Below are 57,671 nucleotides of genomic sequence, written 5' to 3' on the forward strand. Positions count from 1 at the left end.
AATAAAAAAACAAAATTTAATAATAAAAGTTATAATTATACTATTTAATGAATTTAACATACTTACTTGAATTTAATGGATTTAATATGAAACTATAAATTTTGTGTAATACCTATGTAAATATCAAATTGTGAAGTTTTCGAATGAAAATGCATATTTTAAGTTTAGACTTTCTCATCTTGTAAACTAAGCCCCTCCCCATTTAAAGAAGCACATTATTTGCATAAAACCTAAATGTTTTAAAGCTAGACGAAAAGCTTATCTAGCTTGGGTAAAATGAAACTGGAAAGATAAAGAATTAACGGAATATGGAAAAAAGATTAGCGCTCTTTGAAAAATAAAACCCCTCACAAATTAAATTGCTTTAGCTAGCACACTAATATGTTCTTCAGAAATATAATGAACAAAATCTAGACAAATGTCATATTCAATACAATAATAAAGATGCTTCAAATATTAACTTATTATTTATGGAGATAAAAAATAATTTGATGAAATAAAAATATACAAAAGGAAACATAAAATTATGAAAATTTTTAAATACGCTTTATTAAGTTGTAGTTTGTTCATATTATTTGGATGTTCTGGAAATAGAGAATCATTACCAAGAACAAAGATTGTAGAAACAGAGGTAATTACCTTAAATAATGGCACGAATATTAATGTAATAACTGAAAATGCCATTAATGGGCAGGTAATTAATGATACTAATAATTATTTAAACGTTGTTACCCGAGGTGATACAGCACAAGCTGTTGGAGTAAAAATGGTTCAATTTGCCACTGCATTTTTTGGTAACCTTGGTGGAAATGTAAATACTTTTTCAAAAACAGATTTAAAAGGTAGTTATGTAAATTCAGTACCAAATAAAACCATGGAGCTTTTAAAACCTCAGTTATATACAATATTAAAAAAAATAAAAGCCAACAAACAAAAAGAACACACCATAACTATTCAACCTTATAAATTTAAACTAATTTATGATGGTATAACTGATAATAAATACAATTTTATTTACCAAACATTCATTAAAACCAATGGATTTACTTTTACTTGTTCTAGCGATAGTTTACCGCTAGATGATAAAACCAAAACTTTTGATGCATGGGAAAGTAATAACTATCAGTTGGTCCAAAATATTACTTCAAAATTAATCAATAATTGTATAACTCAATTAAATTCAGAAAAAAATTTCATACAACTTGAAGATGCTTTTAAATAAGAATTAATTATTAGCAATATAGTATGCTAACCATATAAAAGATTGATTTTAATTAATCGGTTATAAAATTCTTTTTTGATTATAAAAACCAGAAATTTAAATTATAAATATCTGGTTTTTTATTCATCACATCGTAAATTATCATATATTAACTATTACCGTTTGAATTCAATATGATTATTAATCATAATCATTTTCTTTAGTAAAAATATCATTTAATACATACACTTAAATTAAAAATAAAGTTACATGTTTTTTTGTCTGGAAATTCGCTTATTATTCGCATTAAATTAGGAATTATTGCATAATATATGGCGTATAAAATACCGAACTTAAGTTAGGAATAATTATGGAACTTCTTTGCCCCGCTGGCTCATTACCATCCCTAAAAGTGGCGATTGATAATGGAGCTGATGCTGTCTATATTGGTTTAAAAGATGATACCAATGCTCGCCATTTTGCTGGTTTAAATTTTAATGAAAAGCGACTTGTTGAAGCATCAGATTATGTTCACAAGCGCGGTAAAAAATTACATATAGCTATTAATACCTTTGCTCATCCTGAAAACTTTGAGCGATGGCAATATGCTGTTGATACTGCAGCTAACATTGGTGCTGATGCTTTAATCATTGCTGATTTAGCGATGCTTGATTATGCTGCTGAGAAGTATCCGAACCTTGAACGTCATGTCTCGGTGCAAGCCTCATCAACTAATGAGGAGTCAATTAAGTTTTATTATAATAACTTTCAGGTGCATCGTATTGTTTTACCTCGTGTGTTATCTATGCATCAAGTTAAACAGTTATCACAAGTATCACCCGTGCCTTTAGAGGTTTTTGCGTTTGGTAGTTTATGTATTATGGCGGAAGGTCGCTGTTATTTATCTTCATACCTAACAGGTGAATCGCCAAATACTGTTGGCGCTTGCTCTCCTGCAAAATTTGTCCGTTGGGAAGAGACCGATAAAGGGCTTGAATCAAGACTCAACAATGTTTTAATTGATTGTCATAAACAAGGTGAAAATGCTGGGTATCCAACACTTTGTAAGGGACGTTATTTTGTTGGAAATACACTTTATCATCCAATTGAAGAGCCAACCAGTTTAAATACAATTGAACTATTACCGGAGCTTTTTGCAGCAAATATCGCTTCCGTTAAAATTGAAGGAAGACAACGCAGTCCAGCTTATGTAGAACAAGTCACAAAAGTATGGAGACAAGCTATTGATCGCTATAAAGCGAATCCACAAGCATTCCAAGCTGAAAAGAATTGGATGGATACCTTAGGCTCTGTTTCAGAAGGAACACAAACAACTTTAGGTGCTTATCACCGTAAATGGCAATAATTGGTCAGCATTGATATTGAAATTTTAAAATAAAATAAACATATAATAATCTTAGTAGTTTTCAATATTAATGTGCTAGCCAATTGACTATTCAAGAATTTAAATATAGTGAGCAAAACTATGAAATATGCATTAGGACCAGTGCTTTATTATTGGCCTAAAATTGAAACTGAATCTTTTTATCAAGCCGCTAAAGATAGTGAAGCTGATATCATTTATATGGGCGAAACGGTATGCACCAAACGCCGTGAAATGAAAGTACCTAATTGGTTAGATTTAGCCAAAGAAATTGCTAAGTCTGGTAAACAAGTAGTACTCTCTACCCTTGCGTTACTGGAAGCGCCATCAGAACTGAACGATTTAAGACAATTAGTAAATAATGGTGACTTTTTAGTTGAAGCTAATGATTTGGCTGCCATTAATATTGCCCACGATAATAAAGTACCTTTCGTCGCTGGCCCAGCGATTAACTGTTACAACGCATTTACGCTAAAATTATTACAAAAACAAGGTATGGTGCGGTGGTGTATGCCTGTTGAACTGTCTCGTGATTGGTTAAATAATGTTCTCAACCAATTTGATTCTTTAAAAATTGATCGTAAATTTGAGGTTGAAGTATTTAGTTATGGTTATTTGCCATTAGCTTATTCTGCTCGTTGTTTTACAGCCAGATCAGAAGATAGACCAAAAGATAAATGTGAAACTTGCTGTATAAAATATCCTGTAGGACGAGAAGTCTTTTCTCAAGAACAACAAAAGGTGTTTGTACTAAATGGCATTCAAACTCAAAGTGGTTATTGTTACAATTTAGGTAATAATCTTAAAGATATGAAAGGGTTAGTCGATATTGTGCGTATTTCACCACTTGGTATTGAAACGCTTGATATAGTTAAACAATTTAAAGCCAATGAAGACGGCACAAACCCATTACATATTGAACATAAACGAGACTGTAATGGTTATTGGAATGGGATTGCTGGGCTTGAACTTACACAATAAACTACCTGAAAAATTTAGAGCAGATTTCCCTGCTCTAAGTAACTCTGTTTATCTTGATTCGGCTGCTACTGCGTTAAAACCGCAAACTATGATTGATACAACGGTTGAATATTATGCACATAATACCGCAACCGCACAGCGCAGTTTACACCAAGATGCACTAAAAGTTACCACAGCGATTAGTGAAGCTCGGCAAAGTGTGGCTAAGTTTATTCATAGTCAATCAAGCCATCAAATTGTTTGGACTCGTGGAACCACAGAATCAATAAATATAATTGCGCAAAGTTATGCGAGACCTTTACTACAGGCCGATGATGAAATAATTGTCAGCGAATTAGAGCACCATAGCAACCTATTACCTTGGCTAATCGTAGCCAAACAAACTGGTGCAAAGGTAATTAAGTGGACTGCCGATGTTAATGAACTTTCATCATTACTATCACCCAAAACTAAAATTGTGGCCATAACCCAGATGTCTAATGTTACTGGCTTTTGCCCGGATTTAGTTAAAATTAGTCAATTAGTTCATCAGCATAATGCCATTTTAGTGGTAGATGGTGCACAAGGTGTTGTTCATCAGCCAATTGATGTTGAAAAGCTAGATATCGATTTTTACGCTTTTTCTGCCCATAAGTTATATGGCCCAACAGGGCTTGGCGTTCTATATGGAAAACAACATTTATTAGAACAGATGGACGTTTGGCAAGGTGGCGGTAAAATGTTGAAAAATACAACATTTTCAGATTTTGAAGTCGAAGATTTGCCTTATAAATTCGAAGCTGGTACCCAAAATATTGCAGGAATACTTGGTTTTAAAGCAACATTAGATTGGCTAAAAAAATGGGATGAAGCACAATTAAATTGTTATATAACACAATTGGCAAATTACGCTGAATCAAAATTAAGTGAATTGAACCATATCCAATTCTACAGTGTTAAGAATAGTCCAATAATTAGCTTTAATATGCATAACATTCATCATAATGATATCGCTATTTTATTAAGTGAACAAAACATAGCAATTCGAACAGGTGGTTTATGTGCAAAGCCGTTGATGGATAAACTTGGCTGTCATGGGGTTATTCGCATTTCAATAATGCCATATAATAATCAGCAAGACATTGATAGTTTTGTTACAGCACTGAAAAATGCTATTGAGGTATTAACTTAGGATTTTACGCTAATTGCTTATCTTTTATCTCTAATTACTAACTGGTTTTATTATGTTATCACCACTATTTGAACTATTTTCTAAGCAACATAACTGGCAAGATCGTTATCGGCAATTAATTGCTTTATCAAAGCAATTACCAGCGTTTCCTGATGACCAAAAAACTGAGGCTAATCAGATTGATGGCTGTGAAAATCGAGTATGGTTAACAGTCAAAAAACAACCTGATGATTCATTTATTTTTCAAGGTGACAGCGAAGGTCGAATTGTTAAAGGGTTACTCGCCGTTTTAATTATGATTGCCAATAATAAAAATGCAGAACAAATTAAGGCTCTTGATTTTCACGCGATATTAAATCAGTTAAAAATTATTGATGAATTGAGTCAATCCAGGCAGCAAGGACTAGATAAAATAATTGAACGAATTAAATTGTTAACTAATGATGTAAAAAAAGGAGAATAAATTCTCCTTTTTTTAACTACTTATGATTAGCGTTGAGTGAATAATGTAACAACTTTCTTCACGCCAGCAACTTTACTTGCAACATTAGCGGCTTCTTGCCCTTCTTCACTGGTAACAATGCCAATTAAAAACACTTCGCCATTTTCAGTTACCACTTTGATATTACGTGCTTTTGTTTTGGAATTCATGACAAGTTGCGATTTAACTTTTGTTGTTATCCACATATCATTACTGATAGTTCCAGCACCGACAGGCTCACCTGAACGAATTTGGTTGTAAACTTTCTTCACACCTTCAACTTGATATGCAAGACGTTCAGCCTTTTCAATTTGTTCTGCATTCGCTTGGCCAGTTAAAATAATATTGCCATCATAGGTACTTGAAGAAATACGAGAGCCTATAAAGAAAGGACCATTTTCGCTTAGCTTATTATTCATTCTGGTATTGAGCGTTGTATCATCAACTTGCGTTCCAGTAGTACGTGGATCGGTTGCAACTTTTGCTGTAGCGCCAGCGCCGACACCAATAACAGCCGCGACACAACCTTGTAGCATTAAAGCACCCGATACTAATACAGCAACTAAGACAATTTTTTTCATTATTACTCCTTTTATTTACAGCTCAGTAAAATTCAAATACTGATAAATTCTTTTTATTATGCCTTGTAGATAATGATTTGCAAAATAATTTTATTATTCTGAAATGTAAAAGTTATTTGATTATTTTTAATTAACATATCTCAAGAAAGCAATTACTCTACTTGTTAAAACAAACATTTATTTTTCTATAAAATCTGCTATCTTTTTACACAGATTAATAATAAACATTAACAGAGTTAAGCTATGCATCAAGATTGTATCGATTGGTTATTTGGATTATCTGCACCAATGGTTGCATTAAATAAAGAAGAAGGCGCAAGTTATACCTCACCTTATTTTTATCCAGAACGAAATTATACTGATATGAAAAAAGACTGGGGCATTGACTCTCGAGAAAGCCTATTATCAATGATTTTTGATATGGTTGATGATGGTCATGCGCCGGCTTTATCCAAACACTATTTTATGTACCCAAGATTAACCGCTCCTCATTGGCTTAAATATATTGAAAAACACTGCGATTACGATAAAGTCTTAATTGAATATGTAGAAAAAACCTATTCCGAGTGTGGTGTTGGTGGCATACGTAGTTTTGATTATGCAAGAATGGGCTATCTATTACGCAATGGCACCAGCAATATGTTCATTACTGAAGATGAAGCACTATGGATTTTTTATAGAATAGCGCTACGAGCTCAGCACTATTATTCATCTTGGCAAAGCTATTTTTCAGGTTGGTTTATTGGGTATCAATATTGGGAATCATTATCCAATAAAGAAGATTTAGAGCAGCTACGTTGCGAATTATGTCGCTCATCGCGTAATTGGACTATGTCCAAGTTATATTCCAATGAAGACTCCCCCTATCATCACTTACCTTGGTATATCGAACTTGAAGAAATAGAAAAACCACAATCTTTAATGGAGTATGCTTGGTCATGAATAATAATTTTTGGCAATTATTGGGTATTGATAAAACCATTGATATAACAGAAATTCGTAATGCTTATCGAGCAAAACTTCCGCAATATCACCCCGAAACAGATCCAGTAGGCTTTAAAGCTTTACGGGAAGCTTATGAATTGGCGATGCAATACGCAAAGTCACCAGAAGAAACAGATGAACAGTCCAATCAAGAGCAAGAGCAAGAGCAAGAGGAAGTAAGCATTACCGAAGAAGAACGCCAAGTTAAAGAGATCTGTGATAATTATCAAGCATTACTAGATGATCCTGCTCGCTGCAATGATGTTGATGAATGGCAAAAGTTTATTGCCTCCTTTTTTGATTACCCAATGTCTGTATTAGATATTGCCAAATGGAAAATGTTAGATATCAGTTATGATACATTAACCGTATCACTTACTTGCTTAAAAATATTGGCAGAAAATTTACGTTGGCGCCAACAAGTGATGGATCACTATCCTGATAAGATTGAAATGTACGAGAATTTTTTCGATCACATTGAACGAGGTGATTTGTTTGACTATAACTGCCTACCTAAAAATAATAAAGCAGTACAAAATGAAACTATCAATTATGTGCGTAATGCGCAATGGATTTTTTGGGATAAACCTTATAAGGAATTAAATAAGTATTTTTCTATTCATACTGTGATTTACTTACCCAATAACCAGGAATTGATGGAAGATTTAGCTCATTGGCATAGCTTTGCTAAAGTGAAAAATAAAAGTTTATTAGAGTATGCTTTAACTCGCATCGCTAATTCCAATCAAGATGAAGCTAATCAATGGAAAGTTGTTGCAGCAATACAATACTCTTTACTTGAAGATGAAGAAAATGCCTTTCAATTCTGGATAGAGTTATATAATTTACCACAATATCAAGAGCAAGCTACTATTGGGTTAATTGAGTGGTGTACCAAAAAACATCAAAATTATTTACCTTTACTGCTCCTTGCACTTAATCAATCATATTGTCTACCCGCTGAAACTGATAATAAATATTTATATGCGATACCCCAGCTTACTACATCTACAAACTCGCGATTGTTTAAATTAAAAATAGAAGATTACCCAGAAGAAATTGCTAATGTTATTAGATGGGCAACTGATATTAATTGGAATTATCGCCAAGTGTTATATACATTATTACATGATGATGGAACCAGTAGCTTTTATCGCTTATATCGTCATGCAATTATGTTACGACACGGTAATGAAACATTATTACATGCAATCTTAAATGATCACTTTGAAGATCAATTTGAACAATTTATCTTACAAAATCTACAACGCCAGTCTAAACAGCACCTTGAATGGCTAACAAAACTTTCACCAGTCCAAGAATTTAAAACTTGGTTATATTATGATGATACTATTATTCCAACTAAGTTTGACCCAGATGAAAATGGTGAATATGTTTTATTTGGTCGTTTATGGCTAGATAGATTCGATGATATTCCAGACACAGCTAAACTAAATTTATATAGAAATATTAACTATCGCAATATGGAGATGTTTGACTGGCCAATATATTTTCATTTCAGAGGGCGAGATAATTTACCCAAATTACCAGTCGAGTTAATTACTGATAATAAAGATGCATATTGGCAATGGTATCGTCATTGTCTATTGGTCGTGACTATTGGTAATTCGCCGTTTAAAGCTGCAAATTTCATTAGGAAAAATAATCAGTTATTTCATTTGCCTGATGATGATCAACTCACACCATTATTAAATACTTTTAAGTCTAATGAATGGCAAAATGAAGTTGAGTTATATAATCTGATCGATTGTAATAACAAGCTAACTAGTAGTATGTTATGTAATTACCCTAATGCCATTGAATATTTTATTGATATACCTGAGGATGTTAATTTTACCGATATCAAACAAAATATAGATCAATTATGGCAAGCTAAATTAGCTAACCACTCACCAGCATATTTAATGCTACTCCATACAATAATCTTAAATAAACTGAATCAAAAACAGGAGTTACATCAGATCTTACAAAAATTAGCTGGTGATGATGAAGCATTGCAACAATTAGCTAAAGCATTTGAGAGCAAACTATCAATCTCCTCCTCATTTAGGAAAAAAAATCGTGATATTTATGAATCATTAAAACAATTGAAAGCCCTTAATGAAAATTTATCTGACGATAATATGATTTTCAATGATGATAAAATTAATAAACTGGAGAATATTAAAGGTGATACGGATAATGATTTAATATTACGTTTATGCTCGACACTGCTTCTAGCAAAAAATATTGAAAATCAAAAGAACCTTGAAGCAAAATCACTACCTAAAAATAAATCGAATCAAATATGGCGTTGGAATGGTCGAACCAATGGCAAAGGTTTTTATAATCAAATATGTTGCGTCACCGCGATATTAAGTTTTTTGATAATAAAGTTAAGTGGGGTGAAATCATCTCATCATATGATTTACTATATATTATTTGCATTAATTATAATTAATATTATTTTTGCAATTAGGCGACGTTCAAATGATGCATATAGTAGTGGAAAATATCGTCTTTCTATTTTCTCACCCTCAATTAATCAAACTAATCGCTATGGACCACCATTAGATAGCTAAGCAAAGATACGGCTTATACTTTCTCCTTTGTATACTATCCCCTTTGAAAAGATATTTAATTATGATCAAAGGGGATTTTCTAAATCTATCTGATTATCGATTAAGATCGTTAAGATTCGATTCAATTTCGCTTCGAACCTGTTCTATCTCTTCAAGATTTTGCTGATTTAAGACTTCCATAAAAGCTTCGATATAAGAGCCAATGAGTAGTCGTTCATCACCCAATGATTGTGCCCATGCTCGCTCTAACCTTGCTAATAAAGTACGATTTAACATTTCATCACGAGGATGAATTTTAAGTGCCGCTAATCGGTCATGGCTTTCTTGTTTTTGTTTATCGGTTAATCCAATCGGACTGTGATCAATCACTTTACCATGCAATGCCCCTGTTTCAAGTAATACCACGTCGACTTCAAGCAAACCATTTAAATCATAACTAAAGCGAACATCAATACCTTGTATTTTTTCCATAGGTGTGACTGGCACTTCAAATTCATCAATTAAAACGTTATTTTCAACCTTTGGATTCTCACCTTGATAAACAGAAAGCATAATACTTTTTTGTTGAGGGTATGAAGTGTAAAACGTTTTGACCTTTGAAGTTGGAACTATCGTATTACGCTCAATAATTGGCGAAAATAACCCTTTAATATTACCCGAAGAAATTTCAATACCAAGTGTATATGGGCAAACATCGGTTAGAATAACCTCTTCAACATCGGCATTTCGCAAACGACATGCCGCCTGAACAGCTGCACCTTGTGCAACAATAGTAGTTGGATTGATATGACGATAAGGCAGTTTACCAAATAACTTTGTCACTAACTCACGAACCACACCTAATTGCGATGAACCACCAACTAAAACAATATGTTCGAGTTCATTAGCCTTTAAGCGAGCATCACTTAATGCTTGTTCAACTGGCGCTCGTAATCGATTGAGTAATGGTAACCAAATTGACTTAGCTCTTACTTCATTTAATGAAAATTGCCATTGCTTATCTTGCCAAAACCATGTCAAATTATGCATTTGCTCACCACTTAGCTTACATTTTAATTGTTCAGCTAAATCCAATAAACGCGCATAATCATCGACAGGAATATCTTCTTGTTTAAGTTCCCATTCACTCAAACATGCTTTAACTATTTCATGGGTAAAATCTTCACCGCCTAAGTAGTTATCGCCTGCTGATGCATGAACCTCAATGATAGGCATTGCATATTCCAATACTGTCACATCAAATGTGCCACCACCTAAGTCAAAAACCAGCGTATTTCCTGATTGTTCTTCATGTAATCCATACGCCATTGAAGCAGCGGTGGGCTCATTGATTAGACGGACTGCGTTTAATCCTGCAAGCTCAGCAGCAAAGCGAGTTTGTTTACGCTGTTCGTCATTGAAATAAGCGGGAACGGAAATCACGACATCACGAATTTCTTGTTTCAAGAAAGCTTCAGCATCCGCTTTTAATGATTTTAAAACTAATGCTGAAAGTTCTGTTGGGGTAAATTTTTGAACGCCCAACTCAAAAACTTTACTTGAACCTAAAAAACGTTTGAATGCTGCTGCACTACGACTAGGATGAGTAGTTAAACGAGATAAAGCCGCATGACCAACCAAAATGGTATTATCTTCATCAATGCTGACAGCTGAAGGAGTAACAACTTCACCTATTGAATTGGGAATTAGTGTCGGCTGGCCGTTTTGCCAAACACAAATTAAACTATTGGTAGTACCTAAATCAATACCTATTGGAGGATGTATAACCACTTTATTCTCTTAGTATTTTCCAACATGTCAGATATTATATCCTTAATACTATTTGAGGTGCAATTTTATCCAATGTGTTGAGTTAAACATTATTGAAAAAAGAGCAGTTTTACTTATTTTTTTTATCTATCTCAACAATTTGGCTGATTAATTTACCTGTCTTAAGCTGGGTTAAAATAAAGTCACCCATAGACACTTGTTCAACCGTTCTTATCACTTGTTGTTGCTGGTTAGTCGTTACTGAATAACCACGATCTAAAGTAGCAAGTGGACTAACACTATTAAGCTGAGATGCTTTTAATACAAATTCATGCTTAGCGTCCGTTAACCTTTTTTGAACCAGATTAATCAGTTGCTGCTGTTTTCTCTCTAGGTTTTGACCATAATAGAGCACTTTATGTTGTGGTGAAACACGTAACAAATATTTATCCAACACATTATGACGATAGGATTGTTTAGATAAATAGTGCTGCATATTTTCAAATAAAGCATGACGACTAGTTAATAAACGATTTAATTGCTTAGATAATTTAGTTTGAGGATGTTGTGATTGCAATCGTTGATAACGCTTATTTAATAATTCTCGTCGACGTACCAAATAGTAATCAATCGCCATACATAAGTATTGTTCTTGAACTTGTAAACTTTTAATCTGCTCTAGCTTATCCCAGCTAACCAACTCAGCTGCTGCCGATGGGGTAGCGGCGCGCACATCAGCAACAAAGTCAGCAATGGTGAAATCAACTTCATGACCAACAGCACTAATAATAGGTAATTGACTAGCAAAAATAGCTCTGGCTAAAAGCTCCTCATTAAATGACCAAAGATCTTCAAGCGATCCCCCTCCTCGCCCAACAATTAAAACATCACATTCTTGGCGAATATTTGCGATTTGAATCATTCTGGCAATTTGTGCCGCTGCTTCAGTACCTTGTACCGACGTTGGGTAAATAATCAAATTCAGACTTGGATCGCGCCGGTTTAATATCTGACAAATATCATGTAGTGCTGCACCTGTTGACGAAGTAATAATCCCAACCGTACGAATATTATCAGGTAACGACTTTTTATAAATCGGATCAAACAATCCTTCTTCTGACAGTTTTTGCTTTAGTTGCTCAAATTTTTGTTGTAACAAACCAGCACCAGCCGGTTGCAATTGATTAATAACCAATTGATAATCACCACGTGCTTCATAAAGAGTTACCGAGGCATTAACTAAAACTTGTTGACCATTTTGAGGGGTAAATCCCGTACGATAATTATTATTACGAAACATGGCACAGCGCACCTGCGCAATATCATCTTTCAAAGTGAAATACCAATGACCTGAAGCTGGGCGAGAAAAATTGGAAATTTCACCAACTAACCAAACTTGCCCAATAGCATCAGAAAGCAGACCTTTAACTAATTGATTAAGATCTTTTACCGATAAAATCGAACTATTGTGCATACTATTATCCTAACAAGTTTAATCTAAATCAAAGTCAGCCCAAATTGGCGCATGATCGGAAGGTTTTTCCATACCACGAATATCGTAATCAATACCGGTTTCACCACAATACTGCATAAGTTTTTCACTAGCTAAAATAAGATCGATTCTTAATCCGGTTTTTACACTAAAACCTCTGGAACGATAATCAAACCAAGAAAATCTCTGTGTATCTGGATTGGCATGACGGTAAGTATCAGTATAACCTGCTGCCATTAAATTATTTATCCATTCACGCTCTTCAGGTAAAAAAGAGCATTTACCCGCACTTAACCACCGTTTGCGGTTATTTTCATTAATCCCAATATCTAAATCAGTTGGGCAAATATTCATATCACCCATAATGAGTGATAATTGGCTATTCAGCTGTCGATCCTGTATATATTCAATTAAATCTTGATAAAATTTACGCTTAGCTGGATATTTAATTTCATTATGCAAACTTTCACCTTGCGGGAAATAACCATTAATGACGGTTAAATTACCTTTGCTAGTCGGAAACTCAGCTACCATTAATCGACATTGTGCACCATCTTCATCGGTCGGAAAACCACATTCGACCGATAACGGTTTTTGCTTAGTCAATAAGGCTACACCATAATAACCTTTTTGACCGTGATAATATAAATGGTAGCCAAATTGCTTAAGTTCTTCGATTGGAAATTGGTCATTATGAACTTTAGTCTCTTGTAAACCAATGATATCGGGCTGATGTCTTTCAATAATCGCAGCTAATTGATGGATTCTAATACGAATACTATTAATATTAAAAGATAAAACTTTAATCATAAATTTATTGTATTTGATTTAATTTTGCAATTGACCCATGCTACCAAAAATACGTTATACTGTTAAGCAATTACAGCGAAAGCTATAACTAGTGATTAAAGGATCAACAATATGTCTAAGGAATTACTTTCATTGCGTCATAAAATTGATGAAGTTGACAAATCAATTTTAGCTTTAATTAGTCAACGACTAGCATTAGTTGCTGAAGTTGGTGAGGTAAAAAGCGAGCATGGAATTCCGATTTATGATCCTAAACGTGAAGCCGATATGTTAGCTAAACGTAAACAAGAAGCTGAAAACTTAGGCATATCACCCGCCTTAATTGAAGATATTTTACGCCGATTAATGCGTGAGTCCTATATCAGTGAAAACGACAAAGGTTTTAAAAAAGTTTACAACGGCAAAGGCTCAATTGTCATCATTGGTGGTAATGGACAAATGGGTAGACTATTTGCCAAACTATTTACCCTATCAGGTTATGAAGTTAAAACCTTAGGTTCAAAAACCATGCATCAAGCAGCCGAAGTTGTCGCTGATGCCGCTGCCGTTATTGTTACAGTGCCTATCAACAAAACATGCGAAATCATTGAACAATTACCACCGTTACCTAAAGATTGCATTTTAACCGATTTTACATCAATCAAAGTCAAACCTTTACAAGCCATGCTAGCCAAACACGCGGGGCCTGTGGTTGGATTGCATCCAATGTTTGGTCCGGACGTGCCAAATTTAGCCAAACAAGTCATTGTCTACTGCCAAGGTCGATATCCTGAGCAATATCAATGGTTAATTGAACAGATGCGAATTTGGGGAGCCAATTTGTGCGCGATTGATGCCAAAGAGCATGACAAATGTATGTCGTTTATTCAAGCATTACGCCATTTTACTTCGTTCTCATATGGTGTAAATTTACAACGAGAACACGCTGATTTAGAACAATTAATTACCTTATCATCACCTATTTATCGCTTGGAGTTAATGATGGTTGGTCGCTTATTTGCTCAAGATCCCGTTCTTTATGCCGATATCATCATGGCGTCAGATGAAAATATTGAATTAATCAAACGCTATTATGAATGTTTTGGACAAATGGTTAAATTAATTGAACAACGAAATAAAGCTAAATTCATTGAAAATTTTAATGAAGTAACTAAATGGTTTGGCAGTTATGCTGAACGTTTTATAAAAGAGAGCCAAGTATTATTAAAATTTGCTAATGACAATCGAGAATAATTTTACTTCGCTTCCTTTTATAGGATAAAAAACGACTTATAAGAAAGGCAATTGGTCAAATAAAAAACTTTAGTATGAGGAAATAACATGTCTAATCGGAAATATTTTGGGACAGATGGTATTCGTGGAAAAGTTGGAGAATATCCTATCACGCCTGATTTCGCCCTCAAGTTAGGCTGGGCAGCAGGACGAGTACTGGCTAAAGATGGTGTTAAAAAAGTCCTCATCGGTAAAGATACTCGTATTTCAGGTTATATGCTTGAATCGGCTTTAGAAGCAGGATTTGCCTCCGCGGGCGTCGCTGCTGCTTTTACTGGACCAATGCCAACACCTGCCATTGCTTATCTAACTCGCACATTTCGGGCTGATGCGGGTGTAGTCATATCGGCCTCCCATAACCCTTTTTATGATAACGGTATTAAATTTTTCTCAACTGAAGGGCGAAAACTCGATGACGCCATTGAATTAGAAATCGAAGCCGAGCTTGAAAAACAGATCGACTGTGTTGAATCAAAACAACTTGGCCGAGCAAGCCGAATAACCGATGCAGCGGGTCGATATATCGAATTTTGTAAAAGCACCTTTGATCACGACTTAAGTCTATCAGGACTAAAAGTTGTTGTGGATTGTGCCAACGGAGCCACTTACCACATTGCCCCAAAAGTACTTCGAGAACTTGGTGCTAAAGTAATAAAAATTGGTTGCGAACCGGATGGAGTCAATATTAATGAAAACTGTGGTGCTACTGATGTAAAAGCATTAACTAAAACTGTCCTTGAAGAAAAAGCTGACTTGGGCTTTGCTCTTGATGGTGATGGTGACCGCATCATTATGGTCGATCATAAAGGCAATAGAATTGATGGTGATTTAATTATTTACATTATTGCTCGTGAAGCCTTAAGGCAAGGTCAACTTAAAGGTGGCGTTGTCGGAACCTTGATGAGCAACATGGGACTTGAAATCGCCCTTAAAAATCTTGGCATCCCATTTGTACGAGCAAAAGTGGGGGACCGTTATGTGCTTGAAATGCTGGTTGAAAAAAATTGGCGATTAGGTGCAGAAAATTCAGGCCATGTCCTTTTACTTGATAAAACCACAACAGGCGATGGTATTGTTGCAGGCTTACAAGTTCTAGCTGCAATGATAAGAAATAACATGTCACTCGCTGAATTATGTCAAGGCATGACCATGCTACCACAAATATTAATTAACGTTCGTTATACAGGAAACCCATTAGCCAATGCTGCGGTCAAATCTGCAATTGAACAGGCAGAAACGCAACTTGGCAATGAAGGTCGGGTATTGATACGCAAATCCGGCACCGAACCGCTTATCCGCGTAATGGTAGAAGGTAGTAATCACTCTCAAGTGCAAAAATTAGCGGAACAAATTGCCAATGCAGTTAAAGCATCAAATTAGCCTGTTTTTTCATCATTAATTAAGCTATTGATGAACAATATTTCTAATAAAGTGAGCGGTAAAGCTGTTATTCTTTACACAAAATTAGTAAAAAGTGTCTAAATTCTTTATTTTTTTAATCAGTTGTTGACTTATTATAGGGAATTAGGTTTAAAATAATAGCTTCGGTTATTGCAGTGATTGTTTATACCTTTTAAGGCAAAAACAAACTGTAGTTTTTATTTTTAAAATAGGTAAGAGGGTTATATGGCAGTTTCCTCTCCAGCTTCACCGCAAGCTTATATAAAACACCATCTGGAGAACTTACAAGTTGGTTCTGGTTTTTGGACCTTTAATCTTGATTCCTTGTTCTTCTCAATTGTACTTGGTGTGCTTTTCTTATGGATTTTCCATCGTGTAGCAAGGAAAGCGACGAGTGGCGTACCAGGTAAACTTCAATGTGCGGTAGAGATGATCTTTGAATTTGTAAATAATACTGTCAAAGACATGTTCACAGGTCAAAATAAACTCATTGCCCCTTTAGCACTTACTGTGTTTATCTGGGTATTTTTAATGAACTTAATGGATCTAATCCCTGTTGATTTCCTACCTTATGCGGGACAATATTTAGGTCTATCTCATTTAAGAGTCGTACCGACAGCCGACGTGAGTATCACAATGTCAATGTCACTCGGTGTCTTTGCACTTATCATCATTTATTCAATCAAATATAAAGGGATTTCAGGGTTTATTAAAGAATACACCTTGCATCCATTTAATCATTGGTCATTTGCACCAATCAATTTAGTCCTTGAACTTGTTAGCTTATTGGCTAAACCTGTTTCTTTAGGATTACGACTCTTCGGTAACATGTATGCTGGTGAACTTATCTTCATCTTAATAGCAGCATTATTACCTTGGTGGTCACAATGGGTATTATCACTACCATGGGCTATCTTCCATATTTTGATAATCACCTTACAAGCATTTATTTTTATGGTGTTGACTATCGTCTATTTAGCGATGGCCTCAACAACAGAAGATCATTAATTTTAACTTTTTTTAGATAATAAACTGGAGTATATAATGGATAGTATGAGTATGTTATTTGTAGCCGCGGGCATAATGATGGGATTAGCTGCAATCGGTGGTGCAGTTGGTATCGGTCTATTAGGTGGTAAATTCTTAGAAGGAGCTGCTCGTCAACCAGAATTAATGCCTATGTTACGTACACAATTCTTTATCGTTATGGGCTTAGTTGATGCGATTCCTATGATTTGTGTGGGTATTGCGCTATATGTTATTTTTGCTGTTGCTGGTTAATAATAATTTAAGAGGAATTGTCTCATGAATATGAACGCAACTCTCCTCGGCCAAGCAATTACATTTGTATTGTTTGTTTGGTTCTGTATGAAGTTTGTTTGGCCTCCGGTTATCCGAGCGATTGAAAAACGCCAAAAAGAGATAGCGGAAGGATTAGCTTCAGCAGAAACAGCAAAAAAAGATTTGGAATTAGCCAAAGCAAATACATCTGACATAATGCAACAGGCTAAGGTTGAGGCTAATGCAATTATTGAGCAAGCGAATAAACGCAAAGCAGCCATTCTAGAAGAAGCTAAACAAGAAGCTACTCGTGAAAAAGAAAGGATTGTTGCTCAAGGACTTGCTGAAGTTGAGGCTGAGCGTAAACGCGCTCGTGAAGAGCTTAAACAACAAGTCGCTACACTCGCTATTGCCGGTGCAGAAAAAATTATTGAACGTTCTGTTAATGAAGCCGCTAACAGCGACATCATTGATAAACTCGTAGCTGAACTATAAGGAGAATAGAGCAATGGCTGACTTAATTACGATTGCTCGCCCTTATGCTAAAGCCGCTTTCGACTTTGCTGTTGAAAAAAATAGCATCGAATCATGGCACAAAATGTTAGTGTTAACTGCTGAAGTGAGCAAAGATGCTCAAATAAAAAGCATTTTAACATCTGACATGAAAACCGATTCAGTGGCTAACTTACTCATCAACATCTGTAAAGATGTGCTTGATGAGTTTAGCACTAATTTTATTAAAGTGATGGCTGAAAACAAACGCTTATCCCTTCTTCCTGAAGTGTTAACATTGTTTGAGCAATACTGTTTAGAGAGAGAAGCCCAAGCAGACGTTGATGTAATTTCTGCCAATGAGCTAACTAGCGAACAACTTGATAAAATTTCTGTCGCTGTCGAAAAACGTTTATCACGAAAAGTAAAACTAAAATGTCATATTGATAAATCGCTCATTTCTGGTTTTATTATTCGTACGGGCGATATGGTTATTGATAGTAGTATCAGAGGACGTCTAAATCGACTAAATGACGTTCTACAGTCTTAAGGGGACTGATAATGCAGCTAAATTCAACTGAAATAAGTGAACTAATTAAAGAGCGGATAGCTCAGTTCAATATTGTGAGTGATGCTCACAATGAAGGAACGATCATCTCAGTAAGTGATGGTATCCTTCGAATCCACGGATTAACTGATGTCATGCAAGGCGAAATGATTGCATTGCCAGGTAACCGATATGCAATGGCATTAAACCTTGAAAGAGATTCTGTTGGTGCGGTGGTCATGGGACCATACGAAGACTTATCTGAAGGGATGAAAGTACAATGTACTGGCCGTATTTTACAGGTACCAGTAGGTGATGGTTTATTAGGCCGTGTTATTAACACACTTGGTGAACCAATTGATGGTAAAGGTTCGATTCAACATGACGGCTTCTCACCTGTAGAAGTTGTTGCGCCAGGCGTTATCGATCGTCAATCTGTTGACCAAGCGTTACAAACTGGTTATAAAGCGGTTGACTCAATGATTCCAATTGGTCGTGGTCAACGTGAACTTATCATCGGTGACCGTCAAACCGGTAAAACCGCATTAGCCATCGACGCCATTATTAATCAACGTGATTCTGGTGTTAAATGTATTTACGTCGCAATCGGTCAAAAACAATCAACTATTGCTAACGTAGTGCGTAAACTTGAAGAGCACGGTGCACTTAAAAATACCATTGTGGTTGTTGCATCAGCATCTGAATCAGCAGCATTACAATACTTAGCACCTTACGCGGGTTGTGCTATGGGAGAATACTTCCGTGACCGCGGACAAGATGCACTAATTGTTTATGATGATTTATCTAAACAAGCCGTTGCTTATCGTCAAATTTCATTACTACTTCGTCGCCCACCTGGACGTGAAGCTTACCCTGGTGACGTGTTCTATCTTCACTCACGTTTACTTGAACGTGCAGCTCGTGTTAACGAAGCTTATGTTGAAGAGTTCACTAAAGGCGAAGTAAAAGGTAAAACCGGTTCATTAACTGCGTTACCAATTATCGAAACTCAAGCGGGTGACGTTTCTGCATTCGTACCAACTAACGTAATTTCGATTACAGATGGTCAGATCTTCCTTGAAACCAGCTTATTTAACTCGGGTATCCGTCCTGCGGTAAACCCAGGTATCTCGGTTTCTCGTGTGGGTGGTGCTGCTCAAACTAAGATAATGAAAAAATTATCAGGCGGTATTCGTACAGCACTTGCACAATATCGTGAATTAGCCGCTTTCTCACAATTTGCATCTGACTTAGACGAAGCAACAAGAAACCAATTAAGCCACGGTGAAAAAGTAACTGAATTACTCAAACAAAAGCAATATTCACCAATGACTGTTGCAGAGCAATCAATTGTACTTTATGCCGCTGAGCGTGGTTATCTAGAAGATGTTGAACTTGCTAAAGTATTATCATTTGAAACAGCACTTCTATCTTATGCCCATAGTCAATATGCCGATTTTGTAAAACAGATCGACGAGACAGGCAATTACAACGATGAGATTGAAAGTAAGTTAAAAGCATTGCTTGAAAGCTTTAAATCAACTCAAACTTGGTAAGGGTGAGGTAACAAATGGCTAATGCAAAAGAGATTAGAACGAAAATTGCCAGTATCCAAAGTACGCAAAAGATCACCAAAGCGATGGAAATGGTAGCCAACTCTAAAATGCGTAAAACGCAGGACAGAATGGCTGCTAGTCGTCCATATGCTGAAATGATTCGTGAAGTAATTGGACATTTAGCGTTAGCTCAAATAGGCGCCAAACATCCCTATTTAGAAGAAAGAGATGTAAAGCGAGTTGGCTATCTTATCATATCAACCGATCGTGGTTTATGTGGTGGATTAAATATCAATCTTTTCAAAACTGTTATCGCTGATATGTCAGCATGGCAAGAGAAAGGTGTTGAAGCAGATGTGGCTTTAATTGGTTCACGTGGGGTATCGTTTTTCTCTTCAGTAAAAACGAATATTTTAACCCAAGTAACTAATTTAGGTGACGAACCCACTTTATCTGATTTAATTGGTCCGGTAAAAACAATGCTTGAGGCATATGACAACGGTAAAATTGATAAATTATATATAGTAACTAATAAATTTATTAATACCATGTCCCAAAAGCCGACAATACAGCAATTATTACCATTACCCCATTCAGAAGATAAAGAGCTAAAAGCTTCATCATGGGATTATATTTATGAGCCAGATGCAAAATCATTATTAGATGTGATTTTACGTCGTTATATTGAATCACAAGTCTATCAAGCGGTGGTTGACAATTTAGCGAGTGAACAAGCAGCAAGAATGGTGGCCATGAAAGCAGCAACCGATAACGGTGCAAATTTAATTAATGAATTACAAATTGTGTATAACAAAGCACGTCAAGGTGCGATTACCAACGAATTAATTGATATTGTATCGGGTGCAGCTGCTGTTTCAGGTTAGTGCTAAATATTGGCTTATAGTTAAGAAAAAGACGTAGAGGAATAAAAATGGCTACTGGAAAGATTGTCCAGATCATCGGTGCGGTGGTTGATGTCGAATTCCCAGAAGATGCAGTACCAAAGGTATATGATGCATTAGAAGTGGAAACTGGCACTGAAAAATTAGTTCTGGAAGTTCAGCAACAATTAGGTGGTGGCGTTGTATGTTGTATTGCAATGGGCTCATCTGATGGTTTAAGACGTGGACTTAAAGTAGTAAATACAGGTCACGGCATAGAAGTTCCTGTAGGAACAAAAACACTTGGCCGAATTATGAACGTACTTGGTGATCCTGTTGATAAAGCAGGTCCGATTGGTGAAGAAGAGCGTTGGGCAATTCACCGTGCAGCACCAACATACGAAGAGTTGGCTAACTCAACAGAATTACTTGAAACCGGTATCAAAGTTATCGACTTAATTTGTCCATTTGCAAAAGGTGGTAAAGTTGGTCTATTTGGTGGTGCGGGTGTGGGTAAAACCGTTAACATGATGGAATTAATTCGTAACATCGCGATCGAGCACTCAGGTTACTCAGTATTTACTGGTGTGGGTGAACGTACTCGTGAGGGTAACGACTTCTATCATGAAATGAAAGAATCAAACGTACTTGATAAAGTATCGTTAGTTTATGGTCAGATGAATGAGCCACCAGGGAACCGTTTACGCGTAGCGTTAACTGGCTTAACCATGGCGGAAAAATTCCGTGACGAAGGTAAAGACGTGCTATTATTTATCGATAATATTTACCGTTATACCTTAGCCGGTACTGAAGTATCTGCACTATTAGGTCGTATGCCATCTGCGGTAGGTTACCAACCGACATTAGCAGAAGAGATGGGGTTATTACAAGAACGTATCACCTCAACTAAAACCGGCTCAATTACCTCAATCCAAGCAGTATACGTACCAGCCGATGACTTAACTGACCCATCACCGGCAACAACCTTTGCTCACTTGGATGCAACAATCGTATTAAGTCGTCAAATCGCATCATTAGGTATTTACCCAGCGGTTGACCCACTTGACTCAACAAGTCGTCAATTAGATCCACTTGTTGTTGGTCAAGAACATTACGATTGTGCTCGTGGCGTACAGTCAATTCTTCAACGTTATCAAGAATTAAAAGATATCATTGCAATTCTTGGTATGGATGAATTATCGGAAGATGATAAATTAACTGTTGCTCGTGCACGTAAGATTCAACGTTTCTTATCTCAACCATTCTTCGTTGCGGAAGTGTTCACTGGTTCACCAGGTAAATACGTACCATTAAAAGACACCATCAGTGCATTTAAAGGTATTATGAACGGTGATTATGACCATATTCCTGAACAGGCATTTTATATGGTTGGTTCAATCGACGAAGCGATTGAGAAAGCAAAATCTCTCTAAGAGATTTATAGAACGGAGAGAGCATTATGGCACTAACTTCCTATCAATTAGAAGTTGTTAGTGCTGAATCTCACCTTTTTTCAGGTGATGTTCAGCGAATCAGAGTCACAGGGCGAGAAGGTGAACTCGGAATTTATCCCGGTCACACTCCGTTACTGACCACCATAAAGCCGGGAATGGTCGGGATTGTCAAAGCCAATGGTGAAGAAGAGTTTATCTATCTATCAGGTGGTATTTTAGAAGTACAACCAACTATGGTCACAATCTTAGCTGATACCGCTATTCGTGGTGAAGACTTAGATGAAGCAAGGGCGCAAGAAGCAGTAAGACAAGCACAAGAACACATTAATCACCCAAGCGATGATATGTCTTTTGCTCAAGCATCTGCTGAACTGTCAAAAGCCTTAGCAAAAATACGTGTTATCGAGTTAACGCGTCGTATGGGTCAATAAAATATACGTTGATCAATCAACAAAGCAATAAAGGTTACAAATTAATAAATTGTAGCCTTTTTTATTAGCGACTTAATCACATCATTTGATAACTAAAAACACAACTTTCCCTTCAAAAACCCCACTCCTCAACTTTTTTTTAGATAAAAAACATAAAAAAACACCCTAGTTGAGGTGGATGATTTATCTTCGACATCAAGCTCTGCGTAAAAAATACAGACCTTATTTATAGCCTTTTTTCTATCAGCGGATTTGATAAATTCTATCCGATAGCGCCATCAGGCACAGTGTGCTCTGCTATTAATGCAGTTCACTAAAATAATTCTTCAACTCCTGTATAAACGCACTATCTACCATAGCAGGATATTTATTTGCCTGTCATGATTGTAAAAATAATAGATGCTGAACCGTTAAGGGTTTATTCATATCGTGGAATTCGTTTAACTGTTCGTTTACCTCTTGAGATGTTGTGAGAAGGGATTGTGGTGTTTTCTGCTTCGGTATTTGGCAATGCTTTTGGTACCATAGCTCATAGCCACTTAAATCATAATCACCCAATAACTCATAACCCGTTAAATTAGGGTTGGCATTAGGATAGCGTTTAGTAATAGAACGGGTAGGAAATCCACCGCAAACGATAATTTGGTCTATTTTTTTTATATACTTTGCCGTTACCTTTAAGTTAAAACCCAATAATTGCTCAACCACATATAATGATTGATTATAAAGCTTTAAAAAATTACCTTCGGCAATAAACTGAACAGGCCTTTTACTTAACGCTATTTTTTCTTCAATATTCATTTTATATTACTCCTTTAATATCAATATTTTTAACCACCACCTCGGTGCCCAGCATTTTTGCCGTTTAGCCGCAAAATCGCTTTTTATGGCTAAACGACGTTGACTCGTTGAGTCAGCTTACTTTTAATGACTCAACACTATTTTTTATCACTCCCACCCCCGCCCTAAGGATTAAGGACGAAGGAATAAGAACTAAGGATAGGCACAAAGCCCGTAGTCGTAGCCGCTGTAGAAGTGGTCACCAAACACGCGACCGTTGTTCGTGCTCACGACAAACTGGAAAATACCAATCGGGTCACTAGTCCAGTACCAATTGTTGACGAAGCCAACGCTAGAGTAATCACCCATACGACCCCACTCCGTGAAAAAACCTGCATCTATATGACGCATTATATGATTACCCGGCGAGGAAGGGGTGGCGCCGACTGAACCGTAACAGTCAGAATCGTTGTTAGGACAAAATACGTTGGTTAAATCCTTTACCTTAACAAGACGATAACCAAGACTATTACACCAAGATAATGTACTAGAATAATAGTCCCGCTTAGAACCACGGTTCACGAACCACTGCTTCAAAGTAAAACCATATTTGACGACTGGAGTACCATTACTATCACGACCGACCAACTCGAAAGTCTGAGGCAAAGTAGGTTTAGAAATAGGAACAGGATTTCTAGAATTATGCTGGGATTCGGTAGCGTAAGGACCAGTTAAAGTAACACGAACGCTTGTAGCAGTAGAATTAGACATTGTGACTGTGATACCACCCTGAGAAACAGGAAACCAAGACAATGGCTGACTACTACCACTAATGAGTAAATCAAAGTACAATCCATTAGCACCAGTTGTAGGAAAGTTTTGACCGTAATAGCGAGGATCTGTTTTTTGTGTGAGAAAACCCTTAGCTGGGTCCCACATTGAAGCAGGGCCAGCATATTGACCTGTACTATAGTACATATCCGGTCTGGCAAAACAAACCACTGGCGAAGCCTTAGGATTGACGTAATAAGTCACATTACTTGCACTGAAAGTACTACGATTAGGAAATCCGTAACGAGTAGATAATGTACCATCAGTACTGGATAACTTAACCTTATAAGGTGCCTTACAAATTGTTGGAACGGTACTACGTGATACCGATTCATTGTTTTTATCGACGATAGATAAACTTAAACGACCAGTAGCACTAACGCCAGAATCTCCATCATCATCCCCCCAATAATTATTAGGTGGACCGATAAGAGAACTCAAAGCGACTGAATTAGTATCAGTAGGAACGAACATACGAATATCAGCAAAACTCTGACCCTCAACGGGCAAGGAGATTGGTGCTGAAGAAGATGAAGTATTGGTTGAAGGTGTATATTTAGTTCCGTTAGATAGCGTAATCCCAAGCAGACCGTTAGCATCAACTGCACGAGTACGACCACCGTCGAAAGTCAGATAAGGTACACTACCCTGTATCGCATTTCTAGTTGTCTGTGATGTCAATGCATGACTGGAAAAAGGAAGGAAAAGAACCACGAAAAAAACAATCTGCCGGGATAATTGGGAAAAGGATCGAAAACAGGATCTGAAAGAGGATCCGAAAAACGACCGGAAAAAAGATCGAGAAGAGGATCGCGCGAAAATTCGCAGAATTTCACTTGATTGCGTGGAAAAATAAGTTTCAGTGAAAAATTTAAACTGGGTGCTGGACTTAGACGAATTTAAAAGATAGGTTTGGCAGGTTGGCTGTTGGCTGTTGGCTGTTGAAAATTATATTGCATTTTAGACTACCCTGTCAAGTAATTTTTTGATTAATTTACAATTTTATACTTTTCTGTCAAATTTTAGCCTAGTAGCTAAAACCGTGTAAAAAGTATAGTGATTGGAAAAACACGATGCAACACTTTTTTTCGCTCAATTGGGTTAACTTTTGTAAATAGGATCTAAAAAGGATCTAACCGATATTTGATTAACTTATGTTTTAATTAAAGATATTACAATTACAAATCTTTAAAATTAGAGCGATTGATCCTTAAAAATTTTATTTTGAGGTTTTGGATTAGAAATTTAGTGATTTTGATCATTTAAAAGTTTTTAAGTGAAATTTAAAACTTCAAAAACCCCGCTCCTCAACTTTTTTGATGGAAAAATAGAACTACTAAAAAGCGCCACAGTTTAAAGCGGAATTACTTATTTGAGGCAACATTGCAAAGCAGAATTTTAAACCCCAAAAACCCCGTTCCTCAACTTTTTTGATGGAAAAATAGAACTACTAAAAAGCGCCATAGTTTAAAGCGGAATTATTTACTTGAGGCAACATTGCAGAATTTAGAACCCCAAAAACCCCACTCCTCAACTTTTTTACAAAAGCGAGTTGGATGTTATAAGAATTATTACAATATAAAAAAACACCACCTATACGTAACTGGATTTATTAATAACAATCGGCGATAATCAATTTAATTATATTAAAACTAATGTAACCATGTTTACTATTTATCATTCTAATCAAGTCGATTTACTCAAATCATTAGTCAGTGAATTAATGCGCAGAGACCCTCTAGAACAGGTGTTTACACCTGATATGGTCATTGTGCAAAGCCAAGGGATGGCGCAGTGGTTACAAATTGAATTGGCTAACGATCTTGGTATTGTGGCTAATGTTGATTTTCCCTTTCCGAGTCAATTTATTTGGCAGTTATACCAAGCCCTTCTGCCTGAGGCACCAATTGAAAATAGTTATAATGTCGAATCAATGACTTGGCGTTTATATTATCTATTACCAAAAATTATTGAGCGGCCAGAATTTGAAACAATCAAATATTATCTTGATATTGATAAAGAAGAACGAAAACAGTACCAATTAGCAACTCGCATAGCAAAATTATTTGACCAGTATTTAGTTTATCGCCCAGACTGGCTAGCCAAATGGGAAGCCAATCAAACAGTCACTGAATTAAACAACCATCCGGATGAGAAATGGCAAGCGGAATTATGGCGTCAACTCATCTCGATTAGCCAACCCTATCATCGTGCCAACATTTATCAACAAATGTTAGAGATTATGTTAGATAGTGACTTTGATCGCTCCAGATTAAACAATTTACCTAAGCGGATTTATATTTTTGGCATCACCTCTTTGCCCCCAATTTATCTATCACTATTATCCGCACTTGGACAACATATAGATGTTCACCTCATGTTTAACAACCCTTGTAAATGGTATTGGGGAGATATTGTTGAAATATCGGATACACAAAACCCACTACTGACATCGTGGGGAAAATTGGGACGCGATAACCTATTTTTATTGCAAGAGTTTCAAAATAAGCAGGATATTGATCTCTTTGTCGACAATGAACGTAATTGTCTATTACATGCTATTCAGCAAGATATTTTAGAGCTCTACCGTGAAGCACCAGTAGATGAAATCGATAACCAAGATAGATCAATAACATTTCATGCTTGTCATAGCGAACAGCGGGAAGTCGAAGTACTTTATGATTATCTATTATCGGCATTTGATGCTGATCCTACACTGGAATTACGTGATTGTATTGTCATGGTTTCAGATATTGATAAGTATGTACCTTATATTCGATCCGTATTTGGTAATGCTGAAGGACAACGTCATTTACCATTCACTATTTCCGATCAAAAAGCGCGTAACATCGATCCAATTGTGCAAGGATTTTTTGCTATTTTAAACTTTACTGAAAGTCGCTTTACTGCCGAAGAGTTATTTAACCTGCTAGAAATCCCAGCAATTGCTGAAAAATTTGCCATAAGTGAGCCACAACTAACTTTATTACATACCTGGATTATTGAGTCTGGCATTCGTTTTGGTCTCGAAAATGCTCACAGTTGGCTATTTGGTATTGAGCGCTTACTACTTGGTTATACCATGAATAGTGAACAAGGTGGCTGGCAACAGATATTACCTTATGATGGGGCTACAGGATTAGATGCCGAATTAATTGGCCAATTAGCAGAATTTATAAAATCTGTACGTAAATGGCTAAATATTTTAAGTGAAAACAAACCATTATCTGAATGGCAAAGTTGCTGTATTGAGCTTATCAATGACTTCTTTGTTAGCAATACATCGCGTGAATCAATTTTACTCATGATCCAAGAAGAGTGGGAAAAACTCATCAGCAGTGGTTTAAATGCCAATTTTACCGACAATATTTCGATAACCGTCTTACATGATGCCATGCAAACCCGATTGGAACAAAACCACTTAGCGCATCGATTCTTAGTTGGTAAAATAAACTTTTGTACCATGATGCCAATGCGTTCTATTCCGTTTAAATTGGTTTGCTTATTAGGTATGAACGATGGTGACTATCCAAGAACATCATTACCTTTAGATTTTGATTTAATTGCACAAAATCCAAGACGCGGCGATCGTAGTCGACGCATTGATGATCGTTATCTATTTTTAGAAGCGATTTTATCGGCACAAAATCAACTCTATATCAGTTATATTGGCCGTGATATGAAAGATGATAGCGAACGTTATCCATCGGTATTGGTTGATGAACTTTGGGATTATATTGTGCAGTATTATGCAACGGATGAAAATTCCACTAAAAAAAATCATCTAATAGATAAATTAAAAACATTGCATACCCGCACCCCATTTAATCCGCTAAATTTCTTAAATGAGCCAAGAAGTTATGCCGATGAGTGGTTACCAGCAGCTTTAAAAGCAGGGGAAAGCCAATCATTTATCAGTGATATCACCAATATGGTTGTTGATAACATCAATTTGGATGAACTAAAGCGATTTTATCAACACTCTATTCGATTCTTTTTACAAAAACGCTTTAATTTTTATATCAATTATTTAGATGATACATTACCCGATGCCGAAAACTTTAGCCTAGATAGCTTGAAACGCTATCAACTCAATTTACAGATTCTAAATGAGATGATCACTAAGGACTCAACTGATAATTTGTATCAACGCCTGACATTGACGGGTGAATTACCAGATGGGGCTTTTGGTGAGATTATTTATGATGAACAATGTGAATTATTACAGCCATTAGCCAACAAAATCATTAAAGAGCGAACCGATCTTTCAACGTCAGAGGTGAATTTAACCATTTCGATAGATAAACAACATTATCAATTACAAGGATGGTTAACTCATATTCAACAAGATGGCATTTTAACTTGGCGACCGACTAATCTCTCTATCCGTGATGGTATATCATTATGGATTGACCATTTAATTTATTGTATTTTAAATACAGATAAAAGCCAAAGTCGATTATATGGGCGAGAAGACAACCAATGGCGTTTTTCACACATTGACGCTAACCAAGCATTAACAATACTAACTGATTTAGTTGACGGTTATATACAAGGTATTAATCAACCGATGTTGTTACCATTACAAAGTGCATGGAGTTGGTTAATTACCGCATATAATCCAAAAACAACAGAAATTGAGCCGAGTGAAAAAGCTATCAGTAAATTATTAAATGCATGGCAAGGTGGACAATTTCACTCCGCTGAATGTGATAGTTATTACGCAAGATTATACCCTGAGTTGAACAATGAATTAATTGAGCAAATAACCCATCTTGCTCAGCGATTTTTATTACCGGTATTATTACATCAAGTCGAAGAATAGGAGGCATTATGTTTATTGATACACATTGCCATTTCAATTTTCCTGCTTTTGTTACCGATTTAGATAATTCAATCAACCACATTCGCCAAGCTCAGATTACTGGTTTAATTATTCCGGCCGTATGTGCCGATCATTTTAGCCAAATTTTGCAACTCAGCGGACAGTATCATGAACTTTATGCTGCACTTGGCCTACATCCTATATATCAACACTCCCCTACTGACCTAGAAATATTAGTAGATAAAGTTAGTACTCACTCAAAAAAAATAGTCGCTATTGGCGAAATCGGTTTGGATCGTTATGACAACTCGATTGCGTGGCAAAAGCAACTTGATTTTTTCCGAGCGCAATTGAGTATAGCCAAGCGGTTTGATTTACCGATTTTAGTCCATTCCCGCAAAACACACGATGTTATCTATCATGAATTACATCAAGCCAATTTACCCTGTCGTGGCGTGATCCACGGTTTTTCTGGAAGTTATCAACAAGCCATGCAATTTGTTAAATTAGGCTATTACATTGGTGTGGGTGGCGTAATAAGCTATGCGCGAGCCAATAAAACTCGTCAAACCATCGCCAAATTACCGCTCGAAAGTTTAGTGTTAGAAACCGATGCACCTGACATGCCGTTAAGTGGCCGGCAAGGACAAATCAATCGACCAGAAAATATTGTCGATATTTTTAAGATTCTTTGTCAATTACGTCCTGAAAATCCGATAGAAATACGCGACACAATTCTAACAAATACCTTGACGCTATTTAATAGAATCAATAAAATGGAAATACTAAATCAAACTTAACCATATAATTATTAAAAAATTATTCAGCCACAAGGTGGTGCTTATGTCTCGACGCTATAGTCAGTTATTTGTGCAATCCCTTATTTCACTTACTCGATTATTTCCTCTATGGGCAGTGCTTTGCGCAATAATCGCCTATTTTTTACCTAACGCATTCCTTCCAATTCGCCCTCATACATCACAACTATTAATGTTTGTCATGTTTACCATGGGCGTAACGTTAAGTATTGATGATTTTAAACGCGTCGTTACCAAACCTAAAGCGGTAATAATTTGCACCCTACTGCATTATATTGTTATGCCACTAACCGCATTGATCTTATCTAAATTATTTACCATGCGACCTGAGTTATTAGTTGGCATGGTTTTAGTTGGTAGTGTTGCGAGTGGAACCGCATCGAATGTAATGATTTATCTGGCTAAGGGGGATGTGGCTTTATCGGTCACCATCTCATCAGTATCAACACTTGTTGGTGTCGTGGTCACCCCGCTACTTACACTACTATTAGTCGGCACCACTGTTGAAGTACCAGTATGGGATATGTTAGTGCATATTGTCCAAATAGTACTTGTTCCAATATTATTGGGATTATTTGTTCACCACTTTTTATATTCAGTAGTAAAAAAATGTGAGCGCTTCCTACCATTACTCTCAATGTTATGTATTTTATTAATTATTTGCATAGTGGTAGCGGGTAGTCATGCGCTCATTGGTCAAGTCGGTATAACGGTCATTTTTGCCGTAATCATCCATAATGGAATTGGTTTGTTAGGTGGTTATTGGGGAGGACGTTTATTTGGATTTGATGAATCGACCTGCCGAACCATGTCTTTAGAAGTGGGAATGCAAAACTCAGCGTTAGCTGCAACACTGGGTACCACCTATTTTTCAGCTTTATCAGCACTGCCAGCTGCGGTATTTTCTGTTTGGCACAATATTTCTGGCTCACTCTTCGCGGGTTATTGGCAAGGCAAACCGGTTAAAGATAAGAAAAAAGCTAATAATTAATTATCATAAAATAGCATTCATGGGCTCTCTTACCCAATCATAAAGGTAAGAGAGCATAATCTTAGCGCTAAGCATATCATTCGTGCAATTTAATAACATTAGGCTGAATAAAATGAATCGCGAATTACCTCCTTTTGTCTATCGAATATTACCTTGGATTGCAGCCTTTGCTTTTTTTATGCAATCGCTTGATACCTCGATTTTAAATACTGCGCTGCCAACCATGGCTAAAGATCTCAATGAATCGCCATTAAATATGCAATCAGCGGTAATTTGTTACGCATTAACCTTGGCACTATTTATTCCGGTAAGTGGGTTTTTATCTGACAAATTTGGTACCAAAAACGTGTTTGTCATGGCGGTCGCACTCTTTACATTAGGATCATTGCTTTGTGCGCTATCTAATTCGTTAATATTCTTAGATATATCAAGAGTAATTCAAGGCATTGGTGGCTCAATGATGGTGCCCGTTTCCCGTTTGGTTTTAATTAAGGCTTTTAAACGTAATGAGTTTTTATCCGCATTAAATACTGCCACCATTCCCGGATTAATTGGACCGGTACTCGGACCTGTTTTAGGTGGTTATTTGGTTGATATGGTAAGTTGGCATTGGGTCTTTTTGATTAATTTGCCCATTGGTATTTTAGGCGTACTTGTCAGCTTAAAATATATGCCGAACCTAAAAGGTGAACACATGCCTTTTGACGCATTTGGATTTATTTTTATTGTTATTACCTTCATCAGCGCGACGCTGAGTATTGAATGTTTAAATGAAGGCCAACAATATTATTTACCGCTATCGCTTGCTATTATTAGCATCGTATTTCTCTTTATTTATCGAAGCTACGCCAAAAAGAGACAAGCACCGCTGTTTCCAATCTCATTATTCAATATCCGTACATTTAAAATTGGCATTATTGGGAATTTAGTTTGTCGCTTAGGTATTTCAGGTGTACCTTTTCTTATTCCGTTATTTTTACAGGTTGGATTTGGCTATTCAGCCATGTTTGCCGGAATGATGTTAGTACCAATGGCGATCGCTTCAATTTTTACGCGATTTTTTATTACCAAATTATTGGCTCGATTAGGCTATCGTTTTGTGTTGGTTGCAAATACTATTTTAGCGGGAATATTGATTCTTTTACTGTCATTATTAAATCTAACCACACCACTAGTCATATTAGGTATTTTACTATTTTGTATTGGTGGCGTTAACTCAATGCAATTTACCTCAATGAATAGTATAACTTTAGCTAACCTACAAGGCGAAAACACTAGCAGTGGCAATAGCTTAATGGCAGTTAATCAGCAATTAGCCATCAGTTTTGGTACTGGCTTTGGTGCGGTATTGGTTAGATTATTTAGCAACTCAACAACGACTATTCACGCATTTCAGCTATCCTTTGTTATACTGGGTGTGGTAACTATGCTATCAAGCATAATCTTTGCACAATTAACAAAAGAAGATGGTCAAAATTTAACGGCTCGGCACTAAACAACAAGGAGATAACAATATGTTTCAGTATCAAATCATTCCCGTTACAGCTTTTCAAGAAAACTGTAGCATTATTTGGTGTGATGAAACAAATCAAGCTGCATTTATCGACCCAGGTGGTGAGCCAGAACTACTAAAAAAAGCGGTTGAAAAGCTTAATGTAGATATTAAACAAATACTGCTTACCCACGGTCATTTAGATCATGTTGGTGCAGCGGTGGAATTAGCTAAACACTATAATGTTAAAATTATTGGCCCTAGCCAAGAAGATGAATTTTTACTGTCAGGCTTACCACAACAATGCATACAATTTGGTTTTCCTCATATTGATAGCTTTTTACCCGATCGCTGGTTAACAGAAGGTGAACAAATAAAAGTAGGAAATGTCACTTTAGATGTTTTATTCTGCCCAGGTCATACTCCGGGCCATATCGTATTTATTAACAAACAAGATAAAATTGCGTTTGTGGGTGATGTGCTGTTCAAAAGCAGTATTGGACGAACCGACTTTCCTCGCGGAAATCATGCAGATCTGATCTCATCAATTACCCATAAACTTTTTCCATTAGGCGACGATTTTATCTTTGTACCTGGTCATGGCCCGATGTCGAGCTTTGGTAATGAACGAATGACTAACCCTTACTTAGTATAACGTCACTATTTGTTTAAATAGATTAAAGAATAATGTAAACTTTTTTGAAACAAAAGAGTTTACATTATAAATTTTTGTATTATTATTGCACTACTGTTTATCTTTTAATGGTAGAAAATAATGACAACATATTATCCAACTTATATCAATACACTATTTAACTTATCATCTTGGCAACGCAAACTGTGTGCAACTACAGGGGCGGCCCTACTGCTAGGGTTAGCAGCTAATATCAGTATTCCCACATACCCAGTACCATTCACACTTCAATCGTTAGCCGTATTGTTAATTGGCGCTTTTTTAGGTCGTAAACTAGGTGCATTAACCATACTTCAATATCTCTTTTTAGGTGCAATGGGATTACCACTATTCGCTAACGGTAGCGGTGGAATTATGGCATTAGCTTCACCGTCATCAGGTTATTTGTATGGTTATATATTTAGTGCTTATTTAGCCGGTTTTGCTGCCGAAAAAGGGTACGATCGTCACTTTATTTTAGGATTAATTGCCTTCGCTTGTGCACATCAACTCTTATTTGTATTTGGTGTCGTTTATCTAATGGGATATATGCATATTTCACTTATCGAAGCACTAAAAGTTGGCTACTTACCTTTCGTTGGTGTTGATGCAGTTAAATTTATTATTGCAACTTGCGTAATGTTCTCATTATGGCGCCACCACGCACGCAAATAACCATGCAAATTGGCGATATTATTTTCCAAGCCCAGAATGAAGAAAGCGAATTCAATACCGCAGTGACGCATTCTGGTGCCGACACGGATGAAATAATCAAACAGATAAACCATGTTGGGTTATATATTGGTAATAATATCGTCATAGAAGCCACTCAACAGCATGGCGTGATTCAACAACCTCTTAATGACTTTTTAGCGAGACCTAAATATAATCTGGTCGCAACCATTTATGATGATTCAGTCATCAAAAATGCATTAACCCGTGTTAAAACGTGTTTAGGATTGCCCTATAACCATAGTTTCCGTGCTGAAGATGAAGGATTTTACTGTAGCGAATTAATTACTTATGCCTTTAAATACCCATCAGGTGAAGACTATTTTCAGCGCTATCCAATGAATTTCAAAGATTCTGCGACTGGTCAAATTATTCCTTATTGGATCAAATACTACCAAAAACAACCCATCCCGCAAGGCGAACTTGGCTCACACCCTCAGCAATTACTTAGACAAAAAGCCTTATTCAAAACAATCGTGAATCATCATAAATGCGTTAAAAATACAGTAAAAAAAATTTAACAGTTGACATGGAGCGATTAAATCTATAATATGCGCGCTACATTTCGGTTCCTCCATAGTTCAGTCGGTAGAACGGCGGACTGTTAATCCGTATGTCACAGGTTCAAGTCCTGTTGGAGGAGCCAACTTTTCACTTCATCTCATATCTATACATCTCTATTTGATTATAAGTCAATGTGTTATATTTTTTCGGGTTCAAATGTGGGTAAGCAAAAATGCTCATTTTTTTCATCACTAATCTATCACCTCTAAAGCGTCAGAGCCTTCGGGTGTATGAAAATGGAATAAATAACTTTCATTAGTTCTTTTGGAGAAGTTACGAAACCTAATTAAAAGTATTAAAAATTTATTCATTATTTCCAATCTACATTGTTATTTTTTTATCATTTTATATTAAGATTAACCTATTGATTGGACTAATATCCTAACATTGAATTATTATTTAGGTATAGTTGAAAGTTCTTTTAACTCGACTTCGTACAAATCATCAAAGTTGTATATTTTTTTAGATATTATTTTATTTTTTTCATATTGCGTAATGATTTTGTAGTCTTTACCGAACTCGTCGGGGTGGTAATACGTCGTTTCGATCAATTCGCCTTTTTCATCGTATTTTTTCCATAACCCAACTTGGATTCCTGTTCCATTAAAAATCCCTTGGCAACCTGATAATTTTAATTTTCCATTTGGAAAATACTCTGTTATAGGTTTTTGACATGGAGTACTATCAATGGATATAGTTGGTGATAATTGTATCAAGCTAATATCTTTATCTATATAAATGTAATTTTTATCTTGCTGATAATCTTGAGGTATATATGAATAACTTACTATTAATTTTTTCTTTAACTTAAAGGTAAATGTATCTTTTTGAAATGAAATAGACATAAATTCTTTTAATAAATATCTATTTGAGTCACTTCTTGGTTCATTAATTAAAAAATCTGATATGATTTTCTCATTTTTAATTATGATAACCTTATACCATTCAGTACCTATATCTGCTGTTGCTTCAATGACAAAAACTATATAAGGAGATTGTTGTGAAGATGAATATTGATAGATCTTGAAACCAGGACCGTCATATTTTAGGGGAGCATAATCGATCACCCCTATCTTTTTGTTATTTGTAAACAGGTTAAAGGTTTCGCTTGTATCACTGTAGGTAAACCTATATTTTTTACTTTTAAATAAATTTCCGGACTCATCAGAATCTAACACTTTGAATTGATTAAAATCAATTCTAGCTGTCTGACTATATTTTTGCTTGTCATTATTTATTTTAGATATTTGGTTGGATGTAGAATTTCCTTTACACCCAAATAATAATAAAATATAAAGAAATATAATTAATTTATTCATTTTCTTTGTCTTTCCTTTTTTACTTTAGTTTGTTCTTCTTCATTTATAGTTTTTAATCTTACGAAAAAAGCAGGATTATATCTATTTATTAAACCCTTACCATTACCCAAAGGTTTTTTTGCGATTTCAAAATGTAAATGAGGATTTATTACACCTTCTGCATTTCCTGTATCTCCAGAATAAGCTATGATACTTCCACTTTTTACTTCACCAGATGTTAATACAGCAGAGTTTAAATGAGCATATCTTAAATAAATATAATCAGCATTAATATCAAATTCTGGTCCAGATTCTATTTCTTTAGTAAATTCTAGTTGATAGTCTCTTTTAGACGCTCTTAAATCTTTTCCTTTAACTTTTAAAACAAGAACATTACCATAACCTTTTTGACCTTCATTTGAATAACTCACTATTTCACCATCTAAACATGCTTTACATGGTGTATTTATATTAGCAAAAATATCTAATCCTTGATGAGCTTTATCTGAACCATCAGCGTATTTTCGTACCATACCAAATGCTCCATTTTGTTCCTTATGAACACCTGAGGAATTATAATATGTTCTTTGAGGGTTATCGATTGGATCATGCCATATAATGGGGGTAATTTGAAAACTTTCATTTTCACCGATTAAAAAATCATAATATCTTGAACCCTTAACCGTATCGAATTCACCTGTAAGAATACCTTTAAAATTTACCTTAGTTGCGTTGGTATCTTTTATTTCTGTTCTTATGGTTAAACGGGTACTTTTATTTTCAAGATTATTTAATTTGTTTTGTAATTCCTGATACTCTTTATCATTTTTAGGACGAATTTCAATCTCTTGGATATACTCAATTTTCTCATCAATGGTAAATTGTAGTTCGGTTTTTTCAACTCCATTCACTAAAAAGGGAATAGATTTTTGTGGATATAAGTTTTGCTCATTACCTTTTTTTTCAAGTTCACGAATGCTAATAACCAAAGATCCTTTAGGGGGCTTACCGTAACATTTAACTACAAGATAAATTTTGTCACCCAAACAGGCTTGATTTAATTTTAAATAGGTATATTCATTTGGTTTATTCGGAGCATTTACTTTTTTTGCAAAATAGGCATCCGTTACATTAATATCAAAATCAGATTGATGTAGCAAATCATAAACAATTTGGTTAGGATTGGCTGAATAAGAATCCACTATTTCGGATTGATCGTTAGAGGATTTTATATTTTCTGTCGGAAGGCTTTCGTTTTCCATTATAGGATGTTTAAGTTGTTATGTTTATTTTTTTATTTATTGTTTACTTACCACCGTTCATATTTATGAGGGTGATAAGCATAATAATTGTTTGTTTAATATATTATCGTTACTTCAATTCATCAATTTCTTTATCCACAAATTTGCGTTCGATAAGCTCACCGTCTTTATAGGTTTCTGTGTACAAAAGTTTGCCTTTTTTAGCAGAAGATAGATCCTTAGAACCATCTAATTTCTTTTGATAGTCTAATTGATAACATTTCCGGACACCATCAAGTAAACCATTTTTATATTCCGATTCGAGATAAATATAACCGATATCTAGAGGCGCATATTTACTGCCTGTTATCTCTATCCATACCACCTCGCGAGTATGGTTTTGAACTAAACCTTCCTCTGTAACATTAAGATCTGTATTTTGAAAAGAACCATTAGTATCATAATAACGGATGAATTTGCCTTGGGGGGTGAGTTGATATGTTCTTTTTTCTTTAGCAGCACTGTCTGTCTCATTACTGCCAAATCTCCTAATAATTATTTTCCCATTATCATAATAGAAAAATCGATAGCCTCTACTCAGATCATTTCCATATTCGTAAGTGGCTACTAATCTATCCACAATTTGATGAGAGCTGATAGAGATAATGGATTGAAAAACAAGATGATTTCCATACTCGCAATGGTTGCATTCTAACTCAAGGTTCTCGGTGGTGAGTAGAAACAGATCAAACTGAGGAAAGCCGGCTATTTTTTCCACATGAACTGTAATCTTCTGGTTTAAAATATCGTTGATATTAAATGGGATATCATAGGAATCCTGAACAATCTGCTTTAAATTTTCTTGGGTTAAAGTAATCTTATAGGATTGTTCTGATTGGGACTGCTTATATAAATTTCTGGCCAATTCATCAAAAGCTTTTTCACTCCCCGAACGTTCATTTTCTGTTTCTGCATCTTGCCAATGTGTGGCAAAAGGATATAAAACATGTTTATCACCAATTGGCGGGCTGGCAAGTGGAGCTTGCATAATTTGGGTAATAAGATCGTCTTTTTTATTTTTATTAATCGGTTGGCTATTCGCTATTTGATTACTCATAAATAAGAGGGTTATACATGCTATTATCAATCTCATTGCCAATATTCCTTGTTTATTTTTTACAATGTTTCCCCCGTACTTTAAAAAACGCTTGTATAGAATAACGGGTGCAGTATATGAGTGCGGTTTTCAGAATTTATGGAGAGTATATACCTAATTTCAGATAATAGTGAATTTATTTCCGCTTTATTTTAGGTGGATTTTTAATTGATAACTTACTATGAATATTAACAATTTTTGCCAGAATATTTTTTTATTATCACGCATATTATGCACGGCAATCCATAGTAAAAAAATCCTGAATAATTATATATCATTTAGTCGCAATAAATTGGTATATCATTATTCAGGATTTTTATGTTGATTTTCTATAAAACTATTTAAAACTAATTCTTTTTTAAAACTATAATTTTCTATTGCCTAATACGCCATATTTGAAGTAATCTTCCATACCTATATTATCCTCAGTATTATAATCAGCAGGTATAGGGCAGTCCAATATTTTGGTCTCAATTGGTAAAGGTTTTAATTTTATTTCCTTAGTGACTTCATAAATTTTTTCAATCTCAAAAAAAACATTTTCTTCATCAAATGTCCCCAAACAAATTCCATTTTTATTATTTTCTAATCGAACATCAATAGAATATACATATTTATTAGCAACGGGGAGCACATCTCTTAAAATGTCATTTTTATCATATAAGAGAATATAATAATTTTTATGATTATCTTTAATTTCAATGGGTCGAACATAATAAAACTCTGTATCAAGACCAAAAGTATCTGGAAGCAAATAGTCTTCATTATTAAGATTAAAAAGCTTGTCTAACTCTTTTGATTTAAAATAATCATTATTTCGATCATATTCTTCATAGACAAATTTTGTATCTATATATTGATTTTCGTAGGCATTACAACTGAATGGTAAAAAAATTGCTAAAAATAAACTAATCAAATAGTTTTTAATTTTAGTGCGGTTTATTTTCATTTTCATCATCTTCATCTTTGGTATTATAGGAATTTAGTCTAATTTTTGCCGATATATTTTTTTATTACCACGCATTTTATGCACTGCAATCCATAGTATAAAAATCTAGAATGGTTAAATACCATTTATTATCTAATCGGGTTAGATAAAATATAAAAATATTTTTTTCATGATTCGGTATTATACCTGGAAAGTTTTCTATATAGACAACTTTAACTGTTTTAGGGGCTATTTTATCGGCAATGGCTTGATATTCCTCCCAAACAGGATTTTTTTCAAATTGATAGTGTTTTAGTTCCCAATGATAATAATCAAGCGCTATTTTTAAAGCCTCAATATTTTTTTCTTTTGAATTGGCATACAGACCTAGTTTAGTGACTTTTTCACTACATGGATCAAATGTAGGATATTGTTCATATTGTATTTTAGGATTGCCAGATATTGAAAACCCTAGCAATTCATCGTCTACCCAAGATGGTATTGTATTTTCAGTTATTTTATTATTCGATTTAAATTGTTCAATTCTTCTCATTGTGGGACTGGTACTCGCATTATATACAATGAAAAGACCTATATCTTTATCAATATATTGGTTAATTTCTTTAAAATTCTTTTTATTAAAAAGGTCAATAAGTTGATAAACCGTAGCATCAAAATGTGGGGTTGTTTGAGTCACTGCTGATTGATTTTCTATTTTTTGACTACATGCTATGTTAACCAAAGACAATAGAATCAGTAATAATATTCTCATTTTAAAATTCCCATGTTTTTTAGTTGTTTATCTTTCTTTCGAACTTAAACTTCATTTGCCATCAAATTCAACTTTTCCTTGACTTATCCATTGATTATCTTTCCACTCGCCGTCACACATATCTACCCCTGACCTAATAACTTTTGAGTTTTTGATATCGATAATGATACATTGATAGTTCCCGTTTAGTTCCTCTGATGTTCCAACATAACCTTTGCTAATAGTATCCATTTCAACATAATGTTTATTTTCAGATATTTTAAAATCAATTGAATAAATACCTGCATATACGTCATCGTATCCTTCATATCCTTCGATTTTAGATATAACACCATTTCTACTTAGTCTTGGTTCTGAATAAAGTTTGTAATCTTTAATATAATTTAAGAAGATTAATTCTTCTTGATCGCTGATTTTTAGTTTATAGGCATAGCCTGATTGACCAGATAAATGCGTATCAGACTGCAGATCTATCTTAGGAGAAACCTTAGGAGTAGAAGAAGGAGGAGACTCTAAAAAAACCTCAGTAACTACGTAATCATATTCAATGGGAGTGACATGATCATCAGCTTGTTGACTCTCAATTTTTTGACTACACGCTATGTTAGCCAAAGACAATAGAATCAGTAATAATATTCTCATTTTAAAATTGTTTCCTTTTACTATTAAGTCGACTGACAGGAAAAGCAAAAAAATTTAAACCCCAAAAAGTAATATGTGGTAAAAATTGCTTCATAGGGTTTTCTCTTTTGTATTTTTACGTTTTAAAAAAAACAGTATAAGTAAAACTGAAATATAAAGAATTAAAGGAATCTTATAAATCATATCAATGATATTTTGTCCCATCATTTCATTTTCATCAGAAAACAAAACATAATAACTATTGTGACTTAAATAATTAATATAATTATAATTTTCAGAAAGAGGATTGAATTTTAGCGCCAAAAAGACAGTAGGATCATCCTTGCAAATAAGAATTTGGGTAAAACATTTAATTAATAGCAATAGTATTATTAAGATCTTTAATAATTTCATATTGTCATCCATTTATAATCTTATTGAACTGATTGAATTTCGACTTTAATTCGGGGATGTGCTTCATAAATATTAATTTTTCCCTATTCTTTTCTTCCAATAATATAATGATATTCAATATCTACCCAATTATTTTTTACAATATGTCTTTTTTCTACTTGATTAACTTTTGTACTTAGCTTATTTGCTTAATATTGTTTGAGATAATAGCGTAGCAATAGACGAAAATAACTTATTCCAAAATTGATTTGAATTTTAATGATTTCAGCCTTTTCTTCACCCACAAAAATGACAATAAACATGAAAGTAGGTTTCCGATTGCCATAGAGATAAAAATGCCATTCATTCCCATTTTTTGAACATAGACTAAATATAGTCCTATAGAAAAAATAATGATCATTCTAATATAAAGGATAATTACCGCAGGTAGGGGTTTTCCTGTCGCTTGAAAGAATGATGCGATTATCCACGTTATTGCCATAAAACAAAAGGTAAATGATACGATTAGCACTTGTTTTCTGGTAAGATCAATCACTTCTGGTATTGAAGTAAATATTGAAAATAACCAAGGAGAAAGTAATACATAAAGTGCTGCAATGATGCTACATAATATCATTATTGTCCTTAAGCTTAGATTTAAAGCTTCTTTAATCCGATCAAGTTGATTACGTCCATAATTTTGCGAAATAAAGACCGTCATTGCACCAGCAATAGCAATCATCGGAATAACTAAAATCTGATCAATTCTCCCAACCAATATCCATGCATTCATTGCATTTTCATCAAAGGTATTGGTGATCATTTTGTTATATGCAACGATAATGATATAAGTTGAGGCTGTCATTAAAAACTGAGGCAATCCAATTCGAATGATTTCTCTGGCAATTTTTCCATTAAAGTGAGCAAGGTTAAATGTTAACGGAATTCTTGATTTTCCTTTGTGTATAAAGCGGATTAAATAAATAAAAGCCATAAATAACGATATTGTTGTAGCTAAACCTGCACCAGCCACTCCCATATCGAGTACAAATATCAATATCGGATCAAGTACGATATTGAGCGTTACCATAATCATAAATGATATTGCAGTAACATATGTCAGGCCTTCGCCAATAAGAATACCGCCATAAACCTGTAATAATATTATGAACAGTAAACCTGGGGCTAATGAATATAAAAACTGTAGACTATAGACTGTTGCTTCAAGGCTTAATTTATCACCTGATAATATATTAATAATTTGTGGGCCAAAAGCATAACACATAATCATAAATGGCACGGTTAGCAGTAAAGCGATGACGACACCTGTAACACCTAGATTTTGATAATGATTAAATCTTTTTTCGCCGATCAATCGCCCCGTTGTGGTACTGAGTCCAACGGCTAAACCTGAGGCGATAGCTTCAAAGACAAAAAATAATGGAAATAAAAGACCGGTTCCCGCCAACGGGGCTGAAGAAGTCGGATTGATCAATGAAATAAAATAGGTATTTATGATTAAGTAAGCATAATTTAATAAGTGACCAATGAGAATGGGAATCCCTATTTTTATAATTATTGGCATGATTGGACCTTCAAACATGCCTTTTTGCAATTTTTCTTGAAAATTTGACATAGATTTCTCTTTAAGTTTATTTTTTAAATAGTGATGTTATTTTTCTCTAGCGCAAAAAAGCGTCTAATCGACATGTTATCGAGAGCAAAATATCCATTATATTTTTCACTTTATAGTACCTGCCCGAACAGCACCTATCCCAACCTAAAACGTTTTGATAGACAGTTCATCGGCCTTTTGGTGGAATGAATCGCAGAAGGGATATTTTATTTACGACGAAAAAAATTAACTGTCTGTAATTGATGGAATAATATAATCCGCCATGAGTTCCCACCTGTCGATTATCATCTTGTCGACTTTCGAGACGATTGCCACTATCAGATCCTTTTCGGGAACACAATAGAGGTAAGTTCCGCCTATGCCTGCCGCAAGAAAAGTGTTAATCCCCTTATCTTCTCTAAGCCACCACATATAGCCACAATCTTCCGTATGCTGTTTTAACGATTCATTTATCCAGTTTTCTGAAATGATTGGCTTGTCATTGCAATGGCCTTTATTTAAATACAAATATCCCAAACGAAGCATATCCCGCAGAGTTAAAGACAGCCCCCAGCCTCCGGTATTGATATTTTGAGGATCTTTTATCCAACCGGTAATATTTTCACCATAGACATCTTCTTTAGAAAAGGATTTCATCTGCTGGTCAACGATCTCTTTCACCCCTAAATAACTAAATAATGATTTATTGGCAAATTCTCGGGTTGATAGTCCAGTACTCCGCGTAATAATCGCTGAAAGAAGGTGGGCATTAGACATATTGAATTGAAACTCCCCAAGCTGGCCTTTTTGTCCCAACATTTCAAGCATAAACATCGTCCAATTCTTTTGCCTTCTCAACCTATCTAATGGCTCACTCTTTTTCCAAGAATAGGGTGCAGTCATGGTAAGTAAGTGTTTGATTGTCAGATGTCGCTTTAACATATCACTGGCTTTGGATTCCGCTTCTGGAAAGAAATCCAGTATTGGTTGATCGACGCTTTTTATATATCCCTTATCAATGGCTATTCCCACTAAAGCGGAAGTAACGCTTTGTGTTACTGAAGTGAGATGATGAGTATTTTCAGCATGGTAACCTTTGAAATATTTTTCAAACACAATGCCGCCTTTTCGCAAAATAGCGATTCCTTTAATAATACCTAGTTGAAAATTCAAGGCAACATCCAGCTCTCTCAATTTATCTGGATTCATATCCACCGATTCTGCATCAATGGTTTCTAATTCTTTTATATTAGCCATAATCAAGTATCCACTTTTTAAGTCGTAGGAGTTAAATATTTTCCGATTAGTGATTTTGGATTTTTCACCAAGTCTTTAGGCGTTCCTTCGGCAATGATTTCACCGCCTTTTAATCCTCCTTCAGGACCAAGCTCCACGATCCAATCACACGATTCAAGAACTTCATGATTATGTTCAACAACAATCACAGAGTTTCCGCTTTTGATTAATTCATCCAACAGTTTTATCAGCTGAGCTGTATCATAAAGGCTTAAACCAGTAGTGGGTTCATCCATGATATACAAGATATGACCTTTTCGTTGCCGTCCTAATTCCTTCGCGAGTTTTAGTCTTTGGGTTTCCCCTCCGCTCATTGTTGAAGTGGGTTGCCCAAGCTTTATATATCCCATACCAATCCGTTCCATTATCTGTAACGGACGAACGATGAAATCATTATCACTAAATAGGGCTATCGCTTCAGAAATCTGCATATCAAGAATTTCTGAAATATTTTTCCCTTTATACGTGACCGTTAAAGCTTCGTTGTTATATCTTTTACCTTTACATTTTTCGCATGTTGCGTACATCTTTAAACTACCTTCAGGAAAAATAGCTTTACGTCCACTACCATTACACTCTCGGCAAGCGCCCTCGGAATTGAAGGAAAAGTGTCCCGCCGTTAAATTTAATCGTTTTGCTTCGGGTTGTTCTGCAAATAATCTACGTATCTTGTCCCATATTTTGGTAAAAGTAACAGGATTCGAATTTATATTTCTTCCTATTGGTGCCTGCGATACTTCAGCAAAGCCAGAAATATTTTCTGCGCCATCAAGCCTTTCTGCTATTGTTTCGATTGATAATGATTCTTCTTCAATATCTACTTCGTTTTCTTCTCCATCGGTATTGTTCTTATTGGCGTCTAAGCGAAAATAACTTTTTAACAGGGGCGTAAGCGTGTTCGATATCAAGGAGCTTTTACCACTTCCAGAAACGCCCGAAACCCCAATAAGAACACCTAATGGAAATGCGACTGAAATATCTTTTAAATTGTTGGTTTTGGCGTGTCGAATAACTAAACGGGGAATATCAGAATCATCGATATTTTGTTTTAACATCCTTACCGGCATTTTTGCCTTGCCGGAAAGATATTGTCCTGTCAATGATTTATCGCATTTTAACAGACCAGCATAATCACCTTCATAAATCACTTCTCCGCCTTCAATTCCCGCTTTTGGGCCAATATCAATGATATGTTCAGCTATTTCTATCGTACTTCTGTCATGTTCCACAACAATAACCGTGTTGCCCAAATCTTTAAGCGCTTTTATAGATTGTAAAAGTTCAAGTTTTTCTGATTCATGTAGACCTACTGTGGGTTCATCAAGAATATAGATAAGTGACTCAAGTTTGGATTCCAAATGCGAGTTAAGGAAGAGTCGTTGTATTTCCCCGCCACTTAGTGAGGACATTTCTCTATAAAGTGACAAATGACCTAAACGAGAAGCAATTAATGAGTTTGTTTTACCCAAAATATCTTTAAGAAGATTTTTCCCAAATTGCGTTATTTCGTTTAGTTCCAATGCCGATTCAAAAAACGTTTTAGCCTCGTCTAAAGTCATTTTGCCGACTTGACCAATATGTTTATCATTAATTAATATGTTGCGAGCTTCTTCACCTATGCGATATCCGTGGCATTCTGAGCAGAGGGTTATTTCGTACAGACCATTTAAATATTCGCCTCTTTTGTGTTTAGCTTGCAAAATTCTTGATAAGCAGAAGCTTTGATTTGCACTGTTATTGCTGACATAATGCCCGTTTACCACTTCTTCTTTTATTTCATCCGGTATTTCTAAATAAGGCTGATCCATATAGCCTTTGAAATTCCTTTCCAAGACGCGAAATATACCGGGGGTTACCCCGATAAAATTAAATAACTCTCGAACGGTGGGATTTTTATTTGCAATAAGCTTTTCCATATTAACGTGATAATATGCGCCTCTGCCAGCGCATTTCATACACATTCCGTTAGGGTTATTATAGGAAAAATAGCCTAATTCAAGGCGCTCTTCCTCATGTCCACACTTAGCGCAGACCCTATCTTGTCCAATAGTTTCGTTGCACTCTGAACATTTAACCCGCCCTTCACTTGAATACAGTAGGGCAAGAAGGTTGAATATGTTTGTTTTTGAACCGACTGTTGATCTTGGGTTATTCTGACGTACAACGCTTTGCTTAACTGCAATTGTCGGGCCGATACCCTCTATGCTTGCAAATTTTCTCTCATTTTCAAGTCCCGGAAATATTCCTAATGATTGAAGATACCCTTTACGTCCTTCTTCAAACACAATATCAAACATCAGACTAGACTTTCCTGATCCACTTATACCGGTAGCAACGGTTAATTTGTTTTTGGGAATAGTAATATCAACGTCTTTAAGATTGTGAATGCGAGCTCCTGTTATTTTTATACTTTTCATCTAATCAAACCTTGTCTTTTTAATTAAGAAATTCCAACTAATTTATTTATCGTTAAGATCAAACTATTGAGGAAATATAGAGCATTATTTTTTATTAGTGAAATGAAATATATATATTTTTTAAAATTTATTGACAAAATTGCAATTTTGTGCATTGGTTGTATTTGACCAATATTTTTACTCGAACTTCATCGAAAAATTATCTAATAATTTTATATTGGCTTTCGCTTCTTTTGCCTAGCTAAATTAGGTAACTTAATTAGTAATTAAAAAATTTATTAATAAAAATTCAAAAGGATAAAAGTGTTTAAGAAAAAGTTTAAAATTAAAAAATGACATTGTTTTTTTAAATGTCCCAGTATTTATTATCCAAAAATAACGTATTAGAAATTATGTGCATCTATCATCAAACAAAAGCGACTGTCATTTTCGCGCGAAAACCATAAAATCTCTCACAAGAACCAACTTTACGAATTCTAAATCCGACTAAAACAGATTTTTATACCAAATATCTCCCACAAAATGCCAAATCTTCACATTTGTTAATAAAAGATTCATAATAAACTTCGCGTTTAATTGTCCATATTCGATATAAAATAGAACCCAGATCGATAAGATTAAAGGAGATTTACCAATGCATGTGCACTTTATCATCCACGAAGATTTCGAAGCACCTGGCGCATATGAGCAATGGGCAAAAATGCATCAACACACCATTAGTTATTCTCGTGTTTATCTTGGTCATCCGCTTCCCGATAAGATAGATAAGATTGATATGTTGATTATCATGGGTGGTCCTCAATCACCAGCAACGACTAAAAAAGAGTGTCCACATTTTGACTCATTAGCCGAGCAAGCCATCATATCTACGGCAATCAAATCACAAAAAATAGTCATCGGTATCTGTCTTGGCTCGCAATTAATTGGTGAAGCCTTAGGTGCACATTTCGAGCATAGTCCGGAAAAAGAGATTGGCAAATTCCCAATTACGTTGACCGAAGCAGGCAAAAAAAATCCGCTTTTTGCGCATTTCGGTGATAGTTTGGCGGTCGGCCACTGGCACAATGATATGCCGGGTTTAACTCAAGATGCCCAAATCATTGCCTATAGTGAAGGCTGTCCACGGCAAATCATTGCCTATGGTCCATTCGTGTATGGTTTCCAATGTCATATGGAGTTAACCCATGACGTGGTTGAACAACTTATTGCTCACTCTGAAAACGACCTAAAACAAGCCGAAAAATACCGTTTTATTGATACTCCCCAGCAACTTCGTTTACATGACTATTCTGAAATGAATCAAAAGCTTTTTGTATTTTTAGACAAGTTAAGCCTTTTATCACAGACCCAAAAATAATAAATTTGATGATGATATAGAAACAATCCAAAGCTATATCATCAAAAAAACATAAGTAACGAAAATTAAACAAAAATTAGGATAGCCACCAGCTATCTAAGTAATAGTTTGTGAGATATATTGATAGTTCGTATACTCATAAAATAATGTAGTTAATAATTCCGAATAGATGAAAGGAGCGATTCCATGGCTTACACACTACCCCCTCTACCTTATGCTTATGATGCTTTAGAACCTTATATTGATACTGAAACGATGCATCTACACCATGATAAACATCATCAAACTTACGTAAACAATGCCAACGCATTATTAGAAACCCTACCAGCTGAATTAAACGATTTTTGTCCAGAAACATTATTAAAAAATTTAGACAAAGTACCAGCAGACAAATTGACTGGAATTAAAAACAATGTCGGTGGTCACGTTAATCACACCCTATTTTGGGAACTGCTAAAAATTGGAACCGAGCTTAAGGGCGAACTTAAAGCGGCAATAGAAAAAGATTTTGGTTCGGTTGATGCGTTTAAAGAAAAATTCTCAGCAGCGGCTGCAACCCGTTTTGGTTCAGGTTGGGCGTGGTTAGTATTGAAAAATGACAAACTTGAAGTCGTGTCAACCGCGAATCAAGATACCCCAATTATGGGCGAAAAATTTGCCGGCGTTTCAGGCACACCAATTCTAGCGCTTGATGTTTGGGAACATGCTTACTACTTAAAATACCAAAACCGCCGTGCGGATTACATTGGTGCATTTTGGAATGTCATCAATTGGGACAAAGTCGCTCAATTATATGCAGCAGCCAAAAAATAATCATCTCAAATAAACCTAAAAAATGACGCTTTATGCGTCATTTTTATTTTTTAGCATAGCGTTAAACGATCGCATTTACTCAAATGGCTAAAGCAAAGTCATTGCTAAGTTATACTTAAATCCGTTACAATGTACGATTAGTTAAAAACAGCAAAAACAGCAAAACATGTTTGAAATTAATCCTATCAAATCAAAAATAACCGAATTAACCGAACGAACGAATGTCATTCGGGGGTATCTTTGACTATGACCTCAAAAAAGAGCGTCTAGAGGAAGTCAATGCCGAACTAGAACAATCCGAAGTTTGGGCCGATCCAGAAAAGGCACAAGCATTAGGCAAAGAACGCGTTGCGCTAGAAGAGATCATCAATACCATCAATACCTTAGAACAAGGTCTGGACGACGTCGAAGGCCTACTTGAACTTGCTATTGAAGCAGAAGATCAAGACACTTTTGACGAAGCCAATCAAGAAGTTGAACAACTCGAAAAAAAGCTAGCCGGTCTTGAATTTCGCCGAATGTTCTCGGGTGATTATGACAGTGCTGACTGTTACTTAGATATCCAATCAGGCTCAGGGGGTACTGAAGCTCAAGATTGGGCTGAAATGTTATTGCGAATGTATTTACGCTGGGCTGAATCGAAAGGTTTTACAACCGAAGTGATGGAAGTATCAGACGGCGATGTAGCTGGCATAAAATCAGCCACAATCAAAGTAACCGGCGATTATGCTTATGGCTGGTTACGCACTGAAACCGGAGTGCACCGCTTAGTACGAAAAAGCCCATTTGACTCAGGAAACCGCCGTCATACCTCATTTGCATCGGTATTTATCTATCCAGAGGTTGATGACAACATTGATATCGACATCAATCCAGCCGATCTACGCATTGACGTTTATCGGGCATCGGGTGCGGGTGGTCAGCATGTCAATAAAACCGAATCTGCTGTACGTATTACCCACGTACCAACGGGAATTGTGACACAATGTCAAAATAACCGCTCGCAACATAGCAATAAAGATCAGGCTATGAAACAGTTAAAAGCAAAACTGTATGAGCTTGAAATGCACAAAAAGAATGCCGAAAAACAACAAATGGAAGAAAACAAATCCGACATTGGTTGGGGCAGCCAAATTCGTTCGTATGTACTTGATGATTCACGAATCAAAGACTTACGCACAGGCGTTGAAACACGCAATACGCAAGCCGTATTAGACGGCGATTTAGATCAATTTATTGAAGAAAGCTTAAAAGCCGGTTTATAACTGGTAATAAATAAAAGGTAAAATTATGTCAACACAGCAAGAGCAACAAAACCATATTGAAGAGTTAAATAACGAGCTTACAATACGTCGTGAAAAGCTAGCTGCAATTCGCGAACAAGGCATTGCTTTCCCGAATGATTTCCGTCGTGACGCAATTTCAAGCGATCTTCATAAATTGTATGATGGAAAAACTAACGAAGAGTTAATTGAAAACAAAATTATTGTAACCGTTGCGGGTCGAATGATGATGCGCCGTATTATGGGTAAAGCTTCATTTGTCTCATTACAAGATGTTGCAGGGCAAATCCAACTCTATGTCACGCGTGATGATCTACCCGAAAATTACTACAACGAACAATTCAAAAAATGGGATCTTGGTGACATCGTTGGTGCTAAAGGCTACTTATTCAAAACCAAAACAGGTGAACTATCAATCCACTGTGAAGAAATCCGCCTACTAACAAAAGCATTACGCCCATTACCCGATAAATTCCACGGTTTAGCAGATCAAGAAATGCGCTATCGTCAACGTTACCTTGATTTAATTACTAATCAACAATCACGTGACACCTTTATTGCGCGCTCAAAAGTGGTAACTGAAATTCGTAACTTTATGTTAGAAAACCACTTTATGGAAGTTGAAACCCCAATGATGCAAGTCATCCCAGGTGGTGCATCAGCCAAACCATTTATTACGCACCATAATGCGCTTGATCTAGACATGTATTTACGAATTGCGCCAGAACTTTACTTAAAACGTCTAGTGGTAGGTGGATTTGAGCGTGTATTTGAAATCAACCGCAATTTCCGAAACGAAGGGGTATCACCAAGACATAATCCTGAATTTACTATGATGGAAATGTACATGGCTTATGCCGATTATAAAGATTTGATCGTATTAACTGAAGCGTTATTCCGTCGTTTAGCCATTGCCGTGACGGGGAATGCAGTAGTGCAATATGGCGAACATACTTTTGATTTCGGCAAACCATTTATCAAAATGACCATGCGTGAAGCAATCTGCCATTATCGCCCAGAAACCAATAATGCTGATTTAGATGATTTTGACAAAGCCTGTGCGATTGCAAAAGCAGTGGGAATCAAAGTTGAAAAAGGCTGGGGACTTGGTCGAGTGGTAACTGAAATATTTGAAGAAGTGGCTGAAGCTAATCTCATTCAACCAACATTTATCACCGAATACCCGGCAGAAGTCTCACCACTTGCTCGTCGAAACGATGAAAACCCATTTGTAACAGACCGCTTTGAATTCTTTATTGGTGGACGTGAAATTGGTAACGGCTTCTCAGAACTTAATGATGCCGAAGACCAAGCACAACGTTTTGCCGACCAAGTATCACAAAAAGACGCGGGAGATGACGAAGCAATGTTTTATGATGAAGATTACATCACCGCATTAGAACATGGCTTACCGCCAACAGCAGGGCTAGGAATTGGGATTGACCGAACCGTAATGCTATTTACCAATAGCCATACCATCCGGGACGTCATTTTATTCCCAACAATGCGCCCAGTTAAATAGTTTCGACAAAGTTAATCAAACTCACTTATTCACCAATAAGTGAGTTTTTTTATATCAAAAACCCCGGTCCTCAACTTTTTTTGCTATAAAAAAGACAAAAATAAACCCACCAAGGTGGGGGTTATGTGGACTATGCCCACAAAATTGCTTTTATTGTACGACCATGCTAAGGCAAAGTGCAAAGCCCTACCGATTTATCATACGAGGGTTCAGCCCAATGTACATGACCATCTTGAGGAAAAACAACGAACCGGCTTAAACCTTTTACATCACTGGTCCAGTACCATCGGACGGCGTCAAAGTTGGTTCGGTCATATTTACCTATATTACCCCACTCCGCAAGCAAGCCTGCACCAATTGTACGCATATAATAATCACCTGATGATGAAGGTGTACCACCAATAATTTCATAACGTTTTGCATTAGTTAAATCCTTAACTTTAGGAAGGCGATAACCAATACTATTACACCAGGATTCCATGCTAGGATAGCTGTAATAAGTTTTACCTCGGTTGACAAACCATTGTTTTAACGTAAAACCATATTTAACGATAGCTTTACCACTACTATCTCGACCAACTAACTCGAATGTCTGAGGCAAAGTAGGCTTAGTAATAGGACCAGGATTGCTGGAATTCCATTGGGATTCAGTTGCAACAGGGCCAGTTAAGGTAACCCGTACGCCTGTCGCTGTCGAGTTGGTCATAGTCGCCGTGATACCACCTCGCGAGACAGGAGACCAAGACAATGCTTGTTTATTACCAGCAATGCTTAAATCAAAGTACATGTTGTTAGCACCTGTAGTTGGAAAGTTCTTACCATATGAGTCAGTTGACTGAGGCAAAAAACCAAGAGATGGATCAAAAATTTCAGGTGGACCCGCTTTTACACCTCCATTGCCTTCAAAAGCTAGACTTGGAGTGGCAAAACAAATTTCCTGCCCCTTAGGTTTGACAAAATAAGTGACCCGACTAGGATTGAAATCACTACTATTTGGAATACCATAACGCGTTGTTAATGTACCATTTGTATTAGTTAATATAACCTGATAAGGCGCTTTACAAGGTCTTAACACTGTATTACGTGTTACTGTTCTATTTCTTTCATCAAGGAGAGATAACTCTAAAAAACCATTAACCTTAATCTCATCATCACCATCATCATCCCCCCAATAATTATTGGGAGGACCAATAAGCGTTTTTAAAGTGATTAAATCGACATTCGTTGGAACGATCATATCTATATCAGCAAAACTTTGACCTGCAACCGGTAACTCAATGGGGTTTGAAGATGATGAAGTATTCGTTTTAGTCGTGTACTGTTTTCCGTTAGATAGCGTAATACCGAGCAAAGCTTCAATATTAAGAACACGTGTCTTACCACCATCAAAAGTTAAATAAGGCGCATTACCCTGAATCATATTCGAGGTTTTAGCCGTTAATGCATGGCTAGAATAAAAAGGTATTAGCAAAAGGACGAGCGGTAAAAAGATCTGTCGGCGTAATTTAGATCCGAGAGATGATCGGAATGATGATCCAAATGATGATCGAAATAACGATCGGCGCAACGATCGACTACGCGATCTTAAATTTTCGTCGATTAATAAACTGGAATGAAAAAAAATAGGCTGGGAGTTTGAATTTGGCGAATTTAAATTATAGGTTGGCCAAGTTGCCTGTTGCCTGTTGCCTGTTGGAAATTATAGAACATATGCGACAATCCTGTCAAGTATATTTATGATTTATTTAATTTTTTATATTTTTTAGTTAAATTTGATCTATTCAACTAAAATGATCCCGAAGTATAGTGACTGAAAAAATATGACGCAATAATTTTTTCATTTTAGATCGTTAATCATTGTAAAGATGATCATTAAAAGATCTAAAATAATGTTAGCTAAATTATGGTTTGATTGATAAATATCAAATTTACAAATCCTTAAAAACCATCATTTTTAATTTTAGGAAAATTTGATTTTTTTGAAGTCTTGTTAATTTATTGATTTTTAAGTGGGGTTTTAAACGCTAAAAACCCCGTTCCTCAACTTTTTTTGATGCAAAAAACAGCTACTAAAAAACGCCGTAGTTTGAAGCAGAATTATTTATATAAGACAACATTTCAAAATAGAATTTAGATCCCCAAAAACCCCGCTCCTCACTTTTTTGGGTGGAAAAACAGGGTTAAAGCACCACAGTTAGAGCGGAATGATTTATTTGAGGCAACATTGCAAAGCACAATTTTGATCCCAAAAAAACCCCGCTCCTCAACTTTTTTGTAAAAATCAGTAACTTTTTTAGCCGTTGATCAATTTGATGATTAACCGCTATTTATTAGTCAGTTGATTTATTTGGTAAGATTAAATTTAACAAAATCGCTAAAATGCCACATAAACTAATGCCTTGTAGCGCATAAGATCCAAAATCAAAGATCATTCCGCCGATCCCAAAGACTAAGACTAATGAAACGATACACATATTGCGTGATCTAGAAAGATCGACTTTATGTTTGATCAATATATTTATACCTACTGATGCAATCGATCCGAATAAAAGCACCATAATCCCGCCCATAACAACTGTTGGGATCGTACTTAAAAAAGCGCCGATCTTTCCAACAAATGACATGAAAATCGCCCAAATTGCCGCCCAAGTCATTACTCGTGTTTTGAAGTTACGGGTTAATGTGACCGCGCCAATAACTTCGGCATATGTGATACAAGGCGGTCCACCAAAGAAGCCGGCACTTGAGGTGGCTAATCCATCACCAAGCAATGTTCTTTGTAAGCCTGGATCTTTAGTATAATCTTTTCCAGTTACTGCGCTGATCGCCATAATATCACCAACATGTTCGATGGTTGGTGCAATTACAATTGGGATCATATATAAGATTGCTTGCCAGTGAAACTCTGGAAAGGTGAAGTCAGGTACTTTAAACCATGGCGCATCAATAATCGGTTGAAAATTGACTATGCCCATTATGCAAGATAAGGCATATCCCACCACAATACCGGCAATAATCGGGACTAATCTAAAAAAGCCTTTGGCCCAAATTGCTACAATTAAGGTGGTTAATAGTGACGCCATTGAAATTAGAATTAATTGATAGTTTTCGGCGGGTATTCCACTGTCGGTGCCCATTGCCATTTTGACGGCAACCGGTGCAAGTGATAGACCGATAACCATTATAATCGGTCCGGTAACCACTGGCGGTAAAATGCGATCAATTACGTGCTTTCCGTTAATTTTGACCAAAAAGGCAAAAAACATAAACACAAAACCGGCTGCAACGAGTCCACCCAATGTGGCAGGTATTCCCCACTGTGCAACGCCAAAAGAGATCGGTGCAATAAACGCAAAGGATGATGCTAAAAATACTGGGACTTTTCCTTTGGTGGTCAGTTGAAATAATAGTGTGCCCAATCCGGCTGTGAATAAAGCAACATTGGTATTTAAGCCGGTTAATAATGGCACAAGTACTAATGCTCCAAATGCAACAAATAGCATTTGGGCGCCGGTAAAAATATCTTGCCATGAATGTTGTGATGTATCATTATCGATAGTTTTAGACACTTTGTCCTCTCTTATTCCACTTAATGTTAATCATCTCTATTTATATTCAAATAGTAAGCATAAAAAAACCGGTTAAAACCGGTCTAAAATTTGAGATTTTATTTGGTGCCGAATATTTTGTCTCCGGCGTCACCCAGTCCTGGTAATATGTAGCCCTTTTCGTTCAATCGTTCATCGATTGATGCGGTATAAAGCTCTACATCTGGGTGTGCTTGTTCTAATACTTTGATTCCTTCTGGCGCAGCAACTAATACCAGTACTTTGATATTTTTACATCCCGCTTTTTTAAGCAGATCAATAGTTGCAACCATTGATCCACCGGTAGCAAGCATTGGATCAACGACTAATGCCATTCGCTCTTCAATATCAGAAGTTAGTTTTTGGAAATAAGGGACCGGTTCGAGTGTTTCTTCGTTACGATAAAAACCAACAACACTAATTCTTGCGCTAGGTATGTGTTCTAAGACACCATCCATCATTCCTAAACCAGCACGTAAAATAGGCACAACGGTGATTTTTTTACCTTTGATTTGTTCTACTTCAACAGGTCCACACCAACCTTGAATTGTGACTTTTTCAGTCGGTAAATTGGCTGTCGCTTCATAAGTTAATAAGCTACCAACTTCACTAGCAAGGTCTCGGAAATCTTTTGTGCTAATATCGTGTTCACGCATTAAGCCGATTTTATGGCGAACTAGAGGGTGTTTTACTTCAACAATTTTCATGGGGGCCTCAGTGTTATTTTTCGATGATCTAATTAGTAGGTATAAATAACCACTGAGAGGTAATTATAGCAGAGTTATCAATTCATGAAAACCCGAAATCCCAATAAAGGCATTATTATTGATGATGTGAATACTCGCTTTTCATTTTTTATAAGCTTTCACCTTCGAGGTATTCAACCGGTAAGTCAATAACCTTTTGCTCGACCTTTTCACCATTGATACGTTTTAGTAGTAATTCGGCAGCAATTTTGCCCATTTCGATTCTTGGGGTTTGGATTGAGGCTAGCTTCGGATTCATATATTGACCAATTTTATGACCATGGAATCCAACTATGGCTATCTGTTTCGGTATTTCAATGCCAATGCGTTGACATTCAAGTAGTACGCCTAGCGCCAAATCATCATTAGTACTAAATATACCATCGACACTTGGGTACTCTTTTAGTATTTGGTGTAAAAATCTTGCGCCTAGTTCATAGGATGAGGCTTCTTTGGTTGCTAATGTTTTAGGGGTTAATCCTGCCTCTTGCATGGCTTTTTCATAACCTTGCTGCCGTATGATACTTCGCTGATCTTGCCTTGCACTGAAGTAGACTATGTTGCGTCGCCCTTTCTCTATCATGTGGTGAATCATATTTTTGGTAGCAGTGAAGTTATCAAAGCCAACCGCCATGTCGATGCAGGGTGAGACACTGTCCATAATTTCAACGACAGGTACGCCAGATATTTCGATCATTTTGAGCGTAGCCGGATTGTGTATTCTTTCGGTTAATATTAGTCCATCGATGTTGTAAGAGAGTAATGAACGAACCCGTAGCTCTTCTTTATCCGCACTGTATCCGGTGTGGGTGATCATGGTTTGGTACCCTTTTACATCAGTAACCATTTCGATACCTTTTAAAATATCAGCAAAGACTTGGTTAGTTAATGAGGGTAATACCACTCCAATAGCATAACTTTTGGCATTAGATAGCATGTCAGGCGCTTTGTTTGGAATATAGCCTAATTTATCAATAGCCGATGAGATTTTTAACTGAAGTGATTCTGATACTAGGTTGGGATCTCGCAAAAAGCGACTAACTGTCATTTTGCTGATGCCGATTAAGTTGGCGATTTCTTGTAAGCCAGGGCGACGTTTTTTACTCATTGTTTATTTTCCGGTAATCTTGGTTGCCAATCGATTGGTGTTTTACCATGCTGTGTAATGATCGCATTTGCTTTTGAGAAGTGTTTACATCCAAAAAAGCCACGATGTGCAGATAATGGCGATGGGTGTACGGCGGTTAATACATGATGTTTTTGACGATCAATAAATTGACCTTTCTTCTGAGCCGGCGAGCCCCAAAGTAAAAATACCACGCCTTCCAAATGTTTATCGATCGCAGCAATAACATGATCGGTAAAGGTTTCCCAACCTATTTTGGCATGAGAGTGGGCCTGACCAGCTTCAACCGTTAATACGTTGTTAAGGAGTAGTACGCCTTGAGTTGCCCAGTAACCTAAGTAACCATGATTTGGAATAGTAAATCCGTCAATATCCGTTGAGAGTTCTTTATAGATGTTGAGTAGTGATGGCGGTGGTTTGATTCCCGGTAATACAGAAAAGGATAAACCATGAGCTTGGTTTGGGCCATGATAAGGGTCCTGCCCTAGAATTACCACTTTGATGTTATTAAATTCAGTGAAACGAAATGCATTAAACACATCGCGCTGAAGAGGATAAATGGTTTTACCTTCAGCGCGTTGTGTGGCAACAAATTGCATTATATGTTGAAAATAGGGCTTCTCTTTTTCAGAGCCAATAACATCGTTCCAGATTAATTGATTACTCATATTTTACCTTTACTATTATTTTATCTGGTACTGCATTGATAATAATTATACCTAAAAATAATAATAAACCTAATGCTAATCAATGCTGGATGATATTAAATGAACACTCTTAAATATTCAGTTAAACACAAAATTGCCATGGATTGACCATATGGCATCGATGTTAATGGTATTTGTTTGTAATATGCTAAGTCGCTGCCCATTGCAGTGCCAAATGAAACATTGAGTAGTGTTCCGTTGTCATCTATGTTTGTTAATATTCCTTTAATTGCTTTTTCTGCCATTACTGTATATTCATCAGAGATATAACGTTTTCTTATCGATTTTAAAATACCATAGGCAAATCCAGCGGTTGCCGATGCTTCTAAGTAGGAATCTGGATCATCGATGATTGT

General features: G+C 35.9%; 49 protein-coding genes and 1 tRNA gene (1 of these 50 running past the window's edge). 29 read left to right on the forward strand and 21 right to left on the reverse strand.

The window, feature by feature from the left end; genetic code table 11:
- The first annotated feature begins 526 nt into the window (after positions 1–526).
- The 5 genes from A9G08_RS10990 (at position 527) to csdE (ending at position 5,200) form a co-directional block, all read left to right on the forward strand.
- Entirely contained in the window at positions 527–1,222 is a 696-nt protein-coding gene (locus tag A9G08_RS10990; RefSeq protein WP_065563760.1) for a hypothetical protein, read from the forward strand.
- A 349-nt stretch (positions 1,223–1,571) separates the two neighbouring features.
- A complete protein-coding gene (gene ubiU / locus A9G08_RS10995) occupies positions 1,572–2,567 on the forward strand; it encodes a ubiquinone anaerobic biosynthesis protein UbiU (protein WP_065563761.1) in 996 nt (331 codons plus the stop codon).
- 120 nt (positions 2,568–2,687) lie between these two features.
- Entirely contained in the window at positions 2,688–3,566 is an 879-nt protein-coding gene (locus A9G08_RS11000; protein WP_065563762.1) for a U32 family peptidase, read from the forward strand.
- Positions 3,523–4,737: a cysteine desulfurase CsdA gene (gene csdA / locus A9G08_RS11005; RefSeq protein ID WP_218058483.1), complete on the forward strand. Its 1,215-nt coding sequence runs from the start codon at positions 3,523–3,525 to the stop codon at positions 4,735–4,737. Before A9G08_RS11000 ends, csdA begins: the two co-directional genes overlap by 44 nt.
- A gap of 52 nt (positions 4,738–4,789) precedes the next feature.
- Positions 4,790–5,200, forward strand: coding sequence for a cysteine desulfurase sulfur acceptor subunit CsdE (gene csdE / locus A9G08_RS11010; protein WP_065563763.1), 411 nt, complete (start codon positions 4,790–4,792; stop codon positions 5,198–5,200).
- Positions 5,201–5,226: 26 nt separating this feature from the next.
- Here the strand turns inward: csdE and dolP are convergent, their stop codons facing one another.
- Entirely contained in the window at positions 5,227–5,799 is a 573-nt protein-coding gene (dolP, locus tag A9G08_RS11015; protein ID WP_065563764.1) for a division/outer membrane stress-associated lipid-binding lipoprotein, read from the reverse strand.
- 243 nt (positions 5,800–6,042) lie between these two features.
- Between dolP and A9G08_RS11020 the strand changes: the two genes are divergently transcribed.
- Together A9G08_RS11020 and A9G08_RS11025 are read left to right on the forward strand one after the other, a co-directional pair.
- Positions 6,043–6,741: a DUF1266 domain-containing protein gene (locus A9G08_RS11020; protein WP_065563765.1), complete on the forward strand. Its 699-nt coding sequence runs from the start codon at positions 6,043–6,045 to the stop codon at positions 6,739–6,741.
- Positions 6,738–9,365, forward strand: coding sequence for a J domain-containing protein (locus A9G08_RS11025; protein WP_065563766.1), 2,628 nt, complete (start codon positions 6,738–6,740; stop codon positions 9,363–9,365). Before A9G08_RS11020 ends, A9G08_RS11025 begins: the two co-directional genes overlap by 4 nt.
- A 93-nt stretch (positions 9,366–9,458) precedes the next feature.
- Here the strand turns inward: A9G08_RS11025 and A9G08_RS11030 are convergent, their stop codons facing one another.
- The 3 genes from A9G08_RS11030 to xthA form a co-directional block, all read right to left on the reverse strand.
- A complete protein-coding gene (locus A9G08_RS11030; protein ID WP_065563767.1) occupies positions 9,459–11,135 on the reverse strand; it encodes a molecular chaperone HscC in 1,677 nt (558 codons plus the stop codon).
- Between the two features lie 109 nt (positions 11,136–11,244).
- Positions 11,245–12,588, reverse strand: coding sequence for an exodeoxyribonuclease VII large subunit (xseA, locus tag A9G08_RS11035; protein ID WP_065563768.1), 1,344 nt, complete (start codon positions 12,586–12,588; stop codon positions 11,245–11,247).
- An 18-nt stretch (positions 12,589–12,606) separates the two neighbouring features.
- The gene (gene xthA, locus A9G08_RS11040; RefSeq protein WP_065563846.1) at positions 12,607–13,413 is read right to left on the reverse strand and encodes an exodeoxyribonuclease III; all 807 of its coding nucleotides are present in this window, start codon (positions 13,411–13,413) and stop codon (positions 12,607–12,609) included.
- Positions 13,414–13,527: 114 nt separating this feature from the next.
- Between xthA and tyrA the strand changes: the two genes are divergently transcribed.
- From tyrA to A9G08_RS11090, 10 genes are all read left to right on the forward strand, one after another.
- Positions 13,528–14,649 (forward strand): bifunctional chorismate mutase/prephenate dehydrogenase, encoded by a 1,122-nt coding sequence (gene tyrA, locus A9G08_RS11045; RefSeq protein ID WP_065563769.1) that lies wholly within the window; start codon positions 13,528–13,530, stop codon positions 14,647–14,649.
- Between the two features lie 87 nt (positions 14,650–14,736).
- Positions 14,737–16,068 (forward strand): phosphoglucosamine mutase, encoded by a 1,332-nt coding sequence (gene glmM / locus A9G08_RS11050; RefSeq protein ID WP_065563770.1) that lies wholly within the window; start codon positions 14,737–14,739, stop codon positions 16,066–16,068.
- A gap of 246 nt (positions 16,069–16,314) precedes the next feature.
- Positions 16,315–17,097 carry a F0F1 ATP synthase subunit A gene (gene atpB / locus A9G08_RS11055; protein ID WP_065563771.1) on the forward strand — a complete coding sequence of 261 codons (783 nt, stop codon included), beginning with the start codon at positions 16,315–16,317 and terminating at the stop codon, positions 17,095–17,097.
- A gap of 36 nt (positions 17,098–17,133) precedes the next feature.
- Positions 17,134–17,370, forward strand: coding sequence for a F0F1 ATP synthase subunit C (gene atpE, locus A9G08_RS11060; RefSeq protein WP_065563772.1), 237 nt, complete (start codon positions 17,134–17,136; stop codon positions 17,368–17,370).
- A 24-nt stretch (positions 17,371–17,394) separates the two neighbouring features.
- Positions 17,395–17,865 carry a F0F1 ATP synthase subunit B gene (atpF, locus tag A9G08_RS11065; protein ID WP_065563773.1) on the forward strand — a complete coding sequence of 157 codons (471 nt, stop codon included), beginning with the start codon at positions 17,395–17,397 and terminating at the stop codon, positions 17,863–17,865.
- Positions 17,866–17,878: 13 nt separating this feature from the next.
- Entirely contained in the window at positions 17,879–18,412 is a 534-nt protein-coding gene (gene atpH, locus A9G08_RS11070) for a F0F1 ATP synthase subunit delta (protein WP_065563774.1), read from the forward strand.
- An 11-nt stretch (positions 18,413–18,423) separates the two neighbouring features.
- On the forward strand, positions 18,424–19,965 hold the full coding sequence (gene atpA, locus A9G08_RS11075) for a F0F1 ATP synthase subunit alpha (protein WP_065563775.1): 1,542 nt from the start codon (positions 18,424–18,426) through the stop codon (positions 19,963–19,965).
- A gap of 14 nt (positions 19,966–19,979) precedes the next feature.
- Positions 19,980–20,849: a F0F1 ATP synthase subunit gamma gene (gene atpG, locus A9G08_RS11080; RefSeq protein WP_065563776.1), complete on the forward strand. Its 870-nt coding sequence runs from the start codon at positions 19,980–19,982 to the stop codon at positions 20,847–20,849.
- A 47-nt stretch (positions 20,850–20,896) separates the two neighbouring features.
- Positions 20,897–22,279: a F0F1 ATP synthase subunit beta gene (atpD, locus tag A9G08_RS11085; RefSeq protein WP_025314341.1), complete on the forward strand. Its 1,383-nt coding sequence runs from the start codon at positions 20,897–20,899 to the stop codon at positions 22,277–22,279.
- 26 nt (positions 22,280–22,305) lie between these two features.
- The gene (locus tag A9G08_RS11090) at positions 22,306–22,731 is read left to right on the forward strand and encodes a F0F1 ATP synthase subunit epsilon (protein ID WP_065563777.1); all 426 of its coding nucleotides are present in this window, start codon (positions 22,306–22,308) and stop codon (positions 22,729–22,731) included.
- A gap of 378 nt (positions 22,732–23,109) precedes the next feature.
- On the opposite strand, the gene A9G08_RS11095 is transcribed toward A9G08_RS11090, so the two are convergent.
- Both A9G08_RS11095 and A9G08_RS11100 read right to left on the reverse strand, forming a co-directional pair.
- A complete protein-coding gene (locus tag A9G08_RS11095; protein ID WP_065563778.1) occupies positions 23,110–23,532 on the reverse strand; it encodes a hypothetical protein in 423 nt (140 codons plus the stop codon).
- A 192-nt stretch (positions 23,533–23,724) separates the two neighbouring features.
- Positions 23,725–25,056 carry a hypothetical protein gene (locus tag A9G08_RS11100; RefSeq protein ID WP_141673978.1) on the reverse strand — a complete coding sequence of 444 codons (1,332 nt, stop codon included), beginning with the start codon at positions 25,054–25,056 and terminating at the stop codon, positions 23,725–23,727.
- A 949-nt stretch (positions 25,057–26,005) separates the two neighbouring features.
- Between A9G08_RS11100 and recC the strand changes: the two genes are divergently transcribed.
- From recC to A9G08_RS11140, 8 genes are all read left to right on the forward strand, one after another.
- A complete protein-coding gene (gene recC / locus A9G08_RS11105) occupies positions 26,006–29,167 on the forward strand; it encodes an exodeoxyribonuclease V subunit gamma (protein ID WP_065563780.1) in 3,162 nt (1,053 codons plus the stop codon).
- A gap of 8 nt (positions 29,168–29,175) precedes the next feature.
- Positions 29,176–29,967: a TatD family hydrolase gene (locus A9G08_RS11110; RefSeq protein ID WP_065563781.1), complete on the forward strand. Its 792-nt coding sequence runs from the start codon at positions 29,176–29,178 to the stop codon at positions 29,965–29,967.
- Positions 29,968–30,010: 43 nt separating this feature from the next.
- Positions 30,011–30,976, forward strand: a complete 966-nt coding sequence (gene panS / locus A9G08_RS11115; RefSeq protein ID WP_065563782.1) for a ketopantoate/pantoate/pantothenate transporter PanS — start codon at positions 30,011–30,013, stop codon at positions 30,974–30,976.
- A 112-nt stretch (positions 30,977–31,088) separates the two neighbouring features.
- Positions 31,089–32,471 carry an MFS transporter gene (locus tag A9G08_RS11120; protein WP_065563783.1) on the forward strand — a complete coding sequence of 461 codons (1,383 nt, stop codon included), beginning with the start codon at positions 31,089–31,091 and terminating at the stop codon, positions 32,469–32,471.
- Between the two features lie 19 nt (positions 32,472–32,490).
- Positions 32,491–33,123: an MBL fold metallo-hydrolase gene (locus A9G08_RS11125; protein WP_065563784.1), complete on the forward strand. Its 633-nt coding sequence runs from the start codon at positions 32,491–32,493 to the stop codon at positions 33,121–33,123.
- A 120-nt stretch (positions 33,124–33,243) separates the two neighbouring features.
- Positions 33,244–33,816 carry a biotin transporter BioY gene (locus A9G08_RS11130; protein WP_065563785.1) on the forward strand — a complete coding sequence of 191 codons (573 nt, stop codon included), beginning with the start codon at positions 33,244–33,246 and terminating at the stop codon, positions 33,814–33,816.
- Entirely contained in the window at positions 33,792–34,394 is a 603-nt protein-coding gene (locus A9G08_RS11135; RefSeq protein WP_081299583.1) for a YiiX/YebB-like N1pC/P60 family cysteine hydrolase, read from the forward strand. The genes A9G08_RS11130 and A9G08_RS11135 overlap by 25 nt, the downstream gene beginning before the upstream one ends.
- 49 nt (positions 34,395–34,443) lie before the next feature.
- A tRNA-Asn gene (locus A9G08_RS11140) sits at positions 34,444–34,519 on the forward strand.
- Positions 34,520–34,832: 313 nt separating this feature from the next.
- Here A9G08_RS11140 and A9G08_RS11145 read toward each other — a convergent pair.
- From A9G08_RS11145 to A9G08_RS11190, 9 genes are all read right to left on the reverse strand, one after another.
- On the reverse strand, positions 34,833–35,756 hold the full coding sequence (locus A9G08_RS11145) for a hypothetical protein (RefSeq protein WP_065563787.1): 924 nt from the start codon (positions 35,754–35,756) through the stop codon (positions 34,833–34,835).
- Positions 35,753–36,997 carry a M23 family metallopeptidase gene (locus tag A9G08_RS11150; RefSeq protein ID WP_065563788.1) on the reverse strand — a complete coding sequence of 415 codons (1,245 nt, stop codon included), beginning with the start codon at positions 36,995–36,997 and terminating at the stop codon, positions 35,753–35,755. Before A9G08_RS11150 ends, A9G08_RS11145 begins: the two co-directional genes overlap by 4 nt.
- Positions 36,998–37,106: 109 nt before the next feature.
- A complete protein-coding gene (locus tag A9G08_RS11155) occupies positions 37,107–38,129 on the reverse strand; it encodes a hypothetical protein (RefSeq protein ID WP_065563789.1) in 1,023 nt (340 codons plus the stop codon).
- 367 nt (positions 38,130–38,496) lie between these two features.
- Complete coding sequence (locus A9G08_RS11160) at positions 38,497–39,090, reverse strand: hypothetical protein (RefSeq protein ID WP_218058485.1); 594 nt, start codon at positions 39,088–39,090, stop codon at positions 38,497–38,499.
- Between the two features lie 67 nt (positions 39,091–39,157).
- On the reverse strand, positions 39,158–39,832 hold the full coding sequence (locus A9G08_RS11165; protein WP_065563791.1) for a hypothetical protein: 675 nt from the start codon (positions 39,830–39,832) through the stop codon (positions 39,158–39,160).
- A gap of 51 nt (positions 39,833–39,883) precedes the next feature.
- Positions 39,884–40,474 carry a hypothetical protein gene (locus A9G08_RS11170; protein WP_065563792.1) on the reverse strand — a complete coding sequence of 197 codons (591 nt, stop codon included), beginning with the start codon at positions 40,472–40,474 and terminating at the stop codon, positions 39,884–39,886.
- A gap of 625 nt (positions 40,475–41,099) precedes the next feature.
- On the reverse strand, positions 41,100–42,482 hold the full coding sequence (locus tag A9G08_RS11180) for an MATE family efflux transporter (RefSeq protein WP_065563794.1): 1,383 nt from the start codon (positions 42,480–42,482) through the stop codon (positions 41,100–41,102).
- 225 nt (positions 42,483–42,707) lie between these two features.
- Positions 42,708–43,718: a serine hydrolase domain-containing protein gene (locus A9G08_RS11185; RefSeq protein ID WP_065563795.1), complete on the reverse strand. Its 1,011-nt coding sequence runs from the start codon at positions 43,716–43,718 to the stop codon at positions 42,708–42,710.
- Positions 43,719–43,735: 17 nt separating this feature from the next.
- Positions 43,736–46,174: an excinuclease ABC subunit UvrA gene (locus A9G08_RS11190; protein ID WP_065563796.1), complete on the reverse strand. Its 2,439-nt coding sequence runs from the start codon at positions 46,172–46,174 to the stop codon at positions 43,736–43,738.
- A 634-nt stretch (positions 46,175–46,808) separates the two neighbouring features.
- Here A9G08_RS11190 and A9G08_RS11195 point away from each other — a divergent pair.
- From A9G08_RS11195 to lysS, 4 genes are all read left to right on the forward strand, one after another.
- A complete protein-coding gene (locus A9G08_RS11195; RefSeq protein ID WP_065563797.1) occupies positions 46,809–47,531 on the forward strand; it encodes a type 1 glutamine amidotransferase in 723 nt (240 codons plus the stop codon).
- 186 nt (positions 47,532–47,717) lie between these two features.
- Positions 47,718–48,344, forward strand: a complete 627-nt coding sequence (locus tag A9G08_RS11200) for a Fe-Mn family superoxide dismutase (RefSeq protein WP_065563798.1) — start codon at positions 47,718–47,720, stop codon at positions 48,342–48,344.
- A 166-nt stretch (positions 48,345–48,510) separates the two neighbouring features.
- A protein-coding gene (prfB, locus tag A9G08_RS11205; RefSeq protein ID WP_141673980.1) for a peptide chain release factor 2 occupies positions 48,511–49,609 on the forward strand; the annotation gives its coding sequence in 2 pieces (ribosomal slippage) (positions 48,511–48,585 and positions 48,587–49,609; 1,098 coding nt in all).
- Between the two features lie 25 nt (positions 49,610–49,634).
- Positions 49,635–51,149 (forward strand): lysine--tRNA ligase, encoded by a 1,515-nt coding sequence (gene lysS, locus A9G08_RS11210; RefSeq protein WP_065563800.1) that lies wholly within the window; start codon positions 49,635–49,637, stop codon positions 51,147–51,149.
- 166 nt (positions 51,150–51,315) lie between these two features.
- On the opposite strand, the gene A9G08_RS11215 is transcribed toward lysS, so the two are convergent.
- From A9G08_RS11215 to bglB, 6 genes are all read right to left on the reverse strand, one after another.
- Positions 51,316–52,716, reverse strand: coding sequence for a hypothetical protein (locus A9G08_RS11215; protein ID WP_141673981.1), 1,401 nt, complete (start codon positions 52,714–52,716; stop codon positions 51,316–51,318).
- Positions 52,717–53,479: 763 nt separating this feature from the next.
- Positions 53,480–54,718, reverse strand: coding sequence for a uracil-xanthine permease family protein (locus A9G08_RS11220; RefSeq protein WP_065563802.1), 1,239 nt, complete (start codon positions 54,716–54,718; stop codon positions 53,480–53,482).
- A 98-nt stretch (positions 54,719–54,816) separates the two neighbouring features.
- On the reverse strand, positions 54,817–55,443 hold the full coding sequence (gene upp, locus A9G08_RS11225) for a uracil phosphoribosyltransferase (protein ID WP_065563803.1): 627 nt from the start codon (positions 55,441–55,443) through the stop codon (positions 54,817–54,819).
- Positions 55,444–55,591: 148 nt separating this feature from the next.
- The gene (gene gntR, locus A9G08_RS11230) at positions 55,592–56,590 is read right to left on the reverse strand and encodes a gluconate operon transcriptional repressor GntR (protein WP_065563804.1); all 999 of its coding nucleotides are present in this window, start codon (positions 56,588–56,590) and stop codon (positions 55,592–55,594) included.
- Entirely contained in the window at positions 56,587–57,276 is a 690-nt protein-coding gene (ung, locus tag A9G08_RS11235; protein WP_065563805.1) for a uracil-DNA glycosylase, read from the reverse strand. Before ung ends, gntR begins: the two co-directional genes overlap by 4 nt.
- A 95-nt stretch (positions 57,277–57,371) precedes the next feature.
- Positions 57,372–57,671: the 3' portion of a beta-galactosidase BglB gene (gene bglB / locus A9G08_RS11240; protein ID WP_065563806.1), read on the reverse strand. 840 nt of this gene lie beyond the right edge of the window; only the last 300 of its 1,140 coding nucleotides appear in the window; its start codon lies off the right edge, out of view — the gene reads right to left on this strand; its stop codon occupies positions 57,372–57,374.

This window comes from Gilliamella sp. wkB195 (genome assembly GCF_001690445.1).
Taxonomy (GTDB): domain Bacteria; phylum Pseudomonadota; class Gammaproteobacteria; order Enterobacterales; family Orbaceae; genus Gilliamella; species Gilliamella apicola_E.

What these genes read in the sequence shown, in the direction of transcription:
- ung (WP_065563805.1), bottom strand. Translation starts at nt 57,276, where the DNA reads ATGAGTAATCAATTAATCTGGAACGATGTTATTGGCTCTGAAAAAGAG.
- A9G08_RS11170 (WP_065563792.1), bottom strand. Translation starts at nt 40,474, where the DNA reads ATGAGAATATTATTACTGATTCTATTGTCTTTGGCTAACATAGCGTGT.
- atpG (WP_065563776.1), top strand. Translation starts at nt 19,980, where the DNA reads ATGGCTAATGCAAAAGAGATTAGAACGAAAATTGCCAGTATCCAAAGT.
- A9G08_RS11190 (WP_065563796.1), bottom strand. Translation starts at nt 46,174, where the DNA reads ATGAAAAGTATAAAAATAACAGGAGCTCGCATTCACAATCTTAAAGAC.
- A9G08_RS11020 (WP_065563765.1), top strand. Translation starts at nt 6,043, where the DNA reads ATGCATCAAGATTGTATCGATTGGTTATTTGGATTATCTGCACCAATG.
- atpB (WP_065563771.1), top strand. Translation starts at nt 16,315, where the DNA reads ATGGCAGTTTCCTCTCCAGCTTCACCGCAAGCTTATATAAAACACCAT.
- A9G08_RS11145 (WP_065563787.1), bottom strand. Translation starts at nt 35,756, where the DNA reads ATGAATAAATTAATTATATTTCTTTATATTTTATTATTATTTGGGTGT.
- lysS (WP_065563800.1), top strand. Translation starts at nt 49,635, where the DNA reads ATGTCAACACAGCAAGAGCAACAAAACCATATTGAAGAGTTAAATAAC.
- A9G08_RS11000 (WP_065563762.1), top strand. Translation starts at nt 2,688, where the DNA reads ATGAAATATGCATTAGGACCAGTGCTTTATTATTGGCCTAAAATTGAA.
- A9G08_RS11195 (WP_065563797.1), top strand. Translation starts at nt 46,809, where the DNA reads ATGCATGTGCACTTTATCATCCACGAAGATTTCGAAGCACCTGGCGCA.
- A9G08_RS11025 (WP_065563766.1), top strand. Translation starts at nt 6,738, where the DNA reads ATGAATAATAATTTTTGGCAATTATTGGGTATTGATAAAACCATTGAT.
- xseA (WP_065563768.1), bottom strand. Translation starts at nt 12,588, where the DNA reads ATGCACAATAGTTCGATTTTATCGGTAAAAGATCTTAATCAATTAGTT.
- tyrA (WP_065563769.1), top strand. Translation starts at nt 13,528, where the DNA reads ATGTCTAAGGAATTACTTTCATTGCGTCATAAAATTGATGAAGTTGAC.
- A9G08_RS11155 (WP_065563789.1), bottom strand. Translation starts at nt 38,129, where the DNA reads ATGAGATTGATAATAGCATGTATAACCCTCTTATTTATGAGTAATCAA.
- A9G08_RS11200 (WP_065563798.1), top strand. Translation starts at nt 47,718, where the DNA reads ATGGCTTACACACTACCCCCTCTACCTTATGCTTATGATGCTTTAGAA.
- A9G08_RS11120 (WP_065563783.1), top strand. Translation starts at nt 31,089, where the DNA reads ATGAATCGCGAATTACCTCCTTTTGTCTATCGAATATTACCTTGGATT.
- A9G08_RS11185 (WP_065563795.1), bottom strand. Translation starts at nt 43,718, where the DNA reads ATGGCTAATATAAAAGAATTAGAAACCATTGATGCAGAATCGGTGGAT.
- A9G08_RS11160 (WP_218058485.1), bottom strand. Translation starts at nt 39,090, where the DNA reads ATGATGAAAATGAAAATAAACCGCACTAAAATTAAAAACTATTTGATT.
- csdE (WP_065563763.1), top strand. Translation starts at nt 4,790, where the DNA reads ATGTTATCACCACTATTTGAACTATTTTCTAAGCAACATAACTGGCAA.
- A9G08_RS11125 (WP_065563784.1), top strand. Translation starts at nt 32,491, where the DNA reads ATGTTTCAGTATCAAATCATTCCCGTTACAGCTTTTCAAGAAAACTGT.
- A9G08_RS11135 (WP_081299583.1), top strand. Translation starts at nt 33,792, where the DNA reads ATGGCGCCACCACGCACGCAAATAACCATGCAAATTGGCGATATTATT.
- gntR (WP_065563804.1), bottom strand. Translation starts at nt 56,590, where the DNA reads ATGAGTAAAAAACGTCGCCCTGGCTTACAAGAAATCGCCAACTTAATC.
- panS (WP_065563782.1), top strand. Translation starts at nt 30,011, where the DNA reads ATGTCTCGACGCTATAGTCAGTTATTTGTGCAATCCCTTATTTCACTT.
- atpD (WP_025314341.1), top strand. Translation starts at nt 20,897, where the DNA reads ATGGCTACTGGAAAGATTGTCCAGATCATCGGTGCGGTGGTTGATGTC.
- A9G08_RS11165 (WP_065563791.1), bottom strand. Translation starts at nt 39,832, where the DNA reads ATGAGAATATTATTACTGATTCTATTGTCTTTGGTTAACATAGCATGT.
- A9G08_RS10990 (WP_065563760.1), top strand. Translation starts at nt 527, where the DNA reads ATGAAAATTTTTAAATACGCTTTATTAAGTTGTAGTTTGTTCATATTA.
- upp (WP_065563803.1), bottom strand. Translation starts at nt 55,443, where the DNA reads ATGAAAATTGTTGAAGTAAAACACCCTCTAGTTCGCCATAAAATCGGC.
- A9G08_RS11180 (WP_065563794.1), bottom strand. Translation starts at nt 42,482, where the DNA reads ATGTCAAATTTTCAAGAAAAATTGCAAAAAGGCATGTTTGAAGGTCCA.
- glmM (WP_065563770.1), top strand. Translation starts at nt 14,737, where the DNA reads ATGTCTAATCGGAAATATTTTGGGACAGATGGTATTCGTGGAAAAGTT.
- A9G08_RS11110 (WP_065563781.1), top strand. Translation starts at nt 29,176, where the DNA reads ATGTTTATTGATACACATTGCCATTTCAATTTTCCTGCTTTTGTTACC.
- ubiU (WP_065563761.1), top strand. Translation starts at nt 1,572, where the DNA reads ATGGAACTTCTTTGCCCCGCTGGCTCATTACCATCCCTAAAAGTGGCG.
- A9G08_RS11130 (WP_065563785.1), top strand. Translation starts at nt 33,244, where the DNA reads ATGACAACATATTATCCAACTTATATCAATACACTATTTAACTTATCA.
- recC (WP_065563780.1), top strand. Translation starts at nt 26,006, where the DNA reads ATGTTTACTATTTATCATTCTAATCAAGTCGATTTACTCAAATCATTA.
- atpE (WP_065563772.1), top strand. Translation starts at nt 17,134, where the DNA reads ATGGATAGTATGAGTATGTTATTTGTAGCCGCGGGCATAATGATGGGA.
- A9G08_RS11090 (WP_065563777.1), top strand. Translation starts at nt 22,306, where the DNA reads ATGGCACTAACTTCCTATCAATTAGAAGTTGTTAGTGCTGAATCTCAC.
- csdA (WP_218058483.1), top strand. Translation starts at nt 3,523, where the DNA reads ATGGTTATTGGAATGGGATTGCTGGGCTTGAACTTACACAATAAACTA.
- atpF (WP_065563773.1), top strand. Translation starts at nt 17,395, where the DNA reads ATGAATATGAACGCAACTCTCCTCGGCCAAGCAATTACATTTGTATTG.
- atpH (WP_065563774.1), top strand. Translation starts at nt 17,879, where the DNA reads ATGGCTGACTTAATTACGATTGCTCGCCCTTATGCTAAAGCCGCTTTC.
- A9G08_RS11150 (WP_065563788.1), bottom strand. Translation starts at nt 36,997, where the DNA reads ATGGAAAACGAAAGCCTTCCGACAGAAAATATAAAATCCTCTAACGAT.
- atpA (WP_065563775.1), top strand. Translation starts at nt 18,424, where the DNA reads ATGCAGCTAAATTCAACTGAAATAAGTGAACTAATTAAAGAGCGGATA.
- dolP (WP_065563764.1), bottom strand. Translation starts at nt 5,799, where the DNA reads ATGAAAAAAATTGTCTTAGTTGCTGTATTAGTATCGGGTGCTTTAATG.
- A9G08_RS11095 (WP_065563778.1), bottom strand. Translation starts at nt 23,532, where the DNA reads ATGAATATTGAAGAAAAAATAGCGTTAAGTAAAAGGCCTGTTCAGTTT.